At 37.1% G+C, this 57,671-nt stretch carries 62 protein-coding genes (2 of these 62 cut by a window edge); 46 read left to right on the forward strand and 16 right to left on the reverse strand.

What is annotated here, in order from left to right; translation table 11 throughout:
* From dnaB to KRODI_RS09020, 4 genes are all read left to right on the forward strand, one after another.
* Positions 1-581, forward strand: partial view of a replicative DNA helicase gene (dnaB, locus tag KRODI_RS09005; RefSeq protein WP_013751290.1) — the 3' end only. Its footprint begins 976 nt before the window's first position; the window shows 581 of its 1,557 coding nt (coding positions 977-1,557); its start codon lies beyond the left edge, outside the window; it ends in the stop codon at positions 579-581.
* 398 nt (positions 582-979) lie between these two features.
* Positions 980-2,722, forward strand: a complete 1,743-nt coding sequence (locus KRODI_RS09010; protein WP_041295875.1) for an alkaline phosphatase D family protein — start codon at positions 980-982, stop codon at positions 2,720-2,722.
* A 95-nt stretch (positions 2,723-2,817) separates the two neighbouring features.
* Positions 2,818-4,077, forward strand: coding sequence for a hypothetical protein (locus KRODI_RS09015; RefSeq protein ID WP_013751292.1), 1,260 nt, complete (start codon positions 2,818-2,820; stop codon positions 4,075-4,077).
* Between the two features lie 5 nt (positions 4,078-4,082).
* Entirely contained in the window at positions 4,083-4,613 is a 531-nt protein-coding gene (locus KRODI_RS09020) for a hypothetical protein (protein ID WP_013751293.1), read from the forward strand.
* 90 nt (positions 4,614-4,703) lie between these two features.
* On the opposite strand, the gene KRODI_RS09025 is transcribed toward KRODI_RS09020, so the two are convergent.
* Positions 4,704-5,240, reverse strand: a complete 537-nt coding sequence (locus KRODI_RS09025) for a DUF2911 domain-containing protein (RefSeq protein ID WP_013751294.1) — start codon at positions 5,238-5,240, stop codon at positions 4,704-4,706.
* Positions 5,241-5,497: 257 nt separating this feature from the next.
* Here KRODI_RS09025 and asnB point away from each other — a divergent pair, with 257 nt between their 5' ends.
* Entirely contained in the window at positions 5,498-7,165 is a 1,668-nt protein-coding gene (gene asnB / locus KRODI_RS09030) for an asparagine synthase B (protein WP_013751295.1), read from the forward strand.
* Positions 7,166-7,251: 86 nt separating this feature from the next.
* Here the strand turns inward: asnB and KRODI_RS09035 are convergent, their stop codons facing one another.
* From KRODI_RS09035 to KRODI_RS09045, 3 genes are all read right to left on the reverse strand, one after another.
* Positions 7,252-8,322 carry an L-dopachrome tautomerase-related protein gene (locus tag KRODI_RS09035; RefSeq protein ID WP_013751296.1) on the reverse strand — a complete coding sequence of 357 codons (1,071 nt, stop codon included), beginning with the start codon at positions 8,320-8,322 and terminating at the stop codon, positions 7,252-7,254.
* A gap of 117 nt (positions 8,323-8,439) precedes the next feature.
* Positions 8,440-9,603 (reverse strand): ATP-grasp domain-containing protein, encoded by a 1,164-nt coding sequence (locus tag KRODI_RS09040; RefSeq protein ID WP_013751297.1) that lies wholly within the window; start codon positions 9,601-9,603, stop codon positions 8,440-8,442.
* A 34-nt stretch (positions 9,604-9,637) separates the two neighbouring features.
* The gene (locus KRODI_RS09045; RefSeq protein WP_013751298.1) at positions 9,638-10,255 is read right to left on the reverse strand and encodes a MarC family protein; all 618 of its coding nucleotides are present in this window, start codon (positions 10,253-10,255) and stop codon (positions 9,638-9,640) included.
* Between the two features lie 196 nt (positions 10,256-10,451).
* Here KRODI_RS09045 and radC point away from each other — a divergent pair, with 196 nt between their 5' ends.
* From radC to KRODI_RS15110, 6 genes are all read left to right on the forward strand, one after another.
* Positions 10,452-11,165 carry a RadC family protein gene (radC, locus tag KRODI_RS09050; RefSeq protein WP_013751299.1) on the forward strand — a complete coding sequence of 238 codons (714 nt, stop codon included), beginning with the start codon at positions 10,452-10,454 and terminating at the stop codon, positions 11,163-11,165.
* A gap of 14 nt (positions 11,166-11,179) precedes the next feature.
* Positions 11,180-12,463, forward strand: coding sequence for a polysaccharide deacetylase family protein (locus KRODI_RS09055; RefSeq protein ID WP_013751300.1), 1,284 nt, complete (start codon positions 11,180-11,182; stop codon positions 12,461-12,463).
* Positions 12,456-13,139, forward strand: coding sequence for a YjjG family noncanonical pyrimidine nucleotidase (locus KRODI_RS09060; RefSeq protein ID WP_013751301.1), 684 nt, complete (start codon positions 12,456-12,458; stop codon positions 13,137-13,139). The genes KRODI_RS09055 and KRODI_RS09060 overlap by 8 nt, the downstream gene beginning before the upstream one ends.
* 95 nt (positions 13,140-13,234) lie before the next feature.
* Entirely contained in the window at positions 13,235-13,756 is a 522-nt protein-coding gene (locus KRODI_RS09065; protein WP_148235995.1) for a hypothetical protein, read from the forward strand.
* 1 nt (position 13,757) lies between these two features.
* The gene (locus tag KRODI_RS09070; RefSeq protein ID WP_013751303.1) at positions 13,758-15,164 is read left to right on the forward strand and encodes a DUF5723 family protein; all 1,407 of its coding nucleotides are present in this window, start codon (positions 13,758-13,760) and stop codon (positions 15,162-15,164) included.
* 7 nt (positions 15,165-15,171) lie between these two features.
* Positions 15,172-16,002, forward strand: a complete 831-nt coding sequence (locus KRODI_RS15110; RefSeq protein WP_013751304.1) for a hypothetical protein — start codon at positions 15,172-15,174, stop codon at positions 16,000-16,002.
* Between the two features lie 7 nt (positions 16,003-16,009).
* Here KRODI_RS15110 and KRODI_RS09080 read toward each other — a convergent pair whose 3' ends face one another.
* Positions 16,010-17,287: a replication-associated recombination protein A gene (locus KRODI_RS09080; protein WP_013751305.1), complete on the reverse strand. Its 1,278-nt coding sequence runs from the start codon at positions 17,285-17,287 to the stop codon at positions 16,010-16,012.
* A 99-nt stretch (positions 17,288-17,386) separates the two neighbouring features.
* On the opposite strand from KRODI_RS09080, the gene KRODI_RS09085 reads away from it, so the two are divergent.
* A complete protein-coding gene (locus KRODI_RS09085; RefSeq protein ID WP_013751306.1) occupies positions 17,387-18,142 on the forward strand; it encodes a rhomboid family intramembrane serine protease in 756 nt (251 codons plus the stop codon).
* Here KRODI_RS09085 and rlmB read toward each other — a convergent pair.
* From rlmB to KRODI_RS09140, 11 genes are all read right to left on the reverse strand, one after another.
* Positions 18,137-18,871, reverse strand: a complete 735-nt coding sequence (rlmB, locus tag KRODI_RS09090) for a 23S rRNA (guanosine(2251)-2'-O)-methyltransferase RlmB (protein WP_013751307.1) — start codon at positions 18,869-18,871, stop codon at positions 18,137-18,139. The two genes, KRODI_RS09085 and rlmB, sit on opposite strands and share 6 nt — an antisense overlap.
* A gap of 115 nt (positions 18,872-18,986) precedes the next feature.
* A complete protein-coding gene (locus KRODI_RS09095; RefSeq protein ID WP_013751308.1) occupies positions 18,987-19,853 on the reverse strand; it encodes a hypothetical protein in 867 nt (288 codons plus the stop codon).
* A 9-nt stretch (positions 19,854-19,862) separates the two neighbouring features.
* Entirely contained in the window at positions 19,863-20,756 is an 894-nt protein-coding gene (locus KRODI_RS09100; protein WP_013751309.1) for a hypothetical protein, read from the reverse strand.
* A 17-nt stretch (positions 20,757-20,773) separates the two neighbouring features.
* Entirely contained in the window at positions 20,774-22,531 is a 1,758-nt protein-coding gene (locus tag KRODI_RS09105; RefSeq protein ID WP_013751310.1) for a SusD/RagB family nutrient-binding outer membrane lipoprotein, read from the reverse strand.
* 10 nt (positions 22,532-22,541) lie between these two features.
* Entirely contained in the window at positions 22,542-25,721 is a 3,180-nt protein-coding gene (locus KRODI_RS09110) for a SusC/RagA family TonB-linked outer membrane protein (RefSeq protein WP_013751311.1), read from the reverse strand.
* 333 nt (positions 25,722-26,054) lie between these two features.
* Positions 26,055-27,653, reverse strand: a complete 1,599-nt coding sequence (locus KRODI_RS09115) for a SusD/RagB family nutrient-binding outer membrane lipoprotein (protein ID WP_013751312.1) — start codon at positions 27,651-27,653, stop codon at positions 26,055-26,057.
* A gap of 4 nt (positions 27,654-27,657) precedes the next feature.
* Positions 27,658-30,861, reverse strand: coding sequence for a SusC/RagA family TonB-linked outer membrane protein (locus tag KRODI_RS09120; protein WP_013751313.1), 3,204 nt, complete (start codon positions 30,859-30,861; stop codon positions 27,658-27,660).
* A 461-nt stretch (positions 30,862-31,322) separates the two neighbouring features.
* The gene (locus KRODI_RS09125) at positions 31,323-32,177 is read right to left on the reverse strand and encodes a hypothetical protein (protein WP_013751314.1); all 855 of its coding nucleotides are present in this window, start codon (positions 32,175-32,177) and stop codon (positions 31,323-31,325) included.
* Between the two features lie 18 nt (positions 32,178-32,195).
* Positions 32,196-33,629 (reverse strand): RagB/SusD family nutrient uptake outer membrane protein, encoded by a 1,434-nt coding sequence (locus tag KRODI_RS09130; RefSeq protein ID WP_013751315.1) that lies wholly within the window; start codon positions 33,627-33,629, stop codon positions 32,196-32,198.
* A gap of 13 nt (positions 33,630-33,642) precedes the next feature.
* Positions 33,643-36,672, reverse strand: coding sequence for a SusC/RagA family TonB-linked outer membrane protein (locus KRODI_RS09135; RefSeq protein WP_013751316.1), 3,030 nt, complete (start codon positions 36,670-36,672; stop codon positions 33,643-33,645).
* A gap of 199 nt (positions 36,673-36,871) precedes the next feature.
* Positions 36,872-38,518, reverse strand: coding sequence for a POTRA domain-containing protein (locus tag KRODI_RS09140; protein WP_013751317.1), 1,647 nt, complete (start codon positions 38,516-38,518; stop codon positions 36,872-36,874).
* Positions 38,519-38,749: 231 nt separating this feature from the next.
* Here KRODI_RS09140 and rpsL point away from each other — a divergent pair, with 231 nt between their 5' ends.
* The 34 genes from rpsL to carA all read left to right on the forward strand — a co-directional run.
* Positions 38,750-39,124 (forward strand): 30S ribosomal protein S12, encoded by a 375-nt coding sequence (gene rpsL / locus KRODI_RS09145; protein ID WP_013751318.1) that lies wholly within the window; start codon positions 38,750-38,752, stop codon positions 39,122-39,124.
* 25 nt (positions 39,125-39,149) lie between these two features.
* Positions 39,150-39,626 carry a 30S ribosomal protein S7 gene (rpsG, locus tag KRODI_RS09150; RefSeq protein ID WP_013751319.1) on the forward strand — a complete coding sequence of 159 codons (477 nt, stop codon included), beginning with the start codon at positions 39,150-39,152 and terminating at the stop codon, positions 39,624-39,626.
* Positions 39,627-39,629: 3 nt separating this feature from the next.
* Positions 39,630-41,756, forward strand: coding sequence for an elongation factor G (gene fusA, locus KRODI_RS09155; protein ID WP_013751320.1), 2,127 nt, complete (start codon positions 39,630-39,632; stop codon positions 41,754-41,756).
* A gap of 11 nt (positions 41,757-41,767) precedes the next feature.
* The gene (gene rpsJ, locus KRODI_RS09160) at positions 41,768-42,073 is read left to right on the forward strand and encodes a 30S ribosomal protein S10 (protein WP_013751321.1); all 306 of its coding nucleotides are present in this window, start codon (positions 41,768-41,770) and stop codon (positions 42,071-42,073) included.
* A 153-nt stretch (positions 42,074-42,226) separates the two neighbouring features.
* A complete protein-coding gene (gene rplC, locus KRODI_RS09165; protein ID WP_013751322.1) occupies positions 42,227-42,838 on the forward strand; it encodes a 50S ribosomal protein L3 in 612 nt (203 codons plus the stop codon).
* On the forward strand, positions 42,838-43,467 hold the full coding sequence (gene rplD, locus KRODI_RS09170) for a 50S ribosomal protein L4 (protein ID WP_013751323.1): 630 nt from the start codon (positions 42,838-42,840) through the stop codon (positions 43,465-43,467). The genes rplC and rplD overlap by 1 nt, the downstream gene beginning before the upstream one ends.
* A gap of 6 nt (positions 43,468-43,473) precedes the next feature.
* Positions 43,474-43,764: a 50S ribosomal protein L23 gene (rplW, locus tag KRODI_RS09175; RefSeq protein WP_013751324.1), complete on the forward strand. Its 291-nt coding sequence runs from the start codon at positions 43,474-43,476 to the stop codon at positions 43,762-43,764.
* Positions 43,765-43,773: 9 nt separating this feature from the next.
* The gene (gene rplB, locus KRODI_RS09180; RefSeq protein WP_013751325.1) at positions 43,774-44,598 is read left to right on the forward strand and encodes a 50S ribosomal protein L2; all 825 of its coding nucleotides are present in this window, start codon (positions 43,774-43,776) and stop codon (positions 44,596-44,598) included.
* 6 nt (positions 44,599-44,604) lie between these two features.
* The gene (rpsS, locus tag KRODI_RS09185; RefSeq protein ID WP_013751326.1) at positions 44,605-44,886 is read left to right on the forward strand and encodes a 30S ribosomal protein S19; all 282 of its coding nucleotides are present in this window, start codon (positions 44,605-44,607) and stop codon (positions 44,884-44,886) included.
* Positions 44,887-44,892: 6 nt separating this feature from the next.
* Positions 44,893-45,303 (forward strand): 50S ribosomal protein L22, encoded by a 411-nt coding sequence (gene rplV / locus KRODI_RS09190; RefSeq protein WP_013751327.1) that lies wholly within the window; start codon positions 44,893-44,895, stop codon positions 45,301-45,303.
* 4 nt (positions 45,304-45,307) lie between these two features.
* Positions 45,308-46,030 (forward strand): 30S ribosomal protein S3, encoded by a 723-nt coding sequence (gene rpsC, locus KRODI_RS09195; protein ID WP_013751328.1) that lies wholly within the window; start codon positions 45,308-45,310, stop codon positions 46,028-46,030.
* 21 nt (positions 46,031-46,051) lie between these two features.
* The gene (gene rplP, locus KRODI_RS09200) at positions 46,052-46,474 is read left to right on the forward strand and encodes a 50S ribosomal protein L16 (RefSeq protein WP_013751329.1); all 423 of its coding nucleotides are present in this window, start codon (positions 46,052-46,054) and stop codon (positions 46,472-46,474) included.
* An 11-nt stretch (positions 46,475-46,485) separates the two neighbouring features.
* The gene (rpmC, locus tag KRODI_RS09205) at positions 46,486-46,674 is read left to right on the forward strand and encodes a 50S ribosomal protein L29 (protein ID WP_013751330.1); all 189 of its coding nucleotides are present in this window, start codon (positions 46,486-46,488) and stop codon (positions 46,672-46,674) included.
* 11 nt (positions 46,675-46,685) lie between these two features.
* On the forward strand, positions 46,686-46,943 hold the full coding sequence (rpsQ, locus tag KRODI_RS09210; protein ID WP_013751331.1) for a 30S ribosomal protein S17: 258 nt from the start codon (positions 46,686-46,688) through the stop codon (positions 46,941-46,943).
* Positions 46,943-47,311: a 50S ribosomal protein L14 gene (rplN, locus tag KRODI_RS09215; protein WP_013751332.1), complete on the forward strand. Its 369-nt coding sequence runs from the start codon at positions 46,943-46,945 to the stop codon at positions 47,309-47,311. Before rpsQ ends, rplN begins: the two co-directional genes overlap by 1 nt.
* 13 nt (positions 47,312-47,324) lie before the next feature.
* Complete coding sequence (rplX, locus tag KRODI_RS09220; protein ID WP_013751333.1) at positions 47,325-47,636, forward strand: 50S ribosomal protein L24; 312 nt, start codon at positions 47,325-47,327, stop codon at positions 47,634-47,636.
* Between the two features lie 2 nt (positions 47,637-47,638).
* Positions 47,639-48,190 carry a 50S ribosomal protein L5 gene (rplE, locus tag KRODI_RS09225; protein WP_013751334.1) on the forward strand — a complete coding sequence of 184 codons (552 nt, stop codon included), beginning with the start codon at positions 47,639-47,641 and terminating at the stop codon, positions 48,188-48,190.
* A gap of 3 nt (positions 48,191-48,193) precedes the next feature.
* Complete coding sequence (gene rpsN, locus KRODI_RS09230; protein ID WP_013751335.1) at positions 48,194-48,463, forward strand: 30S ribosomal protein S14; 270 nt, start codon at positions 48,194-48,196, stop codon at positions 48,461-48,463.
* A gap of 86 nt (positions 48,464-48,549) precedes the next feature.
* Positions 48,550-48,948: a 30S ribosomal protein S8 gene (gene rpsH, locus KRODI_RS09235; RefSeq protein WP_013751336.1), complete on the forward strand. Its 399-nt coding sequence runs from the start codon at positions 48,550-48,552 to the stop codon at positions 48,946-48,948.
* Between the two features lie 20 nt (positions 48,949-48,968).
* On the forward strand, positions 48,969-49,511 hold the full coding sequence (rplF, locus tag KRODI_RS09240; RefSeq protein WP_013751337.1) for a 50S ribosomal protein L6: 543 nt from the start codon (positions 48,969-48,971) through the stop codon (positions 49,509-49,511).
* 11 nt (positions 49,512-49,522) lie between these two features.
* Positions 49,523-49,879, forward strand: a complete 357-nt coding sequence (gene rplR / locus KRODI_RS09245; protein WP_013751338.1) for a 50S ribosomal protein L18 — start codon at positions 49,523-49,525, stop codon at positions 49,877-49,879.
* A 5-nt stretch (positions 49,880-49,884) separates the two neighbouring features.
* Positions 49,885-50,409, forward strand: a complete 525-nt coding sequence (gene rpsE, locus KRODI_RS09250) for a 30S ribosomal protein S5 (protein ID WP_013751339.1) — start codon at positions 49,885-49,887, stop codon at positions 50,407-50,409.
* A gap of 10 nt (positions 50,410-50,419) precedes the next feature.
* Positions 50,420-50,599, forward strand: coding sequence for a 50S ribosomal protein L30 (rpmD, locus tag KRODI_RS09255; protein ID WP_013751340.1), 180 nt, complete (start codon positions 50,420-50,422; stop codon positions 50,597-50,599).
* A 12-nt stretch (positions 50,600-50,611) separates the two neighbouring features.
* Positions 50,612-51,064 (forward strand): 50S ribosomal protein L15, encoded by a 453-nt coding sequence (gene rplO, locus KRODI_RS09260; RefSeq protein ID WP_013751341.1) that lies wholly within the window; start codon positions 50,612-50,614, stop codon positions 51,062-51,064.
* 13 nt (positions 51,065-51,077) lie between these two features.
* Entirely contained in the window at positions 51,078-52,430 is a 1,353-nt protein-coding gene (secY, locus tag KRODI_RS09265) for a preprotein translocase subunit SecY (protein ID WP_013751342.1), read from the forward strand.
* Positions 52,430-52,645, forward strand: coding sequence for a translation initiation factor IF-1 (infA, locus tag KRODI_RS09270; RefSeq protein WP_013751343.1), 216 nt, complete (start codon positions 52,430-52,432; stop codon positions 52,643-52,645). Before secY ends, infA begins: the two co-directional genes overlap by 1 nt.
* Positions 52,646-52,662: 17 nt before the next feature.
* On the forward strand, positions 52,663-52,779 hold the full coding sequence (ykgO, locus tag KRODI_RS15445; protein WP_010519235.1) for a type B 50S ribosomal protein L36: 117 nt from the start codon (positions 52,663-52,665) through the stop codon (positions 52,777-52,779).
* Positions 52,780-52,784: 5 nt separating this feature from the next.
* Positions 52,785-53,159, forward strand: coding sequence for a 30S ribosomal protein S13 (gene rpsM, locus KRODI_RS09275; protein ID WP_013751344.1), 375 nt, complete (start codon positions 52,785-52,787; stop codon positions 53,157-53,159).
* Positions 53,160-53,168: 9 nt separating this feature from the next.
* Complete coding sequence (gene rpsK / locus KRODI_RS09280; protein WP_013751345.1) at positions 53,169-53,552, forward strand: 30S ribosomal protein S11; 384 nt, start codon at positions 53,169-53,171, stop codon at positions 53,550-53,552.
* Between the two features lie 87 nt (positions 53,553-53,639).
* Positions 53,640-54,245, forward strand: coding sequence for a 30S ribosomal protein S4 (gene rpsD, locus KRODI_RS09285; RefSeq protein WP_013751346.1), 606 nt, complete (start codon positions 53,640-53,642; stop codon positions 54,243-54,245).
* A 25-nt stretch (positions 54,246-54,270) separates the two neighbouring features.
* A complete protein-coding gene (locus KRODI_RS09290; protein ID WP_013751347.1) occupies positions 54,271-55,263 on the forward strand; it encodes a DNA-directed RNA polymerase subunit alpha in 993 nt (330 codons plus the stop codon).
* Positions 55,264-55,320: 57 nt separating this feature from the next.
* The gene (gene rplQ / locus KRODI_RS09295) at positions 55,321-55,794 is read left to right on the forward strand and encodes a 50S ribosomal protein L17 (protein ID WP_013751348.1); all 474 of its coding nucleotides are present in this window, start codon (positions 55,321-55,323) and stop codon (positions 55,792-55,794) included.
* Positions 55,795-55,948: 154 nt separating this feature from the next.
* Complete coding sequence (locus tag KRODI_RS09300) at positions 55,949-56,668, forward strand: hypothetical protein (RefSeq protein ID WP_013751349.1); 720 nt, start codon at positions 55,949-55,951, stop codon at positions 56,666-56,668.
* 74 nt (positions 56,669-56,742) lie between these two features.
* Positions 56,743-57,671 carry the 5' portion of a glutamine-hydrolyzing carbamoyl-phosphate synthase small subunit gene (gene carA / locus KRODI_RS09305; protein WP_013751350.1) on the forward strand. The gene runs 184 nt beyond the window's last position, so the window shows 929 of its 1,113 coding nt (coding positions 1-929); it begins with the start codon at positions 56,743-56,745; its stop codon lies beyond the right edge, outside the window.

Below are 57,671 nucleotides of genomic sequence, written 5' to 3' on the forward strand. Positions count from 1 at the left end.
AGTTTGGGATTAAAATAATAATGATTGATTACCTGCAGTTAATGACGGGTGGTTCTTCTCAAAAGGGTGGAGGTAATCGAGAGCAAGAAATCTCGATGATTTCTCGTAACCTCAAAGCACTTGCAAAGGAACTTTCTATTCCTGTAATTGCACTGTCACAGCTATCACGTGCGGTGGAGACGCGTGGAGGTAGTAAACGACCTTTACTTTCAGACCTTCGTGAATCTGGAGCGATCGAGCAGGATGCAGATATTGTATCTTTTATCTACCGTCCAGAATACTATAAAATTGAAGAATGGGATGATGATGAACGCAGCCCAACAGAAGGACAAGGAGAGTTTATTGTTGCAAAACACCGTAACGGTGGTCTCGATAACATACGTCTTAAGTTCGTTGGTCACTTAGGTAAGTTTGATAACCTTGATGATTTCTCTACGCCATACGAGTTTGCAAGTAGTATGAATGCTGCCGCAAATGATGATACTTTTAATCCTAATGCACTACCTAGTGCAGATGATGCCTTTGGTGGACCACCACCAGGACTCCCAAGTGAGAATGAGGATGATGATGTTCCTTTTTAGAAAATGATATAATTATAGAAAAAGCCTCAATAGTATTGCTATTGGGGCTTTCGTGTTTTCTTGCGTTAAATTTCGCTTTCGCGAAAGCGTTATAAATCATCACACTAGAGTTGCAGATAAACGCAAGGGAAGTATCTCAAATTCCAGGTTTCTAAATGATCGTGCTATTTATTTCTCCGCACAAAATATGTACATTTTTTGATTCCTCCCTTATTTCAAGTCTGTTGAATTGCACATGAGGTGTGTCTATATTCTTAACCTAGCCACACCGTTTGATGTAGTATACTAATGTTAAAATAACATACCACTTGGTTTCATAAAACTACTTTAACTTTAGAATAACTCAGACTTTAAGGATGAACTTTAATTATGTGTCACAAAATCAAACACATATTTTTATGAGTAATCCATCTAATAAAAGGAGACTTTTTCTAAGAAATACATTGCTAGCTACTGGCGGTATAATATTGATTCCTAACTTTATAAGCTGTTCTAATGATGATGATCTAACGTTGAATAATGCGATCATACCAGATAACCTAACGACATCTAATTTTGAACTTGGCGTAGCAAGTTTTGACCCTACTAGTAATCAGGTTATTATCTGGACACATTATACTACAGAAGCAATTCAAGCAACGATTACTTATGAATTAAGTACAGATATAAATTTTAATACTATCGTAAGAAGTGGTGAGGTGATTACAGACAGTAGCCGTGACTTTACAGTTAGTGTTGAGGTACAAGATCTGGAGGCAGGTCAAAAATTATATTATCGCTTTGCAAACCTAGAAGATAACACTGTTTCTGTAATAGGAGAGACTATTACTTTACCATCGAGTGGCCTTGATGCAGTATCTATGGGAGTGGTGTCTTGTGCAAACTATGCTGCCGGACTTTTTAATGTATATGACGCACTTGGAAATTCTGACGTAGATATCATAGTCCACTTGGGAGATTATATTTACGAGTATGGAGAGAATCAATATGGAACAAATGAGAGTACAGTTGCATTAGGCAGAGTTCCCGAGCCTAATCATGAAATCGTAAGTCTTGATGATTATCGCCAGAGATATCGTCAATATCGCAGTGATGCTGGACTACAATTAGCACATCAAAAAAAACCGTTTATTGCCGTGTGGGATGATCACGAGATTACAAATGACACTTATCAAGATGGAGCCCAAAATCATCAAGATAACGAAGGTGATTTTGAAACTCGCAAGCAGGCAGCACTCCAAGCATATAGCGAGTATTTACCAGCAATGACAAATGATGTAAATATCATATATAGAAGTTTTAAGATAGGAGATCTTGCAGATTTAATTATGCTTGATACTCGATTAATAGGTCGTGATAAGCAACTAGATTTTAATAACTATTTTGGGAGTACTGGTAGTTTTGATTTTACTGCATTTGGCGAAGATCTAGTAGATCCTAACCGTAGTATGTTAGGCGCACAACAAAAGAGCTGGTTCCAGAGTACCCTAGCAAATAGTTCTTCAAAGTATCAAGTAATAGGGCAGCAGGTGCTTATGGGAAAAATGTTTATACCGGCAGAGCTTATCATTACAATAGGAACCATTCTAGGAGAAATAGGAGCAACAGGATCGGTGTCTGCCGGAACTACGGCTTTTTTTCAAGCGCAGCTTACCGAGCTGGTAACGCTTAAACTACGTGTACAAGCAAATGATCCAACGCTTACTGCCCAAGAAATAGGACGTGTGTCTAATACCATTCCTTATAACCTTGATGCTTGGGATGGATACTTAGTAGAACGAGAAGAGTTAATGAATAGCTTTGTGGGGAAAGATGTGGTTGTTCTTGCAGGAGATACACATAATGCGTGGTATAATGATCTTACCCTGCAAGATGGAACTGCTGTTGGTAAGGAGCTTGCAACAGCTTCTGTTAGTTCGCCTGGTTTTGAAGGTATTTTAGGAGGTGATGCAGCGACAATCACAGGGTTTCAACAAGCAATGACCATTCTTATAGATGGACTTAATTACTTTAATGCAACTGAGCGTGGCTATCTTAAAGTAACTTTAAGTGGTTCTGGAGTGCAGTCAGATTGGATTTTTATTGATACGATTGCTTCTTCAAATTATATAGCACACACAGGTTTTTCTGAGAGTTTTTAGTTAAACCAGAGTAAATCAATGATTAGAACCCTTATTATTATATAAGGGTTTTTTTTGTGCACGATTTTTGTAATTTCAACGTTATAAAATTGACAATGAAGAAACTACTTATTTTATCCTTTTTGATATTGAATTTCGCTTTCGCGAAAGCGTCATATATCCTCATTCCTATGGATATAGAGACTCAAAGGGAGCATCTTAAAGCATATGGAATTACATACTGGTCACTTGATAAAAACCAAAAAGTAAAGTGGTTACTTAATTACAGAGGCGGCTCTTTCTTGCTGCCAGATACCGAAGAGGTACGCCGCGAATGTACAATACGTGGTGTCTCTTATGAAGTATTATCAGACTCACAAACGGAACAAATTCTTACAGAAATAGCAAGTCCATCTCAAAATATGGAAGCTGTTGTGCTAGAAAAAGCGCCTAAAATTGCCGTGTACACACCAGATAGTAAAGTGCCTTGGGATGATGCAGTAACAATGGTGCTTACCTATGCAGAGATACCTTACACCACTATTTACGATACAGAAGTGCTTAGTGATCAGCTTATTTTATATGATTGGTTACACTTACATCACGAAGATTTTACGGGACAGTTTGGAAAATTCTATGGCTCTTACCGAGCCTCGCCTTGGTACATAGAAGAGAAAAAAGCAGCCGAAGCACTTGCTACCAAACTAGGTTATAATAAAGTCTCAAAGGAAAAGGGCGATGTAGCTCTTAAGATACGTGACTATGTTGTGGGTGGAGGCTTTATGTTTGCCATGTGTAGTGCAACAGATAGCTTCGATATTGCCCTCTCTGCCGAGGGAGTAGATATTTGTGAACCTATGTTTGACGGAGATCCTAGCGAACCAGGATATACTTCAAAAATAGACTTCCAGAAAACATTTGCTTTTACAAATTATACGCTAGAACGTTCTCCTACTACCTACGAGTTTTCGTCTATAGATATGACGAGTAAACGTAAGATTCCTTTTCAAACAGATTATTTTACCTTAAAAGATTATAGTGCAAAATGGGATCCTATTCCTACGATGCTTTGTCAAAATCATACGGCTCTTGTAAAAGGCTTTATGGGACAGACTACCAGTTATGATCCAGAGACTATCAAGTCTAATGTGTTAGTAATGGGTGAAAACCTTACTAATGGTGAAGCGAGATATATTCATGGGATTAAAGGGAAAGGATTCTTTACTTTTTATGGAGGTCACGATCCAGAAGATTACCAGCACAGAGTAGGTGATCCTAAGACAGAGTTAGAACTACATCCTAACTCCCCTGGTTATCGTTTGATCTTAAATAATGTACTGTTTCCAGCAGCACGCAAGAAAAAGCAAAAAACATAATAACATTGAATAGAGTATTTATCATACTAATTGCAATAGCCTTTGTATCTGTCTCTGATGCTCCAGAGCGTCTTCCTTGGCATAGCCAGCGTATACTGCAATGGTCAGATTTTAAAGGAACACCAAGTTCTTTAGAACGCTGGGCAGCGAGTTCTAGTACAGGTATCAGTCAAGGATATGCTTCTAATGGTGAGGGGTATATAGATAAAGCGAGCTTAACTGTTACTGCTCATTTTTATCCGGAGTATTCATGGGTGCGACATCAAGAAAAGAGCAAGCATCTTCTGGCTCATGAGCAAACACATTTTGATATTACAGAAGTGTATGCACGTAAGCTTGAAGATAAAGTAGCCGCGTTTACGTTTACTTCAAATAGTCTTGAAGAAATAAAAATGCTCTATAAAGAAGTAGAAGAAGAGCGTATTGCTACCCAGAAATTATTTGATAAAGAAACAAAGCACTCTATCGACCATATGAAAGAAGTACAGTGGGAGCTTAAAGTCGCAAGATGGCTAAAAGGTAATTTTCAAGATTAGAAAACGCTATAATTTACCTGCTAGGCATAAAAAAACCCGAATTTCCATTACAGAAATTCGGGTTTTGTATGTTGTATAAAAATCTAAAAACTAGTTGTAGAAAGGTACTTCTACACGAGCATTACCCCATGCCATATGAAGGTGAGCTCCTTGATCTACTGGCATAAATTCCATACCAAAATACTCGATCGCATCATCTGCTTGTGTTACCGGTACTGTGATACGAGCTACATCATTTGCTTCTTTGTAGAAGTAAGAACCCCATACATTAAGGTCAGAGCTTAAAATAATGGTCCACTCAGCGCCATTAGGCATTGCATACATTGTGTATGTACCTGCTTTTACTGGCGTCGTACCTAATTTCATGTCCTTGTAAAGAGTAATCTCTGCTGCTTCATTTGCACCTAGTCTCCATACTTTTCCGTCTGGAGCAAGTTTTGAAAGCTCACGCTCCTTAAGTTGTGGACGGCTATATGTTACTTTTACTAGCTTATTTGATTCCTTGTAATTAGATGGAAAAGCCGCTTGATCCATAGGGCTTTTATCTACATTAAAATCTTGTGCATTCACAGATGGTGCAGCAACAAATGCTAGTGCCACCACCGCAGTCATAAAAAACTTTTTCATAATAGTAATATTGTTTTAGAGTTAATTAGTCTTGAAATAGCTCTCAAGGCTCCTTCAAAGTTATGTTGTAAGTCTCACAAAAGTGCTAAAACTTTCAAAATGTTTTAGATGTACGCTTTCGCGAAAGCGTATACCTTCAAATTAATACGTTTATGTGCAATAAAGTTATAATATGTAACTGTATTTGTGTTATTCGTTTTATTAATGGAAGTGTAATTGCATATTTGCCTTATCAATAACAATAAATATATAAAATCATGTGTGGAATTGTATGCGCCTTTGATCTCAAGGAGAAAGCCGAAGATTTACGTCCTCAATTATTAGAAATGTCAAAAAAAATCCGCCACAGAGGACCGGATTGGAATGGGGTTTTTAATAATGAGAATGCCATCATGACACACGAACGTCTGTCTATAGTAGATCCAGCTTCTGGGAAACAACCGTTATTTTCAAAAGATAAGAGTCTTGTGCTCGCAGCAAATGGAGAGATATATAACCATAAGGAATTACGTGAGACCTTAACTGGAGATTACGAGTTTCAAACGGCATCAGATTGTGAGATCATACTCGCGCTTTATAAAGAACATGGTCATGACTTTTGTGACAAGCTCAACGGGATTTTTGGCTTTGCGTTATATGACGTAGCCAAAGATGAATATTTTGTAGCCCGTGATCACATGGGAATTATTCCACTCTATATGGGATGGGATCAGCACGGGACTTTTTATGTAGCTTCTGAGTTAAAGGCACTAGAAGGTGTTTGTTCTAAGATAGAATTATTTCCTCCAGGACATTATTACTCTAGTGTGACGGGAGAGCTTACACGCTGGTATTCTCGTGACTGGATGGAATATGATAAGGTGAAAGATAACGAGTCAAGTATAGAAGAGTTACACGATGCACTAGCGGCATCTATAAAGCGCCAACTTATGAGTGATGTGCCTTATGGGGTATTACTTTCTGGAGGTCTAGACTCATCCATTACAAGTGCGGTTGCAAAGCTATATGCAGAAAAGCGTATAGAATCTGGTGATGAGCAAGCTGCGTGGTGGCCACAGTTACACTCTTTTAGTATAGGACTCAAAGGTTCTCCAGACCTTGCAGCCGCTCAGGTTGTAGCAGATCATATAGGGACAGTACATCACCCTATTGAGTTTACGATACAAGAAGGACTAGATGCTATACGCGATGTAATCTATCATCTAGAAACGTATGATATCACCACGATAAGAGCGAGTACGCCTATGTACTTAATGGCACGTGTGATTAAATCTATGGGAGTAAAAATGGTACTCTCAGGAGAAGGGGCAGATGAGATTTTTGGAGGATATTTATACTTCCACAAAGCACCAAATGCAAAAGAGTTTCATGAGGAGACAGTGCGTAAACTAGATAAGTTACATATGTACGACTGTCTACGTGCAAATAAATCACTTGCAGCCTGGGGAATAGAAGGGCGTGTGCCTTTCTTAGATAAAGAATTTATGGATGTCGCTATGCGTCTTAATCCTCAAGATAAAATGATTACTAAGGAGCGTAAGATGGAAAAATGGATCTTGCGTAAGGCTTTTGAAAAGTATTTACCAGAAAGTGTAGCTTGGAGACAGAAAGAGCAGTTCTCAGACGGTGTAGGTTACTCATGGATTGATAGTCTTAAGGACGTAGTAGATGAAGCTGTGAGTGCTACCCAAATGGAGAACGCTCATCATAGATTCCCTATCCATACGCCTCAAAATAAAGAAGAGTTTTACTACCGTACCATTTTTGAAGAGCACTTCCCAAGTGATGCTGCAGCACGCTGTGTGCCTTCTGTGCCAAGTGTAGCTTGTAGTACACCTACAGCACTAGAATGGGATGAAGCTTTTAAAAACATGAATGATCCATCAGGTAGAGCGGTAGCTTTTGTACATGATGATGCTTATTAAGAATATGTAAATTGTTTAAATAGAAAAACCGCTTTATCTTGAAGGATAAAGCGGTTTTTTAATGCGTGAAATTGAAGAGCTTTTATTTAATCAATACTCACTTTATTAATAGTAAATTTCATGTCTCCTAGAGGACCTGTAATTTCATTAATTCTAGAGTTGGTGTAGTATAAATCACCTTTGTAAATACTAAAGGTATCTGCCCAGCGCACTTGGTCACCTTCAATAAGTGTAGATACTTCTTTAGTATTAGTATCCATTTTCATCACCTTATTATTTTCTAAGTCGGCGAAGTAAAGGTTACTAGCATCATCAAGTATCATCCCGTCTGGTGCGCTCGTTTTTTTAACTAAAGAGACGCTATTTTCTATCTCTTCTTGTGTGCCATTAATAAGTGTTGAAGTTGGGATAGCATATAAGCTATAACCGCTTAGTGCGTGGTAATATAAAATGTCATTATTTACGTCTAATGCAATACCATCAGAATGTACTTTGTTCTCCCAAGTACTGCCATCAGGAAATGTAAGTTGGCTTACTTCAGCTAGTGTTGAGGTGTGTTCATTAAGCACTCTTTTAGATGCTCCAGACTCAAGATCTAAAACTACAAGTCCTGCATGTCCAGAGTCTGTAAAGTAAGCCTTATTGTTTTTTGCATCTACACGCACATCGTTTATGTATGAGTCTTTATGGATGCTACTTTCAGCAATAGTGTAGGTGCGTTTTAATGAGTTTGTAGTTAGGTCAAATACAAAGATTTTTGGGTTGTCAATCACACCACCAAATAGTGGATTACGAGTATCAACTACATATAAGTCATTATTGAAAGCGACTACAGATTGTACCGCTACAAAAAGCGAATCATTAACTTTTTTTCCATCTTCCCATGTATTCCACTGTTCGTTAGGGAATGCACCCGACTCATTATTTTCTAATACTTCAACTACAGAGTTTTCAACACCTTTTCTCCATCTTGGGAAATTAGCAAATATTCTTCCCTCATTACTTACCGTGACACCTGTAACTTGTTGTCCCGTAAAAGAAGCTACTTCAGTGATTACTGGGCTTTCTTGAGTTTTTTGTACTTCTTTTGTTTCTGTAGTGTTCTTGCAGCTTATTATAGAAAATATAACTAGCAGCGATAGTATTGTTTTATTCATGATATGAGTTTTATAATGTATGGTACTTCTTTAACCTTGCAAAGATAGTACGGCTATTTACGCCTAGCGAATAGAAAGTGTTAGGCTTATTATAAAATTCAAGAAACCTTGTTCAGATCATGTAGTCACGTATTCTTTTAAATCAGAAGTTAAGATATCTGTGAGTTCGCGCTCATTATCAGGATTTGTCTCTGTAAAAATAAATCCAAATACAGGATAGCTATGTATATCTAGTGGTCTTACTAATACTGGTTTTTCAAACTTTGTAGCTATCTTTTCGTAGTCAAAACTTTTGATGCTTTCTGCAGGGATACCCGTGCTATTATCTAGTATGATAATGCTAAAGACTTTATCTTCCTTGCCTTTAAATATCTGGTCCCAGTTAGGTTTTTTGCTTTCGCGAAAGCATACATAAGAATTAAAATCTACAGTAATACCAAGTGAGTCACCTGTAGTACAAAATCCTCCAAAACGCAGCGGATTAACCTCAATAGGAGTGATTTTTCCAGAAGCATCTATGCGTATCTCTGCATGCGCAGGAAAATTCTTGAGTTGTAATTCTTGTCCTAATGCACTTAAAAATTCATGTATGGCAACACTATGAGAGGTGATAATATCTTTTGAGGTGCAATAAACGCGATCGCTAGTGTCTTTTCCAGAAGAGAAGAGGTGGTGTAAAATGTTTAAGATTACAACCTCACCATTTGCATTGTGATAGTAATCTATAGCAAATTCCTCTCCTTGAATAAATTCTTCAATAATGAAATACGTGGTGTCCAGTACGTCTTTTGGAAAGATGCTTTTGAGCTTCTCTGGGTGTAGCTCTTTCTTTGCCTTTTCCCAATCGTTTTGATCTTGAATGATATGAACACCTATACTGAAAAAGCCAACACTAGGTTTTATAACAAAAGGAAATTTTAAGATAGCCGAATCTAGAAGATGGACATCCGTTAGAGAAAGCTTTTGAAAATGAAAGTCTGGAAACAAACTTTTAGTAAGTTCTCTAAACTGGACTTTATCCTTCAAGATATTTATCTGGCGAGCAAGTGTGCTATCTCCTAGATGTTGTTCTATCCATACTAACGCATTTTCTGAGTTAGAGTATAGCGTTGTATCTGGATTATCTTTATAAATAGCTACCGCATCCTGCTCATCTATCCAGTTAAGCGTGTCATCTTGAGCGATGGACTTTGCCACGGGAGTTGCAATAATGGGATAGTTATTTTCCTTTATAGTTGCAATAAGAAAATCTGAAGCAAATGGCTTATCTATCAAAAACATAATGATGGTTATTGTGAGGTACTCTAATTAAACTTTAAGCCGTAGCGGTTCCAAAATAAGAGCTTATCCCGCTTAAAATACTTTGTACAGCATATGCGGCTAAGATGAGTCCCATTATTTTACTAATAACTGTAATCCCGTAGTTACCTATGCGCTCTTGAAGTTTATTTGCTCCAAGTAAAATCAAACAAGTAAGTCCTATCACAAATAGCACGAGCGCTGTAGCTATAAACTGCTCTTGTATGGAGTAAATGTGATTATCTGTCATTAACACTACTGCCATAATTGCCCCAGGTGAAGCAATAGATGGTATCGCAATAGGGAATATGGTCACGTGTTTGTAATCTGTAATCTTACTCTTTTCCTCCTCCGGTTTACCATCGCCAAAAATCATAGTCAGCGCAAATAGAAATAGTATTACTCCTCCAGAGATTTGGAAGGCATTTAATGAAACAGACATACCCTCAAGAATGAGCTGCCCTATCACAATAAAAAATAAGAGTATTAAAAATGCTATCACAGAAGCTCTAATAGCAATTTTCTTTTTGTGACGTAAATCAAATTCTTTTGTAGCTTCTAGATATACAGGGATAGATCCTATAGGATCGATTACTGCAAAAATGAAGAAAATGGAAGTGATGATTTCAGACATTTGTCGCTTTATTAATGAAATGTAAATGTACTATTTTCTCATTCTTCAGATTCTCAAATTGTAAGACTCTTTGAATAATATAAGGTGTCTGTATTATTAAGTGGACTGCTTTTAGAACTTGTATTCCTAATATAAACTGATGTTGATTTATTGCTAAGATGCAGATATTCAGACTAAAGCATTATATTTATGGCTTATGGCTATAAAAACATCTACAGACGCTGCTTCCTATATTTCTATAAAAAATTGGTCCGAAGATGATAGGCCACGAGAGAAATTGATGATTAAAGGAAGATCTGTATTATCTGATGCTGAGTTAATCGCTATTTTAATAAGTTCTGGATCTCGAGAAGAAAGCGCAGTTGCACTAAGTAAGCGCATTCTCTCACAAGCTGAGAATAATCTTTCAGAGCTGGGTAAATTTTCGGTAAAAGATTTAATGAAATTTAAAGGAATAGGAGAGGCAAAGGCGGTTACTATTGCTGCTGCGCTAGAACTAGGGAGAAGGAGAAGTGGTGGAGAGACGCTTTCGCGAAAGCGTATTTCTTCCTCAAAAGATGCTTATCAAATATTACAACCTATAATAGGAGAGCTAGGTCATGAAGAATTCTGGGTATTATTTTTAAATAATTCAAATAAGGTGTTACGCAAGGAACAAGTGAGTAAAGGCGGACTTACGGGAACGCTAGTAGATGTGCGGTTAGTCATGAAAACAGCTATAGAACTCAGTGCTGTCGGTATGATTTTAGGACATAATCACCCTTCTGGAACGCTTAAACCATCACAGGCAGACAAGTTACTTACGGCCAAACTAAAAACGGCTGCGCAGAGTCTAGATATCCAAGTCTTAGACCATATTATTGTGACCGAAAAGCAGTATTTTAGCTTTGCCGATGACGGCATTCTATAATCACTGCCCGCCTCATGTTACTCGTTTATACGCATAAAATTACACCTCGTGTTTCATATACATTCAAGCATATATGTACACGTATTCTTGGGGTGCCAGTGCAGTTCACTAGTAAGCTAGAAGCTTTTATTGCTCACGAGGGACCTAAACTTTCATATACCAACAAAAAATTAGGTAACGAACTTCACATAAGAAGTACAGACTTGCTTTTTGATCAAGGAGTGCTCTCTATGGATGTAAGTGTGCAAGACTGGGATGGTGTTCCGTGCTTTTTCCAAATAAGAGAAGCAACGACAGAGATTCCTTATGATATTTTTGCCGCAACATTTTACTTGTTAAGTAGGTATGAAGAGTATTTACCACACGTAAAAGATGAGTTGGGACGCTTTCCTGCATCAGAGAGTCTCGGTGGTATACATGGGTTTTTGCAGCAACCAGTTATTGATGTTTGGATACATCGCTTTGCTGCAGTACTTGTTAATAAATTTCCATTAATCGAGATAAAAAACAATGCATATAGCACCCATATGATGATTACCGTGCCGCAAGCTTTTAAATATAGAAAGCTAGGTGTGTTGCGCATGCTGGGAGGTTATATGCGAGATATAAGTAAATTACGCTTGCGCGAAATTTTAAAACGTACGCAAGTTCTCGTAGGTGCTCGTAAAGATCCTTATGACACCTTTGGGTGGCTTACAAATGTGCAGAAAAATGAGAAGTGTCTCTTTCAGGTATTTTTTCAAGTAGGAGATTATGGTAAGGACGGGAAGAATATAAAGCATTCAAAACGTAGTTTTCAAAGCACCATAAAAATGGTGGGAGATTATTGTAAAGTAGGTTTGCTGGTTTCACCGCAAGCAGCACGTGATAAGGTTTCTTTAGGTTTAGAACGTAAGCGTCTTGAAGAAATAGAGCACAGACCGTTGCGCAGTATACATATCTCAAATTTTAAATTGAATTTGCCACACGTATATCGAGATGCGTTAGATCAAGAGATTCAACAAGATTTTACCATGGGATATGATGGGATTATAGGCTTTAGAGCAGGTACATCGCAATCATTTTTATACTATGATCTCGATTATGAAATCCAGACGCCACTAGTGATAAATCCCGTGTGCATGCAGTCTGATGCAATTATAAATTATAAAAACCATACTATTGATTTTGTACTTCTCAAGGAGTTACAAGATCGCCTTAAAAGCATAGGAGGCGTGTTTAGAATTTCATTTTCTAACGCTTCCTTTGATGATATTTACAGTAAAAAACTCTTTAGACACTTACTAGCAAATGGCTAACATTACAGATATATTTTTTGACCTAGATCACACATTATGGGACTTTGACCGTAATAGTGGTTTGGCTTTCGCCAAAATTTTTGAACTCAACAATCTGTCTATTAATTACGACGAGTTCTTAGAAGTTTATAGCCCTATAAATTTCCAGCAATGGAAATGGTATCGAGAAGAGCGCATTACAAAAGCACAACTGCGCTACGGAAGGTTTAAAAAGACCTTTGATAAAATGGGTATTTCTGTAACAGATGATATTATTGATAGACTCTCTGACGATTACATCAACCACTTACCAGAGAATAACTTTCTATTTGATGGTACCATAGAACTACTAGATTATCTAGCGCCTAACTATAAGATGCACATTATTACAAATGGTTTTCAAGAGGTGCAAACTACCAAAATGGAAAAGTCTGGACTAGCACCTTATTTTAAAACCATGACCACTAGTGAGTCTGCCAATGTGAAAAAGCCAAATCCTAAAATTTTTCATGTAGCTATGGAAAAGGCAGGCGCAACAGCTGGTAGTAGCATTATGATAGGCGATACTTATGAAGCAGATGTTGTAGGTGCTATTAATGTAGGTATGGATGCAATTTGTTTTAATTACCACAAACTAGTGTTACCGCAAGGAATAAAAGAAGTCAATAGTATCATTCAGCTTAGAGATCATTTATAGCAATAATAAATGCGTAACTATCGTTTTAATCATTCATGGCATAATACGTATCATATATGGGTTATTATAGACGGTTAAATTTTTTTATTGTAGTAGTGTTTCAGCTATTAGTAATTACTTCTTGTGTAAGTGATATAGACCTAGACCGTATTGATGAGGTTATTCTTACTCCAAAAATAGATGCAGACCTTGTTTTCTTTACCCTCAACGCTTCAGATTTTGAAACTGCAAATACAAATACTGCTCAGTTAGTTGTGAGAGATACAACTAGACTCGAGTTTCTTGATGATAATGTGGTTCAAGAAAATTTAAAAGAAATAGAGCTCACATATCGTTCTGATAATACATTTAATAGTGCTCTTGTAAATAGATCTTTATTTTTAGACAATACTGGAGCCATTCAATATGAAGTGAGCTTTCCTATAACCGCATCACAAAATGGGGAGGTAGCTACTACAAGGTATCAAGTGATTCTTTCTGAAAACGATATAGAAGCTATTAGAAATTCCATACAGCTAGTAAATGAAGTGACATTATTTACTAATGGAGTTGTAAATGAGGGAATTTTAACCTTGCAGAGTAAAGCAACTTATTCATTAGAACTTTCAGATCTTTAGTATGCGCATACTAGCAATTATAATCTTTCTAGTATCATTTAATACGTTGTCTGCACAAAACAGACAACTTTTGTATAATGTTCAAGAGTTGCCTCAATCACTACTAAGTAATCCTGCAAGCGTCATTAATTTTGATAAACATATAGGTATACCAATTTTATCAGGCTTTTCTGTTGAGGTAGGATCTTCTGGAGTAAGCGCTTACGACCTCTTTAGGTCAGATCGTGATATTAATACCTCTGTCGATATTGCAATCGCCGAGCTTGATAATAAGGATTATTTTAGCTTAAATCAGCAGCTAGAGATTTTATCTTTTGGTTGGAGATCAAGAAAGTCTGAGATTTATTACTCTGGAGGTTTGTATCATGAGACAGATGCACTCATCTATTTCCCTAAAGACATCGCAGTGCTAGCCTATAGAGGTAATGCAGACTACATTGATAAGGCATTTGACTTTTCTGATCTTTCATTTACAACAGAGTCACTCTCTGTATATCACTTTGGATTACAGAAACAAGTAAATGACTCTTGGCAATTAGGTATAAGAGCTAAAGTTTACATGAGCGTAGCAAATGTAAATAGCATAGATAACACTGGAACCTTTGTCACTAGAAGTACGCCGGAAGGTCCTAATTTTTATAGTCATCAACTTCGTAACGCAAAATTAGGAGTTAATACATCTGGAATTGCATCATTATTTGATGATCAGGAGTCTACTGATGTTGGTGAAATTGCTAGTAATGCTTTCCTAAGTGATAACATTGGAATGGGATTAGATATAGGGTTTACACATTTTCTCAATGATCAATGGACAGTTACAGGAAGTTTTATAGATATTGGTTTTGTGAAACATAAAGAAGATGTGAGAAATTTTAGTGCGATAGGAAATTACGAGACAAGTGGTATTGAGCTTGAATTTCCAGGTTCTATACAAGGAGTCGAGACAACTTCATATTGGCAAGAGCTAGAAGATGAGTTTGAGGATGCAGTTACCCTTGAAGATAGCTTGTCTAATCCTTATACAAGTTGGCGTCCCTTAAAAATAAATGGCTCTGTACAATATTCCTTTGGAGAGGATAGGGGAGAGGCTTGTAATTGTACATCACAATTAAAAAGAATTTACAACAATAGAGTAGGTGCTCATTTATATAGTGCAAAAAGGCCTAGAGGTTTTCAAACAGCCTTAACGGGTTACTATGAAAAACAGTGGGGCAATAAGTTGCTATCGCGAGTTACATATACTTATGACAAACGTTCTAGTAAAAACATAGGACTTTTAATGAGTGCAAAAATTGATAAATTTAATCTCTATCTTGCTGCAGATAATTTATTAGAATATACAAATCTAGCAAAAGCAAAAGGCGCGAGTTTGCAGCTTGGAATGCAGCTAGTCTTCAACAACAAATAATCCCAAAATGAAATTATTACTTAGCTTATTATTTACTGTATTTGTAGGGTCTTCTTTAATATCCCAATCTGTAAACGATTACAAGTACGTTATTGTGCCTGAGAAATTTGATTTTTTAAATGAAAAAGATCAATATCAAATGAATAGCTTAACTACATTTCTTTTCAATAAGTACGGTTTTAAGGCTTATGTCGCAAAAAGTGATGACCTTCCTTTAGATTATACGCGTAATGGTTGTAATGTACTCTATGCTGATGTTACTGAATCTTCAGGAATGCTTAGAACCAAATTGCAAGTAAAATTATTAGATTGTAATGATGCCGTAGTCTTTATTTCAGAAGAAGGTTCTAGCAAGCTTAAAGAGTATAAGAAAAGTTATCATGAGGCTTTAAGAAGGGCTTTTGAATCTATTGAAGAGCTTAATTATGCGTATCAAGAAAATATCACTGTGGTAGTTGACGAAAAACCTACTGTGACAGAAAAAGTTGAGAGACCTACAGTAAATAAAACTCCTAAGGTAGATAACATATTTAAGTCTACTACTTCTAGTCAAGAGCAAGAAGGTAATAAGTCACTTGTCGAAATAGCTGTGTTCGCGGTACAATCTTATGTAAGTACAGATGGCGCTTATGAGGCACTTACGGCTGGTTCTTCTATTCAGTTTTTTGAAAATTCTCAAAAAATAGGTGAGGTGATCAATGTAAATGTAGGCGCTCCTTTTAAAGTGAATACAACGCAATTTAGTGGTAAAGGATATTTAAAGGAAGGACGACTTATTGTAGAACGTATTATAAAAGGTATTGCAGATCCTATTGAAATGATCTTTATAAAGAAGTAGGATAATTTTAATATCCATATTTAGAGCCCCATTTTTCTTTTAAGCTTTCGCGTAAAGATTTTTCGCGGGCATTATTAGTAGGTTCATAAAATCTGGTGCCACTTATTTCGGGTGGCATAAATTCTTGCTTTACAAAACTGCCTGGGAAGTCATGTGAATACTTGTAATCATCACCATACCCTATTTCTTTCATTAACTTCGTTGGAGCATTCCGTAACGGAAGTGGTACAGAGAGATCTCCTGTTTGTTTTACTAGCTGCTGCGCTTTTCCAATTGCAAGGTATGAGGCATTACTTTTTGGTGAGGTGGCAAGATAAGTCACACATTGGCTTAGTATAATACGTGCTTCTGGATATCCGATTGTAGTTACTGCTTGAAAACAATTATTAGCAATTACCAATGCCGTAGGGTTTGCATTCCCAATATCTTCAGAAGCTGCAATAATAAGACGGCGAGCAATAAATTTAACATCTTCTCCACCTTCTATCATACGGGCAAGCCAATAAACTGCCGCATTAGGATCACTACCGCGTATTGATTTTATAAAAGCAGAAATTATGTCGTAATGCTGCTCTCCAGTCTTGTCATAACGTACAATATTCTGTTGCACTTTAGATCGGACCATATCATTAGTAACAATTACCTCCTTTTGAGGCTCTGTAGTTACTATAAGTTCAAATATATTGAGCAATTTACGAGCATCTCCACCACTTAAGAATAGTAGTGCTTCCGTTTCTTTAAGTGTGATATCTTTCTTCTTGAGAATGCTATCTTCTGTAATCGCTCTGTTAAGTAGTAATTCTAAATCTTTCTTGTCAAAAGGTTTTAGGATATATACTTGACAACGGGATAGCAGTGCGGGAATAACCTCAAAACTTGGATTTTCTGTAGTAGCGCCTATTAATGTGACCCAACCACGCTCTACTGCGCCTAGTAGTGAGTCTTGTTGAGATTTTGAAAATCTATGAATCTCGTCTATAAAAAGGATAGGGTTTTTTTGTGTAAAAAGCCCTCCGCTTTGCTTTGCTTTATCAATGACGTCACGTATATCTTTAACTCCGCTGTTTATAGCGCTCAAGGTGTAGAAAGGTCTGTTGGACTCTTCGGAGATAATAGTTGCAAGAGTCGTTTTTCCTATACCTGGAGGTCCCCACAAAATAAGCGACGGTATTATACCCGCCTTTAACGCCTGTTGTAGTGATCCGTTAGGGCCTACAAGGTGTTGCTGGCTGAGGTAATCTTCTAATTTTTTTGGGCGTAACCTTTCTGCAAGTGGAGTATTCATAGTACAAAAATAGCTATTTTGTTAAGGTCTTAAGTGACAATATTACATCTACTTCGACTATGGGCGTTAATTTGTAGTTAAAGAGATAAGCACATTCTTATGAATAAAGAAGCAGATTATTTTAAGTTTTATAATGGGGTAGTAGTATTCCCATTATTCTTTGTGCTCTTAATGTGGGGAGTATTCTGGGTAGAGATAAAGTTTGGTTTAGACTTTACTAGGTGGGGAGTGAGACCACGTACGGCAACGGGAATAAAAGGTGTGATTTTCTCACCATTTATTCATTCTGGAATCAAACATTTATGGCACAATACCGTACCATTACTCGTGCTTAGTGCCGCCTTGTTCTATTTTTATAGGAAAATATCTTGGCGTGTTCTTTTACTTCTTGTCATATTGAGCGGCACAGGTACTTGGCTAATAGGTCGGGACTCATACCATATCGGAATGAGCGGGCTTATTTATGCCTTGGTTTCTTTTCTTTTCTTTAAAGGCATTCTAGCAAAGCACTTTCGACTTATTGCACTTTCCTTAATAGTTGTCTTTCTATACGGTAGCCTCATATGGGGTACATTACCCACTAGTGAGACTATATCTTGGGAAGGACATTTATCTGGATTTATAGCTGGAGGATTGATTGCGTTATGCTTTCGCGAAAGCGTACCAAAACCACTCACATACAATTGGGAAAAACCCGATTATGTTTCAGATGAAGATCCATTCATGCAGCAGTTTGATGAAAATGGAAATTTTTTCGAGTTACCTCCAGAAATTGACCATGATGAGGAAACGGAAACTATTACGATTCGTTATGAGTATAAAGATCATAAAGCACCTGAGAAAGGTGATTTATGAGCGTTGTCTTACTATTTCATAAAGGAAAGCACCACAAGCTACCGAAACATTTAATGAAGCAATAGAGCCCTTAAGAGGGAGTTTTGCTTGTTTATCTACAATCTTAAGAACTCCAGGAGACACACCACTGTCTTCACGACCCATTACTATAGCGGTAGGGGATGTAAAGTCTGTTTCAAATAAAGTAGTCTCTGTTTTTTCGGTTGCGGCCACTACTTGGACACCAGATCCTTGTAGGTAATAAATAGCATCTTTGATGTGATCTACCTTTGCAATAGGAATATTAAAGGCAGCACCTGCCGAAGTTTTTATAGCCACACCATTTACTGGCGCACCACCTTTTTTAGGAATAATAATACCATGTACACCTGTGCACTCTGCAGTACGTATGATGGCACCAAAATTTCTCACATCAGATAATTGATCCAATAATATAAATAGGGGAGCAGCTTCAGTTTCTACAACAGCGTTTACAAGTTCTTCAAAATCATAAAATGAGATTGCACTTACTACGGCAATGGCTCCTTGGTGGTTTTGTTGCGTAAGTTTGTTAAGTTTCTCAATAGGCACATGAGAAGTCTGTACACCTTTTTTTTTGATGAGCGTATTGAGTTCACTCAATAAAGGATTATGAAGTCCTTTTTGAAGGAATACTTTATCTATTTCTTTACCAGCTTGTATAGCTTCAATTATGGCACGAGTACCAAAGATTTGTAGGTCTTTTTGCATAGCGCAAAGATAGTTAAAAGGTGAGCTATTATAGAATAATTAAATGTGTGCTAATGATAATAAAAAAGGGAGACCGTAATGGGTCTCCCTTAATTGCATAAACTACGACTTTAAACTATAGAGCCGTAAAGTTTGTGTATGAAATTGTTCCACTTACTTCGTCTGTTACTTTCTCAAATGATCCTAGTGGAATAAAAGAGCCTTGAGGGCTTCCAGCAGGAAGTGTTCCTTCAAAAACATTAAGAGAACCATCAGGTAATGTGGAGAGCACTTGATAATCAATGGCTTCATCAGCTGGTGCAGTAAATATTACAGTATAAAAAACATACACGCCATCTTCTCTACCGTTAGTTTGGAATAAATCACTTTCAAAACGAGAACCTGTTTCAGAATCTTCAAATATAGCAGTGAATGCTTCATCTATAACATAGAAATCAAGATCTGCATTTTGTGGATTTGACCAGTCAAAAATGCTATTCAGTCCTCCTGCAATTCCTAAAGTATCTGAAAAAATTCCAATATCAGTGGAGTTTGGAGACACAACATATGTTGTACCCTCAACTAACTCATCTAAAAGGATTGCAGTTGCTGATAGCGTCCCCGCATTTTCAGCTACCAAGCCTTCAGGAATAAAACCATCGTCAGATGGCATAGTTAAAGATCCCGTTCCTGTAGTAGTGCCAGCAGGAACAAGTGCCGTTCCAGTACTTACATCGCCATTATCAAATGTTACTTTTACCGTAACAGTGGCATCAGAGCTAAATGAATTTCCAATTGTTACAGCAAATGGTGTTAGGTTGCCTTCTCCAACATTTGGCTGGAGAGCGGTTACCGTAGCATCTACTGATACAATATTTTTTGTAAGAGGATCACCTTCTCCAGCAGAAACAGGCTCATCATCTTCACAACTTACTACTCCAAATGCAAGCACTGCAGCGAAAGCAAATTTTCCGAAATGTTTAATATAATTAAGTTTCATCATTTTTATTTTTTAGTTTTTCTGAGCTTCAAACGCACGGTTTCCAAATGTGAAAAGTGCACCAGTTCCTGTTTGAGGAACGATAGTACGTGCAGTAAATAGAATAGTACCAGTACAAGAAAAGTAGAATCCAGAATCTGCCTGAATTTCGGTATCCTCAAACCCTCCACAACAGTATTCTAATGTAGAAAAAGCACGTTGTTGAGCAATACTTCCAATTCCTGTTGCTGGGTTCACTACTATCGTAATTTCAAATGGATCATCGCCAGCATTAAGTGGAGAAGAATCATAAGGATTGATTAAAACCACTGTGTTAGGATCAGGACCAGCTACCACTTCAAATTGATTTCCAGCACATGCACCAAAACCACAATTTGTAAAAGTGTAAGTTCCTAACGCTTCTTCTGTATTGAAAGGACAAGAAATGAATGATGTAAATTGATATGACTGTAACTGTCCTGGTTCTGCTTGTAAATCAGGATTGATTAAAGAAAAATCTGTTACACTTCCATCTGTGGAAGTACTCTTTGCTTGAAAATCAAAACGATCACCAGCTCCAAAATCTGCAACTTCAAGCCCTAAAGCTCCAGATAAATCTTCTAAATCAATTGAAAAGTTAGCTGGGAACGTATCAGTAGTATATACTGTCACATAATCTGACAATACTCCTCCTGTAGAACGAGCAACTTGTAATTCATAAGATGCTACATTAGGAACAGGTGCTTTTAGTACACCAGTAATTGCAGTGTTATCTAGGTCAGTAACATCTAGAATAAGATTGTCAAATTCTATCGTTACGAAGGATCCATCAACCGTAGCGGGTAATGGGTATTTTTCATTATCCTCACAGCTGAAAATACCAACTGCAACAAAGGCAATGAGAAATGATTTAATAATATTTTTCATTTTTTATAGTTTTGAAATTAGTTAATAAATCCGGCTGGATTTTTGTCCCAAAATACTTGACGTGAAATATCAGCCTGTTGCGCATTAGGATTATTGTTTATACTCGTATCTGGATAAAATGCACTTCTATAAAAATCTCCTGGATTTGGATTTAAAGATGGTTGCATGTTATTAGGGAATCCAGTACGGCGGTAAGCGTTATAAACTTCAAGACCATTTCCAAATGATGCAATGTGTTGTTCTTTCATTATCACATTTAATTTATCATCATTTCCAGGTGCAGCATTATATGCGTCATTTACAAAGTTCACATAATTATCAATTTGCGCTTGTGTAGCTAAGAATTCTTCTAAAAGAACTTCCTCGTTTGCAGCAGTGTCCGAATCATCAGCAATTACAACTGTAGTAGGATTTAAAGATCCAAAAGAGGTTACTTTATCCATTGAAAATCTGATCGCGTCCTCGAGGCTTGCTTGAGCATCTCCTATACCTAATTCTAAAGCAATTTCAGCTTTTATAAATGCAACGTGAGTACTCAAAAGAATTGGTTCAATTCCTGCTCCTAATAATCCGTCTGTACCTTCATTTTGAATTCCAGCAGCGTCGCCTACGTCAAAAGCTCCACCGGCAGGGTAAAGTCCCCAAACTGTTCTTTTTGTATTATCAGGTGGAATACCACTTGCGTCCCCATGATCACGCCCCCAATATCCTCTTGCAGGTACAGCAGTACAAAATGGTACTGATACATCTATATCTTCATAAATAGAAGTTACACTAGAATAGTGTCCTGGAGCTGCTTGCACAGAACATCCTAAGGTGAAGATATCTTCATTTTGGGCATTAGTGTCTTGACGGTAGAAGTAATAAAATAATCTTGGATCATCAAAACCTTTTTCCTGAGTCATTTCCCACATTAGGTAATTAGCTAAATACCCAGAGGCATCGTTTTCATAGTTGCCATTATAACCAGGGTGACGAGTATTTGGGTTTAGTCTATTTGCTCCATAGTTAAATTGAAGATCTTCAGAAGCATCATCAATCAAATTATTAGCATTTAGAAGTTCAGTGATTCTTCCTGTAACGTCAATTCCTAAATCACTTGCACCTGCTTTTGCATTGTTAAGCGCACGAAGTTCTAAGGAGTTTGCTGCGGTAATCCATTTCGCTCTAGAAGTAGAAGAATTTGCAAGGCCGTAGTAGAAATCTTCTAATGGTTCAATTCCTGTACCACTTGCTAATAGAACTCTTCCCTGATTTAATTCTTCAAAGGCAGCTAAATAAACTGATACCTGATCAGTAAAGCTTGGACTTTGATTTTCAGCTCCAAGTAGAGCTTCTTCTAATGGAACGTCCCCAAAAAAGTCAACTAAAGTAAAAAGTACTTGTGCTTTTAAAATCTTAGAAACTCCTAGTTGGTATGAGAAGTTAGTCTCAGCTTCTGGGAAGTTTTCAAGTGTTTTAATGTCCTGAAGTAATCCGGCATAAGCATTAGACCAGATTCCATTAAAGGTTCCTGGAGAATAAGCTCCTGCATACACACTAGATCCAGTCATTGAGAATTGTCTAGTTACAGATGAGGCAAATGATCCATATCCTCCAGTAGCAGAGGCAAAACCTCTAAAATTCAATTGAATATTATTGAAGAGGAATTGTGGGTCAAGTTGGTCTTGTCCTACTTGAGTAGGACTCTCTAGTAAGTCTAACTCTGTGGTTTCACATGAGCTAGTAGCAAATATCATTGATAGTGCTAATATAGAATATATTATTTTTTTCATTTTCTTTTTATTAGAATGTTGCATTAAGACTAAAACCAAATCTCTTAGAAGTAGGTCCAGTTAAGTAATCAAATCCTTGACCATTTCCAACACCTGTACTTGATACATCAGGATCAAAATTAAGACCGTCAGGAAAGTTTATTGCTTTAAACCATAAGTTTTGCCCAATAAAGTTAACTCTCAAGCTTCCAAGTGGAGTGCGTTCTAGTAATTTTTCTGGAAATGAGTATCCTAGTGATACTTCTCTTAAACGTATAGAGGTCGCATCATAAATGGCTTGTTCATCAATGAAGAATCCAGAATTCACAAATCCTACGTCTGTAGCGGCGATTTGGATATTATTCGGAGCACCATCCTGTGTTACACCAGGTAGAATGTACGTTTGAGTTCTGTCAAAATTTGTATCTTCTGTTAATCCACGAGCTAATAGAGCCGCAGCAGTTGTAGAATACATATCTCCACCATGTTGATATTCAAGTTGTGCCTGTAATGAAAAGCCCTTGTAAGAGAATTCATTAATGACTGTAGATCTCCAATCTGCATTAGGATCTCCAATAACTGAAAGATTATTATCAACTAGATAGTTACCATCACTTCCTACTACTAAATTGTTGTTGGCATCTCTCGTAATTGAGCTACCTACAATTACACCAAAAGCTTGACCTGAAATAGCAGCGTTACCTAAATTAGTAAACCCAGCAAATACAGTAATACTTCCATCTTCACCTCCGTTATCTTCAACAATGTTTTCGTTTACAGACCATTGTCCATTGATATCCCAGTTGAAATCTCCTTCTTCTTCTCCGCGAATTGCTTTAATGCCAAACCCTACTTCGATACCCTTGTTTGTAATTTCCCCAATATTATCTGAGGTAACGGTATAACCTGTAGCAGGATCAAGAAGTCTGTTTTGTATAATTAGATCATTAGATACTTTGTCATAAACTGATACATCTAGTGATAATCTGTTTTTAAACAAGCGAGCCTCAATTCCTGCCTCAATTTCTTGGATAAGTTCAGGTTTTAAGTCTGGATTTCCTAACACGTTAGATACAGTTAGAACGTTTACTGCACCACCGTCTTGATTTTGGAATACATTTGTACCACTTCCAAGTCCTATAGTCGTCGCATATGGATTAGGGAATCCTGCAGAGGAACCATAACCAACTCTTAATTTTAGGTAATTTAATACATCATTACCTTTTAGTGACTCAAATGCTGACGTAGGTATTAATGATAAACTAGCAGATGGATAGAAAATGGCTCTATTTTCTTGAGGTAGCGAAGAGAACCAGTCATTTCTTCCTTGTAAGTTTAAATATGCGTAGTTGTCATATCCAAGTGTTACATTCCCGTAAAGTCCAATAATGTTTTGCTCTGCAAATCCTGTAAAACCATTTGATTCTTCAAAATTATTGTGAGTCAATAACCCGTACACAAACTGTTGATTACTAGATACTCCTTGAAGATTTGTAACTTCTCTTCTTGGGTTAAGACCAATGTTACCATCAATATTTAACTTGTCTGAAATTGCCTTGTCAAAGTTTAAGCTTAACGTATGATCCCAAGTTTCATTAATCCTGCTAGAAGTTGTTAAAACTCCACCTTGAATCTGTACACCTCCTTTATTAGCACCATATTGTTGTTCTTGTGAGTAGGTATCATATGCTACACGGTAGCTTACATTGAACCAATCACTGATATCGTATGAGGCAGTTATGTTAGTAAAGAAACGATTTACACGTTCATCATTTTGAATGTTGTTTAACGTCCAAAATGGATTGTCAATATCATTTCCAGCTCTATAGTAAACACTTGAATTATCTACTGGATTCTGGAAAGGAAGTCCTATTAAATCAACACTTCTTGGTGTGTAAAGTACGTTTGCAAAAAGTGAGGCAGTTCCTGCAGCAGGGTTACTTCCTGTCGCAACAGCTGTAGGAGGTGTTGTTCTATCAGTTCTAGTAAAGTTGAACGAACTTGAAATATTTAAGCCATTTGCTAGCTTGGTAGAACCACCAGCACTGAAGTTAATACGTTGGTATGTACTTGTTTTAACAAAACCTTCCTCGTCAGTACGTCCAAAACTTACATTGTAAGATCCCTTGTCTGAAGAAGAGTTTACACCTATAGAAGTTGTAGTTACACCACCAGTAGTAAAGAATTGTTCAACACTATCATAAGGACGATAAGCATAGTCAGCTCCCTGAAATTCAGGAAAAACATCTGCTAAAGCAGCTCTGTCATATGGGTGAGGTACATTACCGTTTTCATCTACTCCATTAGTACCTCTAGAGTCAAAGTTAGGACCCCAGTTACTAAAGGCCTGAGAGTAACTTTGATAAAATCCATTACCATATGTGTCTTGATAATCTGGAAGGTTTGCAATCTCCGTCACAAAATATGATTGATCAACAGAAACTTCAAACTTCTTTTGTAGAGATCCTGATGTAGATCCAGATTTAGTCGTGATAAGAACTACTCCATTACGTCCAGCCTGACCGTATAGCGTCGTTGCACTTAATCCTTTAAGAACTGAGATTTCGGCAATGTTATTAGGATCAATATCCAAAAAACGTGATGATGCAGAGTTCCCACCTGAATTAAATCCTTGGTCAGAATTAGTAGCCGTGTTAAATGGTATACCATCAACAACAAAAAGTGGCTGATTACTTCCATTAATAGAAGAGTAACCACGTATAATAATATTGGTACCAGACCCTGCTAGTCCAGATGTCTGTTGAATATTAACCCCAGGAGCTTTTCCTTGAAGTACACGAGCGACATCTGTTGATGGTCTAGATCCAATTGCTTCAGATTGAATCGTAGTTACTGCATAACCTACAGCTTTCTTTTCTCTTTTAATACCTTGGGCAGTCACAATAACTTCCTCCAGTGCATTATCTGAAGCGAGCCCTACATTGATGGTAGTTTGATTACCCACAGTAACTTCTTTTGTAGTGTATCCTACGAAGCTGAAAATAAGAACATCAGTAGGACTTGCTTGAATTGAGTAATTACCGTCAAAATCGGTTTGAGTTCCAGTAGCTGTTCCCTTTACGATGACATTTGCACCAGGCAAAGGACCATTTTCTTCGGTAACAGTTCCGGAAACTGTTGTCTGTGCAAGGGAAACTTGCACTACAAACGCTAGCAATAGCGTTAAAATTCCACTAAACTTTGTTTTCATTTTTATAAATTATTTGAATTAGCCATCGCTAAAATAACATTTTATATATAAAAATTAATATTTCTTTAACGGAATGTAGGTTTTAATTAATATTAGAGCGTTGTTTTTAAGACGCATAATAAGATAAATGATATTTAATAAATTGAAAATCAATTGATTGTGAGTAAATCATAAATAGTTAATGAAATTGTAAATTTAATATGTCATTCTTGTTTATTTAACAATTTTAAGAAGTCATCCGCTTTTTAAGATAATGTTCACATTTTAATGAGCTCAAATAAAAAAAGGCCACTCATGATGTGAGTGGCCTTTATAAATATTAATTAGAAAAGTTTAGTTAACGTCCCAAAATAGTTTACTTATTATTAAGTCACCATTTGAGAGGTTTGCTGCAGCTGCATCTCTATTTGCACCGTTTAGAGTTTGTAATATTTGAGGATATCTCAATCTAAATGGTAAGTCAGATACAGAAGGGTCAACTGGACCAGCTTCAAAAATATAGCTTTCAACTCTGTTTTCAGGGGCTAAACCATCAATCTGTTCTTGTGGTAGGTCAACAGTTTCGTTTACTTGAACAAGAATGTTAGGGAAACCAGTTCTTCTATATTCTGTATAAGCTTGATGCGCTTGCATGTATAATGCAATATATTTTTGATTTAAAACATTTGCTTGATTTGCCGGAGGTAGGTTACCCACAAATGTTGCTATATCTGCAGCAGGAACTCCCCACTTTTCCATACTTGCTGTTACACCGTTCTCATAGTTCGCTTGCGCGAAACCGTTTCTTTCAGAGATTAAGAACTGAACTTCGGCATATTCCATTAGTATCTCGCGATAATCTGGCTTAATCACATTACTACTTGGATACGAATATGTTGTTCTATCTAAGAAGTTAGTATTTCTGAATGCATACGGTACTCCTAAATAATCATCATAGTCCATAGTTACTGCAGCAGTTCCAGACTTTACATCTTCAATGTCAACAGAAATTGGCACTGCCATTTGGAATAATCTTGGATCTTGATCAAAGTTTCCTCTTTCACCTTTAAGTAGTTCTACAAAAGGAGCAGCTACAGCAAAGTCAGTTCTTGTAAGAAATGCTCCCCATAATGGAGACGAGTTTGCATCTGCAGTATCATAGGCTTGTGAAGCATTATCATCATTTGATGTCATAACTCCGCTAGCAACTGCTGCATCAAAGGCAGTCTGATATGAACCCGCATCAACACCTTTGATAGTTGTAGCAACTCTTAAAATAAGTGAATTAGCAAATTTTTTCCACTTTGTTGCATCTCCATTGAAAATGTTATCGCCATTGGTAAATACAACTTCACCTTCATTAATCATGTCTGCAGATTCTCTAAGCTCTTTAAGTATATCTGTGTAAATATCCTCTTGAGCTGCAAAAACAGGGGTGAAGTTTCCAGCTTCTAATTGTGCTGCTTGAAACGTTTCATTGTCAGAACCGTATGAATAGTAAGGCACATCTCCAAAGAAATTTGTTAATTCATAAAACATGTAAGCTAGCATGATACGCGAAGCGGCAATTTGATTATCATTATTTCCAGACGCTGCTGCAGTACCCCTCGTTTCTTCATTAGTATTTAAATCTAAAATAGCTTTGAAGTCTGTCATCGTCAAATACGTATTGTTGTAAATTGATTCTGCAGTTGTTTCACGGTATAGAAATCTATCTTCATCAGCATAGGCTGTTTGTCCCCAGTACTGCATCCAAGGCAACGTAAGGCGACCTTCATTAAATCCACTTCTTGAGAAATCAGTAAAAGATTTGGTTGCACTTGCAAAAATATTTGCAGTAGGAACCACCTCTGGTTGATTAGGATTGATATTTAGCTCAACTAGGTCATCGGAGCATGATGTAAATGCACCAGCGATGACTAGCATCATAATTATAAAAAATTTAGTTTTCATTTTTTTAAAATTTTAATTGTACGTTAAAACCGTAGCTCTTTGTTGATGGAAGAGATCCTCCTTCAGAACCTTGAATGTTACCACTACCTGATGTAGCCACTTCTGGATCAAAATTATCATTGTCTAATCCCCAAACACCTAAATTTCTACCAAATGCTGAAACCATGACGTCAGATACTCCAAGATTTTTAATCCAATCAGTAGGTACTCTATAGCTTAGAGATACTTCTCTTAATTTAATATAATCTGCATCAAAAACGTTTGCTGCATCTGGTCCAAAGAAGTAATCAGTACCCTCTTGTTGAGCAGAGATCACTTGTGTATTTTCAGCGGTGTCTGTAACACTATAATTCCCGTTTTCATCATAGGTTACTGTTCCTGTTACTCCTTCTAAAACAGTTCCCACTTCACGTTTATTATCTGTAGCTGTTTGTTCTAGAATTCCAGAGTAGTTACCCCAAATATTTGTAAGGGATCTGTACTTTCCTCCCTCTTGTATATCAATTAGAAATCCTAAGCTGAGATTTTTGTAACGGAAAGTATTTCTAATACCTAAATTAAAGTCTGGTAAAATAGATCCTAAGTTTTCTTGATCTCTAGTTTCAGCAAAGCTACCGTTTGAGTTTACTACTTTGTTGCCTTGAGCATCAAACACGAAATTTGTTCCTTTTATAATACCATATGATTCGCCTACAACTGCGTTTAATGTAACAGAGTTAAAAGGGAAACGTGCAATTTGAAGAGATTCAATTCCATCCAATAGCTCTATCAGTTCATTGTTGTTTTTAGAAAAGTTAAAAGTGGTGTCCCAAGAAAAATCTTCTTTTTCAATAATAGTTGCATTTAATAATGCTTCTATACCTCTATTTCGTAATGTACCTCCATTTGTTAGAGTAGCAGTATACCCCGTTGCGGCGGTTGTTGAAACTGGGGTAATTAGATTTGTTGTTTCTTCATTATAGTAAGTTAAATCTATACTTATTCTATTTTGTAGAAATGCCATTTCTAAACCAACCTCATAACTGTTTTTGAATTCTGGTTCAAGATTTGGGTTTTGGCTAGTATTGGAAGTGCTAAAAGGGACATCTCCTAAGAAAGGGATTGATGCACCAAATGTTGTTGCTAATGTGTAAGGATCTGAATCACTACCAACCTCGGCATAACCTCCACGAATCTTACCAAAAGAAAGCCAATCTGCTTCTATAAATTTAGAAAATACAAAACTACCGTTGATACTTGGATAAAAGAATGATAGGTTATCTTCTGCTAATGATGATGACCAATCATTTCTACCTGTAAACGTCAAATATGCAAAATCATCATACCCTAAAGAAACAGATCCAAAGACACTATTTACACGTTTTCTAGAATCAAATTCTGTTACTTGTGCAGGATCTGTAGAGTTGCTTATGTTGTAAAGTCCTGGTACAACGAGACCTCCAGAGGTTGCAGCAGAAAGTCTGTGAAATTCTGCATCTCTTCTATTAACACCAGCAAAAGAGTTGAGACTTATTTTATTGTCTAGAAATTTCTTGTCGAAGTGAACTCTGGTTTCATAATTAATTTCTTCAAAGTCACGATCAGATTCTGAATAACTTGCAATACCTTGAGAACCAACAGCTACACGTTCATTGATTCTAAAATCATACGTGTCTGCATATACTTTCCCTACAACATATAAGTCATCAGTGATATTATAAGTTGCTCCTACATTTCCGTACCAGCGAGTACGTTTGTCATTTGCAGTGTTTTCAAATAATGTCCAGTATGGATTGTCTGAATATCTTGGATTTCCGTTTGTAGCAGAAATTCTATTCCAAGGTCTTTGAGAACCGTCAGCTAGTTTGTAATCTCTTAGGCGACCGTAGTCAAGAGAAGTCTGTCCAAATTGATATAACTGCTGTACAACACCCGCACCAGTATAACCAGAAGCGGGTCTGTTGAATCCTTCTGTAACGGTTAGGTTCACAATAGCTTCAACTTTTAATTTATCAGATATCTGACTAGTGGCATTAAAATTAATAGAGTTTTTTCTCAAGTTAGAATTTGGAACAATACCATCAGTTCTAGTATTGTTAGCACTCAAACGCATTGTTGATTTATCTGTTCCTTGTGAGAATGAAACTCCATTGTTATAAGATACTCCAGTGTTCCAGAATGAATCTACATTGTTTTTAGGAGCAGACCATGCACGAGTTTGAAGAAAATCATCTTCAAATTCAGGGTCAAACGCATCCCAGTGTAATACTTGTTGCCCTTCAAATCGAGGTCCCCAAGATTCATCAGTTCCATAATCTACTACGTCATACGTAGTACCATTAATAGTCGCTTGATTGAATCCGGCTTGACCTATAGTACTAGCATCTCCAGCGCCACCACCGTATAATTTTTGGATTTTAGGAAGGATGTTTACCGTTTCAAAAGTAATTCCAGAGTTTACTGTTACCTCTGCTCTTCCTTTTTTTCCTGACTTCGTTGTTATAAGAATCACACCGTTAAGAGCACGAGATCCATAGAGAGCGGCAGCTGGTCCACCTTTTAGTACATTCATTGTAGCAATATCATCCGGATTAATATCAAATCCAGCGTCACCATAATCTCTACCACCTCCACCAGATTGGGTAGTTGAAGAGTTATAATTACTATTATCTAATGGGATACCATCCACTACAATAAGTGGTCTGTTTTCACCTGTAATAGATGATGCTCCACGAATTACTACTCGTGTTGAGCCTCCAAGGTTACCCGTAGCATTAGAAATTTGTACACCCGCTACTTTACCCGAGATTGAGTTAAGTGCATTTGGATTTCTAGTTTCAGCAATTTCCTCACCAGACACTTCTTGAGTAGAATACCCTAAGGATTTCTTTTCTCTAGAAATACCTAAGGCAGTAATCACAACCTCATCAAGAGCATCTCCTGCAGCTAGTGTCACATTAATAGTAGAAGAAGTACCTACCAATATAGTTTGGTCAGTAAAACCTACATAAGTAAAAACAAGAGATTGTCCTTGTTCTGCTTCAATTGAGTAATTACCGTCAAAATCTGTTTGTGTACCTGTGTTAGTTCCTTTCAAAAGAACATTTGCTCCTGGAAGTGGTACGCCGGTGTCGTCTTTCACCGTTCCAGTCACTGTTAATTGTGCAAACGAAACTTGCACTACAAACGCTAGTAATAGCGTTAAAATTCCACTAAACTTTGTTTTCATTTTTATAAATTATTTGAATTAGCCGTTCCAAATAAAGTCATAAAGAAACCTAATTAATACGCTTTTAACGAAATTGGGAATGCCTTAACAAAAACGCAATAATTATAAATCTTGTTTAACATATTGAAGTGTTAAGTAGTTCTTAATGAAGACTTATGTTTCTTAAAATTTAACAAGTCAATATTTAATTATAAGATTTGTTTAACAAGTCGATCTGAAACTTTCTTGAACTTTGATAGCTCAATTTCGACTTGTTGAAAGTCGTTTTGAGAATTTAGAATTTCAAATGTTTAATACCTTTATATACGATGTTAGAAGGAAGTATGTAGAAAATTATATGTTGTTCTTAGAACTAATTAATTAATGTTTCGCTTTCGCGAAAGCGATTTCCAAAAAATAAAAAAAGGCTATCTAAATATTTAGATAGCCTTTTTAAGATAATTAGATTTTATTAAATCAAATTATTGTTTTTCAATGATAAAAGCAAATGATCCAAAACTTCCTGCATCAACAGTATGTCGAAGACCTGAGAATTGAATTTGGTTAATACAAGTAAGTGCAATACCTGTTCCATCGACTCTACCTTGACCAAATCCGCAGCCAAAGTTATCACAGTGCCATGCGTCTTGACGTGCAATTCTTGAAACTCCTGAACTTGGATCTATCTCTATAATCACATTATAACTTTGTGCACCTCCATCGTTTGGATTTGGGTGATCAAATGGGTTAACCATAGTGTATTCATTTGCACCAGGTCCAGCGATAAGTTCAAATGTATTATCGCCAACAGTAGTTCCAAAACCATCCTCGATTATAGTATAAGTACCAGGGATATTATCAGTTTCTACCGAAGGACACTGAATAGTAAGAGATATATTAAGACGATCCTCGCTCTCAGTAAGTATCTCTGACGCCTCTACAGATACAAGATCTAAAGCGATAATGTCAGATGTACTTGGTAAATCAGAAGTACCGATAGTAGTAATTGTAATGTCTGTTGTAAATGAACCAGCAGCAATTACAGGATTGAGTGTGCTTATCTCATAAAAAGATGAAGGAAGGGTAGTGTCGTCTTCATTAAGACTAAGCACTACAGCTCTATCTACATTTGATACTGTTGAAACTCCAACTGTGATAGTGTTCTCAAAATTTTGAGAAGGGTCAAAAACTATTTTAGGATTAGAAATAGCTCCGTTAAAGCCAGCTATTGCTCTACCGTTTTCTGTGTCCACTTGAGGAATTTCTGCGTCCTCACATGAAGTAAGAGTCATAAATCCTACTAGTAAACTAGCTGCGATATATTTTAATTTATTCATTATAAATATGTTTTAAGATTAGTAACCCTCGTTTTGAGTGTAATTTGGATTTACATTGATCTCATCTTGAGGAATTGGTAACTGGAATCTAAAGTTTCCAGCTTCGATAGTTTGAGTTGTGTGAGGAGTACCAGATCCATCAGATAAATCTCCAAAAGTACCTCTTTCAATAGCTTCACCACGTCTCTTAAGATCGTAAAAACGGTGACCTTCAAAAGCAAGTTCAATTCTTCTATTTAATTGGATAGCATCTTCAAGATCTTGTCCAGTCTCTGTTCCAATTGTGAAAGGCGAGAATCGTTGAGCTCTTAGTTCATCCAATGTTTCAAGAGCATCACCTTCAAAACCTAATTCAAATTGAGCCTCAGCTTTGTTTAAAATAGCTTCTGCTACTCTCAATGCTTTAATATCAACGCGACCGTTTACTTGACCAGTTTCTCCAATAAATTTATTTATACCGTTGTATGTATTTCCTTCATTTGAGGCAGTGAATGTAATAATATTTCTACGCACATCTGTTATGTCAAGGTCGTTAAAAAGACCAAAATCAACAACGTATTCAGATACTGTAGATCCAGATATAGTTTGGCTATAGATAACACCTACGTTATTAAAACCACTTTCAGAACCTGTGTTCACAGCAAACTCTACAAGAAGACCTGCATCATTTTCATCTAAATAAACACCTGGAAGTTCAGCTCTAGTAGCCAAAGGTGCTGTGATGTCATCAACAATGTCAATAACATTTTGATAAGCCCCAGTGTATAAATAAACACGACTTAACATTCCGCGAACAGAGTTTTTAGTGAATGCTCCAGTTTGGTTTTCGTCATCAATAAGAGCTAGTGCATCAGTAAGGTCTGTAATTATATTTTCATAGTTACTTCCTACTGTTTCTCTGGCTAATTGACTTAAAGCATCTACAGGTTCTTTTATGTAAGTAATACCAAGTGATGCATTTGCATCTGCACTTTGAGTAGGTATTTTACCATAAGTACGCACAAGGTCTAGGTGAGCAAAAGCTCTACCAGCTAGGGCTTGTCCAAGAATATTATCTCTTTCAGCCTCTCCATCAATATTCTCAATTTGAGTAATCATCAAGTTTGCTCTACGAATAGTAGTATATGCACCGTTGAAAACGTTTGTGATGTAACCACCATTATTTGCTCCGTAAGTGAAGTCAGAATAAACTTGATTTGATCCTCTTCCAGTTCTAGCTATAATTGCGTTATCCGAAAGAATGTCTGGAAGTCCTTGAACTCCAGATCCATTTGAATAGTACCCAAAGAATGAACTATACATTCCATTAAGAGCAATCTCAAAATTATTTACACTATTGTAAAAAGTATCTGCATCTCCTTGAGTAAAGGGTGCGATATCTAATTCATCATCACAAGACGTAAGTCCTAGAGTCATGATGAAAATTGTAAGTATCGTTTTTATTGTTTTCATATTTTATTTTATTTTAAAATCCGATGTCAACACCAAATGTAAGTGACTTAGTTTGTGGGTAGCTAAAAAGAGAAAACTGTCCAGCAACGAATCCAGCGTTACCAGGTGCGCTATTTTCAGCAGAACCAATACCGATTTCTGGATCTCCTTCATAGTCAGTGAACGTTAGTAAGTTTTGTCCAGTTCCATAAATTCTTACAGAAGAAAGTCCTGTTTTGTCAAGAAGTTGGCTAGGGATATCATAAGAAAGAGTTAACGTTCTTAGTCTCACATAATCACCTTTTTCTAAAAATCTTGTAGAAGTCTGATCAGCTGTTGCTTGATATAGAGGGTTTGGAAGAACATTTTGATCTCCTGGTTGTTGCCAGTAATTAAATGCCTCTACTCTTTGGTTAGCGTCAATATTAGCGATGCTTACACCTGCAGATCTTTGGAAGTTTTGTATGTAGTTTCCAGCTTTGAATACGAAATCACCACGTAAACCAAAACCTTTGTAACGAATATTTCCATAAAATCCACCTTCAATGTTTGCAAGTGGTGACTTACCTTCTAATGTCTTAGCAAAATCTGCACTGTATTGATTTGTTACATCTCCATCAGCAGTAAGATAAAGCGGCTCACCATTTGCAGGATTAACTCCAGCATACTCAACTAAAAAGAAAGTGTTGATTTCCTCGCCTACACGTAATATTGTATTCCCATTGTTGATGTCTTCTCCATCTACAAGTTCTTTAACTTCGTTATCAAGGAAAGCAACATTACCTCCTAAAGAAACTCTCCAGTCTTCAGTTTTAATGGCATCAAAATTTAAAGCAAGTTCAAGTCCTGAGTTTTCAATTTTACCAATATTAGATAAAATTCCATTGTTTCCGTCTCCTACAAGTCCTGAGATAGGTCTGTTTAATAATAAGTCTTCAGATGTTTTAACATAGTAATCTACAACACCACTTATACGGTTGTTAAATAAACCGAATTCAACTCCAATATCTGCAAGGAATTGTTGTTCCCATTTAATATTTGGATTTGCAATGCCTCCTGGTACTGCAGAACTGTTTCCGTTGTACGTTCCAAAGCCAATAAGGTTAACAAACTGATTATTGCCTATATTTTGGTTACCTGAACTACCATAAGAAGCTCTAAGTTTTAGGTCGTTAAAAATACTGCCTTCCATAAAATCTTCCCTAGCAATGTTCCATGCTGCACTTCCACTGTAGAAAATGGCATTTTGATTTTCAGGGCCAAAACGAGATGATCCATCATTTCTTACCGAAGCAGAAACAAGATATTTACCATCATAATCATAATCAACGAAAAGTCCTTGTGAGAATAAACTATTACGTACTTCTGTAGATCCACCAGTAGTAAAATCTGCTGCTACATCTAAGAAAGGAATGTCTGGAGTTGGAAATCCTCTACCAGAAACATTTGTGCGAGTGAAAATTCTTTCATTGTATTCTAAAAGAAAATCGGCACTAATATTATGCTTTTCTCCAAATGTATCTTTGTATCCAAAAACATTACTTACGTTATATTGAAAATCTACATTCATAGATTCTCTTTGAGTACCAGGGAAATTTACATCACCAACGATTGGATCTAGTGTTCCTCCAGCAATTGATCTAGCAACAGTACGGCCTCTGTTAGTAGTTGTACCTACTGCAAATCTATTAGAGAATTTGTCAGAAAACTTTATATCGGCAAAGATATTACCTACAAGTAAAAAGTTTGTGTTAGTTTCCGGCTCTGTTTGTAGTGCTTGAGCAATAGGGAAACCAGAGGTTGTAGGGTTAAAGACTGGTTCACCATCTGCATTTGTTACAACCTCGTTGTTTCCATCTCTTAAGAAGAGAGTTTCATAAGGGTTGTAGTCATACATTGATCTAAAAGGGTTTTGAACATTGTTACGATCCCTTGGTAAATCTGTTGTGCTTCTAGATGCAGATATGTTTGTACCTACAGATAGCCATTCTCTAGCTTGATATGTTGTATTAAGACGAGCAGAAATTCTTTCAAAACCATCAATACGATCAATGATACCTGTGTTTTTGTCGTAACCTAGCGATAAGAAATAGTTGATTTTTTCATCAGCCCCAGATATAGCTAGGGAATTAGATTGAATATAACCTTTTCTTAATAATGCATCTTCCCAATTCGTGTCATTTTCGATAAATGTAGCTAACTGTTCTGGTGTTGCTGTAGCTCCTGGAAGTCCTAAAGCCTGAGGTACACCAAGTTCTGCATATTGTCTTTCAAGCTCTAGTTTTTGACTAGCATTCATTAGATCAAATGGATCGGCAATTCTCTCACTAGTTCCAATAGAAGATCTAAAAACAAACTTAGCGTCTTTGCTTCTACCTCTTTTTGTTGTGATTAAGATAACCCCGTTAGCACCTCTTGAACCATATTTAGATACCGTCGCAGCATCCTTAAGTATAGTTAGCGTTTCTATATCGTTAGGGTTAATGTTATTCACGAAATCAGCCTCAATTGGCGCTCCGTCAATTACATATAAAGGAGTTGTTGCGGCGTTTATAGAACCGACACCACGAATCTGAACAAATGCAGTTTGACCTGGTCGTCCATTTGCAGCGGTTACCTGTACTCCGGCAGCTTTACCTTGAAGAATGTTATCTACACTCGTAGATGGTACAAAATCTTCAATTGATCCAGCACTTACTGTTGTTGTAGCTGCTGTAGATAAATCTCTTGAACGACTTCCGTAACCAGTAATAACAACCTCCGCTAGAGAGTTATCGGCTTCAAGTGTAGCGTTGATCGAGTTTTGATTACCAACTTGAATGTCTAAAGTTTTAAATCCAACGTAACTAAAAGAAAGAACATCACTAGATGCTGCTTCAATAGAAAAGTTTCCGTCAAAATCCGTTTGAGTACCTGTAGAGGTACCTTTGATTACCACTGTCGCACCTGGAAGTGGTCCATTAGCCTCAGTTACCGTACCCGTAATGATACGACCCTGTGCAAACAGGGCGGAGGCACTTAAAATAGTACAAAGAACAAGTACTTTTTGTAAAAGTGTTTTCATAAAAAAATTTGTTTATTTCTAGCAAAAATCTGTAATAAGATTATTTAGATCACAACCTTTTTTGTTAAAAGAATTAAGATAAATTAACTTTAACTTATCGTTAACGTAGGTTTATGAAATCAGCACTTAAATTTTAACCTAATAAGCTTTGATTAGTCTGTTCTATTGCATAAATGTCAACTATTGTTTTATCGTTTTTCTAAAAATTTATCTCCAATATAATATGAAGTTTTGTGTCTGAAAACTTAAGTCGTTGATTATCAAATAGGCCGTTTGCAATATTCAATTTGAGCAAACCTGCTTTCGTCTGAATGCCAGTACCTAAGCCAAATCCGTACAGTCTTTGTTTTGATTCGGCTAATTTATTTTCTAGATAACCTATGTCAATTATGGTGTTGACATAGATATTTTTGTTGAGCTTATATCGGTACTCGGTATTTAGAGTGTTATAAAAATTTGCCAGTAGACTATTTTCCTCAAATCCTCTTAGTGTTAAAATTCCTCCAAAACGATAAAGCTCGTTAGTTAAGAAATTGTTAGAGATTAAATATCGTGTGGTGTTTTTGGCAAATATGGAGTGAGAGTTGCTTAGAGTGAAAGTATTTTCTATAATAGCTGTTAAAGAAGTTTGCGTGTTTGAGTTTCTAGTAGTTTTTCTATTTCCGTACGAAGCTTTGGCGTATAGTTGTCTTTTTATAGGAAAAAATAAATCTGACGATAGTTCTTGATGTGCGAACGATGAAGAAATTTTGTTTGACGCATAATCTTTTGGGCTTGCTAATGAAGTTATAGTGTCGTCATCTAAGTTTTCGGATTGTTCAGATTCGTATCCTATAGTTAGTGTATTTTTCTGGTTGAGTTGGTAAACTAAATCTAAGTTTTGTTGAGTTGTAGAAAACGTACTGTCTTTTCTAAAAAGATTGAGAGATGCCCCTATTCCTATGGGTGTTTTAAATAGATAGGGAAGGTTGGCGTTTATGTAGAGTTGTGATTGATCCCGGCCATCTGCTTTATAATTTAGAGTGAAAGTTTCTCCATAATTGAAGTTGTTGATTAATAGTAGGTCCAGATACCCATTAAAACGGAGTGATTTGGCTTCATCGTTTGCAAACCCTATAAACCCATCAAATTTATTTGCATTTTCCCGTTTTAAATAAAGGTAGACGGTTGTGCTGTCGATATTGAACAGAGCTTCTGGTGGTTTTGTTTGGTTAACAAATGGAAGTAAAGATATAGCGTTGCTTTGTTTGTTGATTTTTTCACTATTGAATATAGCCCCTTCTTTTAGTTTTATATTATGTCTTAAAAAGCTTTTAGAAATATTACGGTAACCGTTAATTCTGATTTTGTCAATGCGTCTAGTTTCTTTAAAGCTATAGTTAAGTACTCCTTTAAGATTATGGTCCTTTGTTTTTGAGATGTTTGATATTTGGAAAGTTGCAAAAGGGTTTCCGCTGCTTGAGGCTATGGAGCTCAACTCTTTTAAATACGCTTTCGCGAAAGCGGTCTCTATATATATGCTGTCATTTTTAATTTCATAACCAGTTTGCTTTATATGGCTATATAACTTGCCCTCATCTTTTACCTTCAATGTAATGAAAGGGTAGGGTTTTTCTAAAATGAATGTCGCATTATATAAGTTATCATTCTGGGTGGTTAACGTGTATCTACTGTTTATGTGTCCCAAATTACGAAGTTGGTCGTTTAGGTTTTCGAGTTCATCAAGTGCGGACTGTCTGTCTTTAAATGTAGTCTTATAGTTTGTATTGTTTAGAATGACAGATTCTGATGGAATGCTAGTTTTGATTTCTAAATGAATATTCACGTCACTTTTCTGTGCAGACATATGTTGTCTGACAAAGAAAATAATTAAAAGTATAGAGAGTAGTTTCAAGTAGTTTCTTTAGTGTTGTTTTTAAACGAATTTAGAATTACGAAAGTATGTTAGTTTTTTGGTATTCAGAACTTTTTCTAAATTTTAATGAAAGGGGGTTTGATGGTTAGTAAATTATTCTTACTTTTGCAAACCCTAAATTTGGGTAGATTAAGAAAATTAACAATTAGGTAGAAAGAAATTATGCCAACAATTTCACAATTAGTACGTAAAGGAAGAACCAAGATTACCAAGAAGAGTAAATCTGCTGCCCTTGAATCGTGCCCACAACGACGTGGCGTATGTACTCGTGTTTACACGACTACACCTAAAAAACCAAACTCGGCTATGCGTAAAGTTGCGCGTGTTCGTTTAACAAATGGTAAAGAGGTGAATGCATACATCGGTGGTGAAGGACACAATTTACAAGAGCACTCGATAGTATTGGTAAGAGGTGGAAGGGTAAAAGATTTGCCAGGAGTTAGATATCACATTGTACGTGGAGCCTTAGACACCGCTGGTGTTGCAGGAAGAACGCAATCAAGATCTAAGTACGGTGCAAAACGCCCTAAGAAGTAAATCAACAACACTTTAAGAAGAAGTAATGAGAAAAAAACAGGCCAAGAAGAGACCAATTCTTCCAGATCCGAAATTTAACGATCAGTTAGTGACTCGTTTCGTTAACATGATGATGTGGAGCGGTAAGAAGTCTACTGCATTCAAAGTTTTTTATGATGCAATTGATATCGTAGAAGAAAAAAACACAAACGAAGAGAAAACTGCTCTTGAATTGTGGAAAGATGCTTTATCTAATGTGATGCCACACGTAGAAGTACGTAGTCGTCGTGTAGGAGGGGCAACATATCAGATCCCAAACCAAATCCGCCCAGATCGTAAGATCTCGACGGCTATGAAGTGGTTAATTAGTTTTTCTCGTAAGAGAAATGAGAAATCAATGGCTGCAAAACTTGCAGCAGAAATTCTTGCTGCTGCAAAGGAGGAAGGTGCTGCTGTAAAGAAGCGTGTTGATACACACAAGATGGCAGAAGCAAACAAAGCATTCTCACACTTTAGATTCTAAGAAATGGCTAGAGACTTAAAATTTACTAGAAATATAGGTATTGCAGCTCACATTGATGCTGGAAAAACTACGACTACAGAGCGTATCCTTTATTATACAGGTGTAAGTCACAAGATTGGTGAAGTGCATGATGGTGCTGCAACAATGGACTGGATGGAGCAAGAGCAGGAGCGTGGTATTACAATTACCTCTGCTGCTACTACTTGTACTTGGAAGTTTCCAATGGAGAACGCGCAAACGCTTCCTGATACTAAGGACTACCACTTTAATATTATAGATACTCCTGGTCACGTTGATTTTACTGTAGAGGTGAATCGTTCTTTACGTGTACTTGATGGTTTAGTGTTTTTGTTTAGTGCTGTTGATGGTGTTGAGCCACAATCAGAAACTAACTGGAGACTTGCAGATAATTACAAAGTGCCACGTATCGGTTTTGTAAATAAAATGGACCGTCAAGGTTCAAACTTCTTAGAGGTTTGTACTCAGGTTAAGGAAATGTTAGGTTCAAATGCTGTGCCTATCGTTCTTAACATAGGTGACGAAGAAGATTTTAAAGGAATTGTCGATCTTGTTAAGAACCGTGCTATTGTTTGGCATGAAGAAGGAATGGGGGCAACATTTGATGTTGTTGATATTCCAGAAAACTTAAAAGAAGAAGCAAGAATGCTTCGTGGTAAACTTATTGAAGAAGTTGCTGCGTATGATGAAAACTTGCTAGAAAAATATATGGAAGATGAGGATTCAATTACAGAAGATGAAGTGCACGCTGCGCTTCGTGCTGCTGTGATGGATATGTCTATCATTCCTATGATCTGTGGATCTGCATTTAAGAATAAAGGAGTTCAATTCCTTCTTGATGCTGTCTGTCGTTACTTACCTTCTCCTATGGATAAGGAAGGTATCGTAGGTGTAAACCCAGATACAGAAAAAGAAGAATTACGTAAGCCAGATGTAAAGGAGCCTTTTGCTGCACTTGCATTTAAAATTGCAACAGATCCTTTTGTAGGGCGTCTTGCATTTTTTAGGGCGTACTCAGGCCGTTTAGATGCTGGATCTTATGTATTAAACAATCGTTCTGGTAAAAAAGAACGTATCTCACGTATATATCAAATGCACGCTAACAAGCAAAATGCAATTGATTATATAGAAGCTGGAGATATTGGAGCAGCTGTAGGTTTTAAGTCTATTAAGACTGGAGATACACTTTCTGATGAGAAGCACCCTATTGTTTTAGAATCTATGGACTTCCCAGATCCGGTAATCGGTATCGCGGTTGAGCCTAAGACTAAGGCAGATGTAGATAAATTAGGAATGGGCTTAGCAAAACTTGCTGAAGAAGATCCTACGTTTACAGTGCGTTCAGACGAGGCTTCAGGTCAAACTATTATATCAGGAATGGGTGAGCTTCACTTAGATGTAATTGTAGACCGTTTAAGAAGAGAATTTAAAGTAGAGGTTAACCAAGGTCAACCACAAGTTGAGTATAAGGAAGCAATTACAAGAGCTGCAGAACACAGAGAAACTTACAAAAAGCAATCTGGTGGACGTGGTAAATTTGCTGACATCGTATTTACAATTGAGCCTGCAGACGAAGGTGTTGTAGGATTGCAATTTGAATCAGTAATTAAGGGTGGTAACGTTCCTAAGGAATTTATTCCGTCTATTGAGAAAGGATTCAAAATGGCAATGGTAAACGGACCTCTTGCTGGTTATGAAGTAGATGCAATTAAAGTAACATTGAGAGATGGATCTTACCACGATGTGGATTCTGATCAACTTTCTTTTGAGCTTGCTGCTAAGCTTGGATTCAAAAACTCTGCAAAAGCTGCCAAAGCTGTTATTATGGAGCCTATCATGAAGCTTGAGGTGATTACACCAGAAGAGAACATGGGTGATATTGTAGGAGATTTGAACCGTCGTCGTGGTCAAATGGCAAGTATGGGTGACCGTGCTGGTGCAAAGACTATCAAGGCAACAGTGCCACTTTCTGAGATGTTTGGTTATGTAACAACTTTACGTACGCTATCATCTGGACGTGCAACTTCTACTATGGAATTTTCTCACTACGAGGAAACTCCTGCAAATATTGCAGCAGAAGTTATTGCAGCATCTAAAGGTACAAACGATTAATTACTAAGGAAATGAGTCAAAAAATTAGAATTAAACTAAAATCTTACGATCACAACTTAGTAGATAAAAGTGCTGAGAAAATTGTAAGAACTGTGAAGACAACAGGAGCTGTAGTAACAGGGCCTATTCCTCTTCCAACACATAAGAAAATTTTTACTGTATTACGTTCTCCACACGTAAACAAGAAATCACGTGAGCAGTTTGAGCTTAGCTCTTACAAGCGTTTGCTTGATATCTATTCTTCTTCATCAAAGACTATTGATGCCTTGATGAAATTAGAGTTACCATCTGGAGTAGAGGTAGAAATTAAGGTGTGATAGGTTTTTACGCTTTCGCGAAAGCGTATTAATTACCACACTAATTTGTCCTGAGCTGCGTGCGAGGGAAAAACGGAAACACACATTCAAGGTCGAACGTGTTCGGCCTTGTTTTATTTAGAATAGAATTTTTAATAACAAATATTTATAATTATGTCTGGGTTAATCGGAAAGAAAGTAGGTATGACTAGCATCTTTGACGAGAATGGAAAAAACATTCCATGTACCGTTATCGAAGCAGGTCCCTGCGTTATCACCCAAGTCAGAACCAAAGAAGCTGACGGGTATGAAGCCCTTCAACTTGGTTTCGATGACGCTAAGAAGGCAAACAAAGCTGCTGCTGGCCATGCCAAAAAAGCAGGAACTGTTGCTAAGCGTAAAGTTGTCGAATTTCAAGGATTTGAAGGAGAGTTTAAATTAGGAGATGCAATTACTGTAGATCATTTTGCTGAAGGAGAATTTGTCGATGTATCGGGAACTTCAAAAGGTAAAGGTTTTCAAGGAGTTGTAAAGCGTCACGGTTTCCGTGGTGTTGGACAAGCTACTCACGGTCAACATAACCGTCTTAGAGCGCCAGGTTCAATTGGGGCAGCATCTTACCCTGCACGTGTATTCAAAGGAATGCGTATGGCAGGTCGTATGGGTGGTGACAAAATAAAAGTTCAAAATCTTAAAGTATTGAAAGTAGTTGCTGAAAAGAATCTACTTGTAGTGAAGGGATGTGTTCCTGGTCACAAAAATGCTTATGTAATCATTCAGAAGTAATGAAGATAGCAGTTGTAGATATCAAAGGAAAAGAAACAGGGAGAAAGGCAGACCTTTCTGATGCTGTTTTTGGAATTGAACCAAACAAGCATGCTGTGTATTTAGATGTTAAGCAATTTCTTGCAAACCAACGTCAAGGAACGCACAAGTCTAAAGAAAGAGCAGAGATTGCGGGTTCTACTCGTAAGATCAAGAAACAAAAAGGAACTGGTACAGCCCGTGCGGGTAGTATCAAGTCTGGTGTTTTTAGAGGGGGAGGACGTATGTTCGGACCAAGACCTAGAAATTACTCTTTCAAATTAAACAAAGGATTGAAGAGACTTGCACGTCGTTCGGCACTTACAATTAAGGCTAACGATAACGCAATCACTGTAATAGAAGATTTTAATCTAGACGCTCCAAAAACGAAAGATTTTGTGAATGTTTTGAAAGCCTTAGGGTTAGAGAATAAAAAGTCACTTATAGTGTTGGGAGAGTCAAATAATAACGTATATTTGTCGTCGCGCAATTTAAAGACCGCTAAAGTCGTAAAAAGCTCAGAATTAAGCACTTACGGAATAATGAATGCAAACAACGTTGTGTTCTTAGAGGGGTCTTTAGAAGGTGTTGAAGCAAATTTAGCAAAATAAGACACGATGAGTATTTTAATAAAGCCTGTTATTACAGAAAAAGCAACAAAAGATAGCGAGGAAATGAATCGTTTTACTTTTGAAGTGAGTATGAGAACAAATAAGGTTGAAATTAAGAAAGCGGTAGAAGCTGCTTATGGTGTTTCAGTTGAAAAAGTTCGCACAATGAATGTCCGCCCGGATCGCAAGTCTCGTCATACGAAGTCTGGTGTTCTTACTGGTAAAACAAATGCTATTAAAAAAGCAATTGTACAGCTGGCGGAAGGTGATACAATAGATTTTTATAACAACATTTAAGACAACAAAATGTCAGTAAGAAAATTAAAACCTATCACTCCAGGGCAGCGATTTAGAGTTGTAAATGGTTTCGACCAGATTACGACTGATAAGCCGGAAAAAAGCCTATTGGCTCCGAAAAAACGCTCAGGAGGTAGAAATAATACGGGTAAGATGACCATACGCCAAGTTGGTGGAGGTCACAAAAAACGTTACCGTATTATCGATTTTAAACGTAACAAAGAAGGAGTTCCTGCAACTGTTGCGTCAATCCAATATGATCCAAATAGAACGGCGTTTATTGCTCTTCTTGATTATCAAGATGGTGAGAAGCGTTATATTATCGCTCAGAATGGTTTGCAAGTTGGTCAGAACTTAGTTTCTGGTGCAAGCGTAGCTCCTGAGATTGGTAATGCTATGCCGCTTTCGGCGATTCCTTTGGGAACTATAATATCTTGTATTGAGTTACGTCCAGGTCAAGGTGCTGTTATGGCGCGTTCGGCTGGTTCATTTGCTCAGTTAATGGCTCGTGATGGTAAGTTTGCTACGGTAAAACTTCCTTCTGGAGAGACAAGATTAATCTTATCAACGTGTATGGCAACAATAGGTGCTGTATCTAATAGTGATCACCAGTTACTTGTATCTGGTAAAGCTGGTAGAAGTCGTTGGTTAGGTCGTCGTCCACGTGTACGTCCAGTAGTTATGAACCCTGTCGATCACCCAATGGGAGGTGGAGAAGGTAAATCTTCTGGAGGTCACCCTAGAAACCGTAATGGTGTACCTGCTAAAGGTTACAGAACGCGTTCTAAGACGAAGTCGAGTAATAAGTATATTGTAGAACGTAGAAAGAAATAATAAGATATGGCACGTTCATTAAAAAAAGGACCTTACGTTCACTATAAGTTAGAAAAGAAAGTTGCTGCAAACGTGGAAGGCGATAAAAAGACTGTCATCAAGACTTGGTCTAGAGCTTCTATGATTACTCCAGATTTTGTGGGGCAAACTATTGCAGTACATAATGGTCGCCAGTTTGTACCAGTATATGTTACTGAGAACATGGTAGGGCATAAGCTAGGAGAATTTTCACCTACGCGCTCTTACAGAGGGCACGGAGCTGATAAGAAAAATAAAGGTAAAAGATAACAGGAGATGGGAGTTCGTAAAAAAGAAGCGGCTAATCGTCGCAAAGAGGCTAATAAGTCTATCGCTTTCGCGAAATTGAATAACTGCCCTACCTCTCCGCGTAAAATGCGTCTTGTAGCAGATATGGTACGAGGTACGCAAGTGGAGAGAGCACTTCAGTTGTTGAAATTTAGTAATAAAGAAGCGTCACGTAAAGTTGAGAAACTTGTTCTTTCTGCAGTTGCAAACTGGGAAGCTAAGAATGAAGATGCTAGTATCGAAGATGCTAATCTTTTTATTAAAGAGATCAAAGTTGATTCTGGAACAATGTTGAAAAGACTACGTCCAGCACCACAAGGTCGCGCGCACAGAATTAGAAAACGTTCTAATCACGTAACAGTGATTCTTGGAGCAAAAGATAACACACAAAGCAATTAATTAGATGGGACAGAAGACAAATCCAATCGGAAATCGCCTTGGAATAATCAGAGGATGGGAATCTAACTGGTACGGAGGTAATGACTACGGTGATAAACTTGCCGAAGACGATAAGATTAGACGTTATATTCACGCTCGTTTAAGCAAAGCTAGTGTGTCTAGAGTTATAATTGAGCGTACGCTTAAACTTGTAACCGTTACTATTACTACTGCAAGACCTGGTATTATTATCGGGAAAGGTGGTCAGGAAGTAGACAAGTTGAAAGAAGAGCTTAAGAAACTCACAGGTAAAGAAGTACAAATTAATATCCACGAGATTAAACGTCCAGAGCTTGATGCATTTCTGGTAGGTCAAAGTGTTGCTCGTCAGATTGAAGGAAGAATTTCTTTCCGTCGTGCAATAAAAATGGCAATCGCAGCAGCGATGCGTATGAATGCAGAGGGTATTAAAATCCAAATTTCTGGACGTTTGAATGGTGCTGAAATGGCACGTTCGGAGTCGTATAAAGATGGACGTATTCCTTTATCTACTTTTAGAGCCGACATAGATTATGCTTTAGTTGAAGCTCACACTACTTATGGTAGATTGGGTATTAAAGTATGGATTATGAAAGGTGAAGTATATGGCAAGAGAGAACTTTCTCCTTTAGTAGGGCTGCAGAATAGCAAGTCTGGAAAAGGTGGTGGAGGTCGTAAGGACAACCGTGGGCCACGTCGTAGAAAGTAATTTTTAAAAAGACAGTAAAAAATGTTACAGCCTAGAAAAACAAAATTCCGCAAGCAGCAGAAGGGTCGTATGAAAGGACTAGCTAATAGAGGGCATTTGCTTTCTAACGGTCAGTTCGGTATAAAATCACTCGATTCATCTTTTGTAACTGCGAGACAAATAGAAGCAGCTCGTATAGCAGCAACACGTTACATGAAAAGAGAGGGAACTCTTTGGATTAAGATCTTCCCAGATAAGCCTATTACTAAGAAGCCTTTAGAGGTACGTATGGGTAAAGGTAAAGGTGCTGTAGAATATTGGGCAGCAGTTGTAAAACCAGGACGCATTATGTTCGAATTAGGAGGGGTTCCAGAACCAGTAGCAAAAGAGGCGTTACGTCTTGCAGCTCAAAAACTTCCAGTAAGAACTAAGTATGTCGTAGCTAGAGATTTTTCAGCTGAATAAATTATAGTACTATGAAACAATCAGAGGTAAAAGGATTATCTGTAGCAGAATTGCAAGAAGAGCTTGGAAAAGCAAAAAGATCTTACATGGATCTTAAGATGGCGCACGCTATCTCTCCACTTGACAATCCTATTCAACTGCGTTCTATGAGACGTACAGTCGCTAGAATTGCAACTGAATTAACTAAAAGAGAACAATAACGCTGCTTAAGATGGAAAAAAGAAATTTAAGAAAAGAGCGTGTCGGTGTAGTAACTAGTAACAAGATGCAAAAGTCTATCGTTGTTGCCGAAGTTAAAAAAGTAAAGCACCCTATGTATGGTAAATTCGTTTTAAAGACGAAGAAGTATGTAGCACACGACGAAACAAACGACTGCAACGAAGGAGATACAGTTAGGATCATGGAAACACGTCCTATGAGTAAATCAAAGACTTGGAGACTAGTAGAAATCATTGAAAGAGCGAAGTAATGTTACAGCAAGAATCAAGATTAAAAGTAGCAGATAATACCGGAGCAAAAGAAGTTTTGACTATCCGTGTATTAGGAGGTACTAAGAGAAGATATGCTTCTGTAGGAGATAAGATTGTAGTGTCTGTAAAAGATGCTACACCTAACGGTCAAATTAAAAAAGGTGCCGTATCTACAGCAGTAGTTGTACGTACTAAGAAAGAAGTACGTCGTCCAGATGGATCATATATCCGTTTTGATGATAATGCTTGTGTTCTTTTAAATGCTCAAGGTGAGATGCGCGGTACTCGTGTATTTGGACCAGTAGCAAGAGAGCTTCGTGACAAACAGTTTATGAAGATTGTATCATTAGCACCAGAGGTGCTTTAATACAGACAATAAGATGACAAAGCTTAAAATAAAAACGGGAGATACAGTTAAGGTTATTGCTGGAGATCATAAAGGGTCTGAAGGTAAAGTCGTAAAAGTATTTATCGAGAAGAACAAAGCAATCGTTGAGGGTGTTAACATGGTGAAGAAGCACGAAAAGCCAAGCGCCGCAAATCCTCAAGGTGGAATTAAAGAAAAAGAAGCGCCACTTCAAATTTCTAACTTATCTTTGATGGATAAGGATGGTAAGACTACGAGAGTAGGTTACCGTATGGAAGGAGATAAGAAGGTACGCTTTGCAAAGTCTAACAACGAAATATTATAGTGATGGGATACGTACCAAGACTAAAACAAGAGTTTAAAGACCGCGTAACGCCAGCCCTTCAAGAAGAGTTTGGTTACAAAAATATTATGCAGGTACCTCGTCTTAATAAGATTGTAGTATCTCGTGGTGTTGGAGCTGCGGTTGCAGATAAGAAGCTTGTAGAAAATGCTGTTGAGGAGCTTACGCTTATCACAGGACAGAGAGCTATCTCGACAATGTCTAAGAAGGATGTTGCGACATTTAAATTACGTAAAGGAATGCCTATTGGTGCCAAAGTTACTTTACGTGGAGAACGTATGTATGAGTTTTTAGATAGACTTGTTACTTCTGCACTACCACGTGTACGTGACTTTAACGGAATCAATGCTACTGGTTTTGATGGTCGTGGTAACTACAGTATGGGAGTTACAGAGCAGATTATCTTTCCTGAAATCAATATTGATAGAATCAAGAAAATAGATGGTATGAACATCACTTTTCAAACTTCTGCTCAAACTGATAAGGAGGCAAAATCATTACTTGCAGAACTAGGTTTACCTTTTAAAAAGAATTAAGATATGGCTAAAGAATCAATGAAAGCCCGTGAGGTAAAGCGTGCTAAAACAGTTGCAAAATATGCTGAGAAACGTAAGGCTTTAAAAGAAGCTGGAGATTACGAAGGATTGCAAAAGTTACCTAAGAACGCTTCACCTATACGTCAGCACAATCGTTGCAAACTTACAGGTCGTCCTAAGGGTTATATGCGTCAGTTCGGATTATCACGTGTGATGTTCCGTCAAATGGCAAACCAAGGATTAATACCAGGAGTTAAGAAAGCGAGCTGGTAATACAAAGAGTATAAATTGGTAGAAGGTTCTTTTTATGCTTTCGCGAAAGCGAGACTAGAGAAAACCACTACCGTAACTATAATTAAATGAATACAGATACTATTGCAGATTTCCTGACACGTGTGCGTAACGCATCGGCAGCAAATCACAGAGTGGTCGAGATTCCAGCATCAAACCTTAAGAAGGCGATGACTAAAATCTTATTTGACCAAGGGTACATTCTTAGCTACAAGTTTGAAGAAGGTAAGGCGCAGGATACTATCAAGATTGCCTTGAAGTATGATCGTATTACTAAAGAAGCTGTTATTAAGGATATACAAAGAATAAGTAAGCCTGGTTTACGTAAATATTCTTCATCAACAGAGATACCTCGTATATTGAATGGACTGGGAATTGCTATTGTTTCAACTTCTAAAGGAGTTATGACAGGTAAGCAAGCGGCTCAACACAATGTTGGAGGAGAGGTACTTTGTTACGTTTACTAATCAGATAAAAAGACAACAAGATGTCAAGAATAGGTAGAAGCCCAATTACAGTTCCAGATGGTGTTACGGTAAACGTAGCAGACGGTATTGTAACGGTAAAAGGAAAATTAGGCGAGCTTACGCAAGAGTACTCTGGTATAGATATTAAAATCGAAGACGGAACTATTACTCTTGAGCGTGACTCAGATAAGAAGGATGTTCGTGCAAAGCACGGACTATACAGGTCTTTGATTGCAAACATGATTGAAGGTGTATCTAAAGGTTTTGAAAAGAAATTAGAACTTGTAGGTGTAGGTTATAGAGCAAGTAACCAAGGTAATAAGCTTGATCTTGCCGTAGGATTTTCTCACAATATAGTTTTGGATATCGCTCCAGAAGTAAAAGTGGAAACAGTTTCTGATAAAGGAAAAAATCCTATTATTAAACTTACTTCACATGATAAACAACTTGTAGGGCAAGTAGCTGCAAAAATACGCGGTTTTCGTAGACCAGAGCCTTATAAAGGTAAAGGTATCAAGTTTGTAGGAGAGATAATTAGAAGAAAAGCAGGTAAATCTGCATAATACATAGAGAAATGGCATTATCAAAAAGTGAAAAAAGAAATAGAATTCATCTTAGAATTCGTAAGACTATTTCTGGATCTGCGGAGAGACCAAGACTCTGTGTGTTTAGAAGTAATAAAGAGATTTATGCTCAGTTAGTAGATGACCTTACGGGGAAAACTATTATGGCAGCATCGTCACGTGATAAAGATATCGCAGCTGCAAAATCAAGTAAGACTGAAACTGCAAAGCTTGTAGGTAAGGCAATCGCTGAAAAAGCTACAAAATCTGGAGTAGAGGCTGTAGTATTTGACAGAGGTGGTTACTTATATCACGGAAGAATTAAACAACTAGCAGAGGGCGCAAGAGAAGGCGGTCTTAAATTCTAAGAAGTATGTATCAAGATTATAAAAACGTAGAGTTAGTAAAACCATCTGGGTTAGATCTTAAAGATCGTTTAGTTGGTGTACAGCGTGTTACTAAGGTAACTAAAGGAGGTAGAGCTTTTGGATTTTCTGCTATTGTTGTAGTAGGTGATGAGAATGGAGTAGTAGGTCACGGTTTAGGAAAGTCTAAAGAAGTAGCTTCTGCAATTGCAAAGGCTATGGAAGATGCTAAGAAAAACTTAGTTCGTATTCCATTAAATAAAGCAACTATACCTCACGAACAGAAAGGTAAATTTGGAGGAGCTCGTGTACTTTTATTACCTGCAGCAGCGGGTACTGGAGTTATCGCGGGTGGTGCAATACGTGCAGTACTTGAGTCAGTTGGTATACATGATGTACTATCAAAGAATCAAGGATCTTCAAACCCACATAACGTAGTAAAGGCAACTTTTGATGCTTTACTTAAGTTAAGAAGTGCTGAAACTGTTGCAAAGCAACGTGGTATCACACTAGATAAAGTGTTTAAAGGATAAATCAAGGACAATGGCAAAAATCAAAGTAACAAAGGTTAAGAGTGCAATAAACCGCACTCAAAACCAAAAGAGAATCTTAGAATCTCTTGGATTGAGAAAAATAGGCCAGGTAAAGGTGCATGATAATACACCTAACATCCTTGGTATGGTAAGTAAAGTTAGTCACTTAGTTTCTGTAGAGGAAGCTTAATATAAATAACAGATGGAGTTAAATAACTTAAGGCCTGCAAAAGGAGCTGTTAAGAAAAACGATAGCCGTAAAGGTCGTGGTCAGGCAACTGGTCAAGGTGGTACGGCTGGTCGTGGACACAAAGGACAGAAGTCTCGTTCAGGATACAGTAAGAAAATTGGTTTTGAAGGAGGGCAAATGCCACTTCAACGTCGTGTTCCTAAATTTGGATTTACAAATATCAACAGAAAAGAGTATGCGGGTGTAAACCTTGATACGCTACAAGAGTATGTTGATGCTGGACGCCTGACAGAAGAAGTATCCATAGAATCTCTTATGGAAGCTGGATTAGTTGGTAAAAACGATCTAGTGAAAATATTAGGTAGAGGAGAGCTTAAAGCGAAAATTAAAGTATCTGCACATAAATTTACTGCAACTGCAAAGGCTGCTGTTGAAGCTGCTGGCGGTGAAGCTGTAACGTTATAATCGATATAAGAGGATGAAATTTATAGATACAATAAAGAATATCTGGAAGATTGATGAGCTAAGGAATAGAATACTCCTTACGCTCACACTTCTCCTCGTATATCGTTTTGGTGCTCAAGTAGTACTTCCTGGTATAGATGCTTCACAACTTGGGGGTCTTCAGGATAGTACGGACCAAGGTTTGTTAGGTCTTCTAGCTGCATTTACAGGTGGTGCATTTTCTAATGCATCAGTTTTTGCGTTGGGGATTATGCCGTATATATCTGCTTCTATTGTAGTGCAGTTGATGGGAATAGCAATACCTTATCTGCAGAAGCTACAAAAGGAGGGTGAAAGTGGACGACGAAAAATCAACCAAATAACTAGATGGTTAACTATTGCAATCTGTTTATTACAGGCGCCAGGATATCTCGCTGCGTTACCTGCATTAGGAGTTCCTTCTAGTGCTTTTGTAATGGGTTTAACACCTACATTCTATATATCATCTGTATTTATTTTAGTTACAGGTTGTGTTTTTGCTATGTGGTTAGGTGAAAAGATTACAGATAAAGGTATCGGTAATGGTATTTCACTTTTAATTATGGTGGGTATTATTGCAACAATGCCTATATCATTTGTACAAGAATGGGTAGCTCGTGTTACTGAGTCAAACGGTGGTTTAATCATGATACTCATAGAGTTAGTGATTTGGTTTGTGATAATCTTGTTGTGTATTTTACTTGTTATGGCAGTACGTCAAGTGCCGGTTTCATATGCAAGAAGAACAGCGACTGGAGCCTATGAAAAAAATGTTTTTGGTAGTAGACAATTTTTACCACTAAAACTTAACGCTTCTGGGGTAATGCCTATTATCTTTGCGCAGGCAATTATGTTTGTTCCTGGGTTGATAGGTGGTGCAAGTTTCTTGGCAGATACCACTGCTGGAACTTGGTTACAAACCAACTTCGGGAATAATATTTTTGGTTTTTGGTACAACCTTGTGTTTGCATTATTGATTATTGTTTTTACATATTTCTATACAGCAATCACGGTGCCTACTAATAAAATGGCTGATGATTTAAAACGTAGTGGTGGCTTTATAGCTGGCATACGTCCAGGATCTGAAACTGCTGAATATTTAGATAGAATAATGTCGCAGATTACTCTTCCGGGTTCTGTGTTTCTTGCTCTTATCGCTATATTTCCTGCAGTAGCAGTTAATGTATTAGGTATGCAACAAGGATGGGCATTGTTTTATGGAGGTACATCACTATTAATTATGGTTGGTGTAGCTATAGATACTATGCAACAAGTAAATTCTTATCTTTTGAATAAGCACTACGATGGTCTTATGAAATCAGGTAAAAACAGAAAAGCAGTAGCATAATGGCAAAGCAAGCAGCAATAGAACAAGATGGATCTATAATCGAAGCATTGTCTAATGCAATGTTTAGAGTAGAGTTAGAAAACGGTCACGTTGTGACAGCGCATATCTCAGGTAAAATGCGTATGCACTATATCAAATTATTACCTGGGGATAAAGTAAAATTAGAAATGAGTCCTTACGATTTATCAAAGGCTCGTATAACTTACCGCTATTAAGCGGAAAAAAGCTGGATATGAAAGTAAGAGCATCCATTAAAAAAAGAAGCGCCGATTGCAAGATCGTTCGTCGCAAAGGAAGATTATACGTAATCAACAAAAAGAATCCTAGGTTTAAACAAAGACAAGGTTAATAGTTATGGCTAGAATTGCAGGGATAGATATCCCAAAACAAAAGAGAGGTGTAATTGCATTAACGTACATCTTTGGAATCGGAAAAAGTAGAGCAGAAGAAATTCTTGCAGCTGCTAATGTATCAGAAGATAAAAAGGTATCTGATTGGGATGACGACGAAATAGGTCGCATACGTGATGCTGTTGGTACATTTACAATAGAAGGAGAACTTCGTTCAGAAGTTTCTTTGAACATTAAACGTTTGATGGACATCGGTTGTTACCGTGGTATTCGTCATCGTGTGGGTCTTCCTTTAAGAGGACAACGTACAAAGAATAATTCTCGTACTAGAAAAGGAAAGCGTAAAACAGTTGCAAACAAGAAGAAAGCAACTAAATAATAAGGCATAATGGCAAAGCAAACTGCAAAAAAACGTAAGGTTGTTATAGAATCAGTTGGGGAAGCTCATATTACTGCTTCTTTTAATAACATCATAGTTTCGTTAACAAACAAGAAAGGAGATGTTATCTCTTGGTCATCTGCCGGTAAAATGGGTTTCAGAGGTTCTAAAAAGAATACTCCGTATGCTGCTCAAACTGCTGCAGAAGATTGTTCTAAGGTTGCTCACGAGGCTGGCCTTCGTAAAGTAAAAGTGTATGTTAAAGGCCCAGGTAACGGACGTGAGTCTGCTATACGTGCTGTACACAACAGTGGAATTGAAGTGACTGAGATTATTGATATCACTCCAATGCCGCACAACGGGTGTCGTCCTCCTAAGAGACGTCGCGTTTAATAATAAATTATAATTAATATCTCGAGGGAGAACGATTAGCAAAGGATTGACCTTAATTTCTAATCACCCTCAACAAATACATTTAAAATGGCAAGATATACTGGTCCCAAAACAAAGATCGCTCGTAAATTTGGCGAAGCAATCTTCGGAGAAGACAAATCTTTTGAAAAAAGAAATTACCCTCCAGGGCAACACGGAAACAACAGACGTAGAGGAAAGAAATCTGAATACGCTGTACAATTAGCTGAAAAGCAAAAGGCAAAGTATACTTACGGTATCCTTGAGCGTCAGTTTAGAAACATGTACGACAGAGCAAATCGTGCTCCAGGAATTACAGGTGAAGTTTTACTTCAACTTTGTGAGTGTCGTCTTGATAATGTTGTACACAGAATGGGAATGTCTCCTTCTAGAAGTGGTGCACGTCAATTAGTAGGACACCGTCACATTACTGTAAACGGAAGCATCGTAAACATTCCTTCATTTCAGGTTAAGCCTGGTGATGTTGTTGCGGTACGTGAGAAGTCTAAATCTTTAGAAGTAATCTCTAACTCTCTTCAAAATTCAAGTAACGTCTACGAGTGGATTTCTTGGAACAACGATAAGAAGGAAGGTACTTTTGTGGCAATACCACAACGTCTTCAGATTCCTGAAAACATCAATACCCAGTTCATCGTCGAGCTGTACTCTAAGTAATAACCACTAAAGCTAGAAAACCGATATGGCAATATTAAATTTCCAGAAGCCCGATAAAGTCATTATGATTGACTCTACTGATTTTGAAGGTAAATTTGAGTTTAGACCTTTAGAACCAGGTTACGGTTTAACCGTAGGAAACGCTTTACGTCGTGTATTGTTATCTTCATTAGAAGGTTTTGCAATTACATCTGTACGTATTGAAGGTGTAGATCATGAGTTTTCTACATTGGCTGGAGTAGTTGAGGATGTTACAGAAATCATCCTTAATCTTAAGCAAGTACGTTTTAAAAGACAAATAGAAGAGATAGATAACGAAACTGTAACAATTTCATTATCTGGAGTAGATCAATTAACTGCTGGTGATTTTCAAAAATTTATTTCTGGTTTCCAAGTGCTTAATCCTGATATGGTGATAGCAAACATGGACAAGAAAGTAAATCTTAATATGGAAATTACTATCGAAAAGGGACGTGGATATGTACCTGCTGAAGAGAACAAGAAGTCTAATGCACCTCTTGGAACTATCTTTACAGACTCTATTTATACTCCTATCCGTAATGTAAAATATAGTATAGAGAACTATCGTGTTGAGCAGAAAACTGATTATGAAAAATTAGTTTTTGAAATCATCACTGATGGATCTATTCATCCTAAAGAAGCTCTTACTGAAGCTGCTAAGACACTTATCCACCACTTTATGTTATTCTCAGATGAGCGTATCACTTTAGAGGCAGATGAGATAGCTCAGACTGAAACTTATGATGAAGAATCTCTACACATGCGTCAGTTGCTTAAAACTAAGCTTATCGATATGGATCTTTCCGTTCGTGCGCTTAACTGTTTAAAAGCTGCAGAAGTAGAAACATTAGGAGATCTTGTTTCTTATAACAAAAATGACTTGATGAAATTTAGAAACTTTGGTAAAAAGTCACTTACTGAGCTTGAAGAGCTTGTAAATGTAAAAGGCCTTAGTTTCGGAATGGATCTAGCTAAGTATAAATTAGATAAAGACTAGTTAGCTATAGCAGAAATGCATTAGCGCTTTCGCGAAAGCGGGAAAATACATATTACAATGAGACACGGAAAGAAATTTAATCACTTAGGGAGAAAGACTGCACATAGAAAGTCTATGCTTGCAAACATGGCTTGCTCTTTAATTGAACATAAAAGAATAAACACGACAGTGGCAAAGGCAAAAGCTTTAAAGCAGTTTGTTGAGCCAATGATCACAAAGTCAAAAGAAGATACTACTCATAATCGTCGTATCGTTTTTGCAAAGCTTCGCCAAAAAGATGCAGTAACTGAGTTATTCAGAGATGTAGCGGCAAAGATTGGTGATCGTCCAGGAGGTTATACTCGTATTATCAAGATGGGTAACCGTCTTGGGGATAATGCTGATATGGCAATGATAGAACTTGTTGATTACAACGAGATTTACAGCCCAGGTAAACCAGTAAAAAAGAAGAATACTCGTCGTGGAAGTAAAAAAGCTGAAGCTGTAGCGCCTGCTGCAACTGAAGAAAAAGCTTCTAACGAAGAAGAATAGATAATTTTTTATCTAAACAGTTTTAAAAAGGCCTTGCTATTAAGCAGGGTCTTTTTTGATTTCAAAAGAGTCATAATATCTTGTTAAGATTTCGAATTCCTGTTGAGTTCCGTTGCTAGCGCATTATATTAGTAAACAAAACAACTTTATAGTTATGAAATATTTCTTAATCTCCGTTTTACTTATTAATTCCCTAACAGCATTCGGTCAATCTGAAGATGTGACGTTTATGTCTAGCTTGAATTCTAATCAAGCTATCGATGGGTCATTGGTCAATTTTGATGGAGGTAACTATTCGGGCAGAACATTTAAGGCGGCTACTAAATTAGAAGGAGATAAATTTCTTTATGATAATTGGCTTAGTTCTGCTAGGGTTATTACAAAGAATAATCAAATTATTGACATAAGAAATATAAACTTTGATATGGAGCGTGGTACATTTTCATTTAAAGAAGGGGAATATATTTTAGATGTAAATCAGTTTGTTGTGGGTTCTGTTAGTATTAACGATATGATTTTTAAAAGAACTCTTAATCCTACAGATAATATTTCTAGATTAATGGAGGTTATTTATGAGTCTGATGATTTATCATTACTTAAAGATCACAATGTAAGAATCAGAGAGGGTAAATTTGATATACAAGTTGGTCAAGAGCCTGATGAGTTTGTGAGTAATACTAGTTATTACTTAATTAGTGAAGGGGAGTTTAGAAAGTTTAGGCCGAAGAAATCTTCTGTTCTGTCAATATTCGGAGATTCTGAGGATGTTATGAAAGAATACATTAAGCAGAATAAATTGTCTTATAAAGATGATGCCGGTTTAAAATCAATTTTTTCAAAATTTAATTCTGTGAGATCATCTTCTTCCAATTAAACCCATAATAAAACTATTCTTTTTTCAAAAGAGTATATTCATTACTTTTGTCTCCTGTAAGGAAAAAACATAAAATGAAATATCAATCTAGAAGACCAGCCATAATATTACTTGCAGACGGAACCATCTTTCATGGAAAATCTGTAGGAGACAAAGAAGCAACTTCTTTTGGTGAAGTTTGTTTTAATACAGGAATGACAGGATATCAAGAAATTTTTACTGATCCATCATATTTTGGTCAGTTAATGGTAACTACAAATGCTCATATAGGTAATTATGGCGCAACAGATGTTGAGACGGAGTCTGACACTGTAAAAATATCTGGATTAATTTGTAGAAATTTTAGCTACACATACTCAAGAAAAGATGCAGAAGAGTCTCTGGAGTCTTTCTTAAATGACAGTAAGCTTTTCGCCATTTCAGATGTTGATACGCGAGCACTAGTTGCGCACATACGTGATAATGGCGCTATGAATGCCGTTATTTCAACCGCTGTAGATGATATTGAAGGTTTGAAAAAGCAGTTATCTGAGGTTCCTGATATGAATGGACTAGAATTGGCCTCAAAAGTATCTACCACTGAAGCTTATTATTTTGGCGAAGAAAATGCCGAGGTTAAGGTTGCGGCATTAGATATTGGTATCAAACGTAATATCTTGCGAAACCTTGCAAAGAGAGGAGCGTACGTAAAAGTCTTCCCTTATAATACTACTTATAAGGAGATGAAAGAATGGAATCCAGACGGATATTTTTTATCTAATGGACCTGGAGATCCTGAGCCACTTGAAAACGCAATACAAGTTGCAAAAGATATCATTAGTGCAAACGATCCATTATTTGGAATATGCTTAGGGCATCAAGTGATAGCACTCGCAAATGGTATTTCTACTTATAAAATGCACAACGGACACCGTGGGATTAATCATCCTATAATGAACTTGGTTACTGGTAAAGGTGAAATTACTTCTCAAAATCATGGCTTTGCTATAAATAGAGAAGAAAC

The sequence above is a fragment of the Dokdonia sp. 4H-3-7-5 genome, assembly GCF_000212355.1.
Lineage (GTDB): Bacteria > Bacteroidota > Bacteroidia > Flavobacteriales > Flavobacteriaceae > Dokdonia.

Bases quoted from the DNA above. Each gene is read 5' to 3' on its own strand.
- KRODI_RS09010 (WP_041295875.1), top strand. From the start codon at position 980: ATGAGTAATCCATCTAATAAAAGGAGACTTTTTCTAAGAAATACATTG.
- KRODI_RS09015 (WP_013751292.1), top strand. From the start codon at position 2,818: ATGAAGAAACTACTTATTTTATCCTTTTTGATATTGAATTTCGCTTTC.
- KRODI_RS09025 (WP_013751294.1), bottom strand. From the start codon at position 5,240: ATGAAAAAGTTTTTTATGACTGCGGTGGTGGCACTAGCATTTGTTGCT.
- asnB (WP_013751295.1), top strand. From the start codon at position 5,498: ATGTGTGGAATTGTATGCGCCTTTGATCTCAAGGAGAAAGCCGAAGAT.
- KRODI_RS09035 (WP_013751296.1), bottom strand. From the start codon at position 8,322: ATGAATAAAACAATACTATCGCTGCTAGTTATATTTTCTATAATAAGC.
- KRODI_RS09040 (WP_013751297.1), bottom strand. From the start codon at position 9,603: ATGTTTTTGATAGATAAGCCATTTGCTTCAGATTTTCTTATTGCAACT.
- KRODI_RS09045 (WP_013751298.1), bottom strand. From the start codon at position 10,255: ATGTCTGAAATCATCACTTCCATTTTCTTCATTTTTGCAGTAATCGAT.
- radC (WP_013751299.1), top strand. From the start codon at position 10,452: ATGGCTATAAAAACATCTACAGACGCTGCTTCCTATATTTCTATAAAA.
- KRODI_RS09055 (WP_013751300.1), top strand. From the start codon at position 11,180: ATGTTACTCGTTTATACGCATAAAATTACACCTCGTGTTTCATATACA.
- KRODI_RS09060 (WP_013751301.1), top strand. From the start codon at position 12,456: ATGGCTAACATTACAGATATATTTTTTGACCTAGATCACACATTATGG.
- KRODI_RS09070 (WP_013751303.1), top strand. From the start codon at position 13,758: ATGCGCATACTAGCAATTATAATCTTTCTAGTATCATTTAATACGTTG.
- KRODI_RS15110 (WP_013751304.1), top strand. From the start codon at position 15,172: ATGAAATTATTACTTAGCTTATTATTTACTGTATTTGTAGGGTCTTCT.
- KRODI_RS09080 (WP_013751305.1), bottom strand. From the start codon at position 17,287: ATGAATACTCCACTTGCAGAAAGGTTACGCCCAAAAAAATTAGAAGAT.
- KRODI_RS09085 (WP_013751306.1), top strand. From the start codon at position 17,387: ATGAATAAAGAAGCAGATTATTTTAAGTTTTATAATGGGGTAGTAGTA.
- rlmB (WP_013751307.1), bottom strand. From the start codon at position 18,871: ATGCAAAAAGACCTACAAATCTTTGGTACTCGTGCCATAATTGAAGCT.
- KRODI_RS09095 (WP_013751308.1), bottom strand. From the start codon at position 19,853: ATGATGAAACTTAATTATATTAAACATTTCGGAAAATTTGCTTTCGCT.
- KRODI_RS09100 (WP_013751309.1), bottom strand. From the start codon at position 20,756: ATGAAAAATATTATTAAATCATTTCTCATTGCCTTTGTTGCAGTTGGT.
- KRODI_RS09105 (WP_013751310.1), bottom strand. From the start codon at position 22,531: ATGAAAAAAATAATATATTCTATATTAGCACTATCAATGATATTTGCT.
- KRODI_RS09110 (WP_013751311.1), bottom strand. From the start codon at position 25,721: ATGAAAACAAAGTTTAGTGGAATTTTAACGCTATTGCTAGCGTTTGTA.
- KRODI_RS09115 (WP_013751312.1), bottom strand. From the start codon at position 27,653: ATGAAAACTAAATTTTTTATAATTATGATGCTAGTCATCGCTGGTGCA.
- KRODI_RS09120 (WP_013751313.1), bottom strand. From the start codon at position 30,861: ATGAAAACAAAGTTTAGTGGAATTTTAACGCTATTACTAGCGTTTGTA.
- KRODI_RS09125 (WP_013751314.1), bottom strand. From the start codon at position 32,177: ATGAATAAATTAAAATATATCGCAGCTAGTTTACTAGTAGGATTTATG.
- KRODI_RS09130 (WP_013751315.1), bottom strand. From the start codon at position 33,629: ATGAAAACAATAAAAACGATACTTACAATTTTCATCATGACTCTAGGA.
- KRODI_RS09135 (WP_013751316.1), bottom strand. From the start codon at position 36,672: ATGAAAACACTTTTACAAAAAGTACTTGTTCTTTGTACTATTTTAAGT.
- KRODI_RS09140 (WP_013751317.1), bottom strand. From the start codon at position 38,518: ATGTCTGCACAGAAAAGTGACGTGAATATTCATTTAGAAATCAAAACT.
- rpsL (WP_013751318.1), top strand. From the start codon at position 38,750: ATGCCAACAATTTCACAATTAGTACGTAAAGGAAGAACCAAGATTACC.
- rpsG (WP_013751319.1), top strand. From the start codon at position 39,150: ATGAGAAAAAAACAGGCCAAGAAGAGACCAATTCTTCCAGATCCGAAA.
- fusA (WP_013751320.1), top strand. From the start codon at position 39,630: ATGGCTAGAGACTTAAAATTTACTAGAAATATAGGTATTGCAGCTCAC.
- rpsJ (WP_013751321.1), top strand. From the start codon at position 41,768: ATGAGTCAAAAAATTAGAATTAAACTAAAATCTTACGATCACAACTTA.
- rplC (WP_013751322.1), top strand. From the start codon at position 42,227: ATGTCTGGGTTAATCGGAAAGAAAGTAGGTATGACTAGCATCTTTGAC.
- rplD (WP_013751323.1), top strand. From the start codon at position 42,838: ATGAAGATAGCAGTTGTAGATATCAAAGGAAAAGAAACAGGGAGAAAG.
- rplW (WP_013751324.1), top strand. From the start codon at position 43,474: ATGAGTATTTTAATAAAGCCTGTTATTACAGAAAAAGCAACAAAAGAT.
- rplB (WP_013751325.1), top strand. From the start codon at position 43,774: ATGTCAGTAAGAAAATTAAAACCTATCACTCCAGGGCAGCGATTTAGA.
- rpsS (WP_013751326.1), top strand. From the start codon at position 44,605: ATGGCACGTTCATTAAAAAAAGGACCTTACGTTCACTATAAGTTAGAA.
- rplV (WP_013751327.1), top strand. From the start codon at position 44,893: ATGGGAGTTCGTAAAAAAGAAGCGGCTAATCGTCGCAAAGAGGCTAAT.
- rpsC (WP_013751328.1), top strand. From the start codon at position 45,308: ATGGGACAGAAGACAAATCCAATCGGAAATCGCCTTGGAATAATCAGA.
- rplP (WP_013751329.1), top strand. From the start codon at position 46,052: ATGTTACAGCCTAGAAAAACAAAATTCCGCAAGCAGCAGAAGGGTCGT.
- rpmC (WP_013751330.1), top strand. From the start codon at position 46,486: ATGAAACAATCAGAGGTAAAAGGATTATCTGTAGCAGAATTGCAAGAA.
- rpsQ (WP_013751331.1), top strand. From the start codon at position 46,686: ATGGAAAAAAGAAATTTAAGAAAAGAGCGTGTCGGTGTAGTAACTAGT.
- rplN (WP_013751332.1), top strand. From the start codon at position 46,943: ATGTTACAGCAAGAATCAAGATTAAAAGTAGCAGATAATACCGGAGCA.
- rplX (WP_013751333.1), top strand. From the start codon at position 47,325: ATGACAAAGCTTAAAATAAAAACGGGAGATACAGTTAAGGTTATTGCT.
- rplE (WP_013751334.1), top strand. From the start codon at position 47,639: ATGGGATACGTACCAAGACTAAAACAAGAGTTTAAAGACCGCGTAACG.
- rpsN (WP_013751335.1), top strand. From the start codon at position 48,194: ATGGCTAAAGAATCAATGAAAGCCCGTGAGGTAAAGCGTGCTAAAACA.
- rpsH (WP_013751336.1), top strand. From the start codon at position 48,550: ATGAATACAGATACTATTGCAGATTTCCTGACACGTGTGCGTAACGCA.
- rplF (WP_013751337.1), top strand. From the start codon at position 48,969: ATGTCAAGAATAGGTAGAAGCCCAATTACAGTTCCAGATGGTGTTACG.
- rplR (WP_013751338.1), top strand. From the start codon at position 49,523: ATGGCATTATCAAAAAGTGAAAAAAGAAATAGAATTCATCTTAGAATT.
- rpsE (WP_013751339.1), top strand. From the start codon at position 49,885: ATGTATCAAGATTATAAAAACGTAGAGTTAGTAAAACCATCTGGGTTA.
- rpmD (WP_013751340.1), top strand. From the start codon at position 50,420: ATGGCAAAAATCAAAGTAACAAAGGTTAAGAGTGCAATAAACCGCACT.
- rplO (WP_013751341.1), top strand. From the start codon at position 50,612: ATGGAGTTAAATAACTTAAGGCCTGCAAAAGGAGCTGTTAAGAAAAAC.
- secY (WP_013751342.1), top strand. From the start codon at position 51,078: ATGAAATTTATAGATACAATAAAGAATATCTGGAAGATTGATGAGCTA.
- infA (WP_013751343.1), top strand. From the start codon at position 52,430: ATGGCAAAGCAAGCAGCAATAGAACAAGATGGATCTATAATCGAAGCA.
- ykgO (WP_010519235.1), top strand. From the start codon at position 52,663: ATGAAAGTAAGAGCATCCATTAAAAAAAGAAGCGCCGATTGCAAGATC.
- rpsM (WP_013751344.1), top strand. From the start codon at position 52,785: ATGGCTAGAATTGCAGGGATAGATATCCCAAAACAAAAGAGAGGTGTA.
- rpsK (WP_013751345.1), top strand. From the start codon at position 53,169: ATGGCAAAGCAAACTGCAAAAAAACGTAAGGTTGTTATAGAATCAGTT.
- rpsD (WP_013751346.1), top strand. From the start codon at position 53,640: ATGGCAAGATATACTGGTCCCAAAACAAAGATCGCTCGTAAATTTGGC.
- KRODI_RS09290 (WP_013751347.1), top strand. From the start codon at position 54,271: ATGGCAATATTAAATTTCCAGAAGCCCGATAAAGTCATTATGATTGAC.
- rplQ (WP_013751348.1), top strand. From the start codon at position 55,321: ATGAGACACGGAAAGAAATTTAATCACTTAGGGAGAAAGACTGCACAT.
- KRODI_RS09300 (WP_013751349.1), top strand. From the start codon at position 55,949: ATGAAATATTTCTTAATCTCCGTTTTACTTATTAATTCCCTAACAGCA.